This is a genomic window from Nocardia sp. TBRC8007 (genome assembly GCF_056629435.1).
Window position 1 is genome coordinate 1 of record NZ_JBWSOR010000014.1, and the last position, 57,671, is coordinate 57,671.

The 57,671-nt window shown below is 62.7% G+C and carries 53 protein-coding genes and 4 tRNA genes (1 of these 57 running past the window's edge); 39 read left to right on the forward strand and 18 right to left on the reverse strand.

Features of this window, described 5'->3' with window-relative positions:
* Together ACX4ZE_RS13385 and ACX4ZE_RS13390 are read left to right on the forward strand one after the other, a co-directional pair.
* A partial coding sequence (locus tag ACX4ZE_RS13385) for a Fic/DOC family N-terminal domain-containing protein (protein WP_480273728.1) occupies window positions 1-222 on the forward strand: 222 nt, incomplete at its 5' end.
* Between the two features lie 133 nt (window positions 223-355).
* Window positions 356-700, forward strand: coding sequence for a hypothetical protein (locus ACX4ZE_RS13390; protein ID WP_480273729.1), 345 nt, complete (start codon window positions 356-358; stop codon window positions 698-700).
* Between the two features lie 268 nt (window positions 701-968).
* Here ACX4ZE_RS13390 and ACX4ZE_RS13395 read toward each other — a convergent pair whose 3' ends face one another.
* The gene (locus tag ACX4ZE_RS13395) at window positions 969-1,175 is read right to left on the reverse strand and encodes a hypothetical protein (protein WP_480273730.1); all 207 of its coding nucleotides are present in this window, start codon (window positions 1,173-1,175) and stop codon (window positions 969-971) included.
* A gap of 117 nt (window positions 1,176-1,292) precedes the next feature.
* Window positions 1,293-1,502 carry a BldC family transcriptional regulator gene (locus ACX4ZE_RS13400; protein WP_412804453.1) on the reverse strand — a complete coding sequence of 70 codons (210 nt, stop codon included), beginning with the start codon at window positions 1,500-1,502 and terminating at the stop codon, window positions 1,293-1,295.
* 270 nt (window positions 1,503-1,772) lie between these two features.
* On the opposite strand from ACX4ZE_RS13400, the gene ACX4ZE_RS13405 reads away from it, so the two are divergent.
* From ACX4ZE_RS13405 to ACX4ZE_RS13415, 3 genes are all read left to right on the forward strand, one after another.
* Window positions 1,773-2,048 carry a DUF4229 domain-containing protein gene (locus tag ACX4ZE_RS13405; RefSeq protein ID WP_480273731.1) on the forward strand — a complete coding sequence of 92 codons (276 nt, stop codon included), beginning with the start codon at window positions 1,773-1,775 and terminating at the stop codon, window positions 2,046-2,048.
* The gene (gene cds1, locus ACX4ZE_RS13410; RefSeq protein WP_480273732.1) at window positions 2,045-3,130 is read left to right on the forward strand and encodes an L-cysteine desulfhydrase Cds1; all 1,086 of its coding nucleotides are present in this window, start codon (window positions 2,045-2,047) and stop codon (window positions 3,128-3,130) included. Before ACX4ZE_RS13405 ends, cds1 begins: the two co-directional genes overlap by 4 nt.
* Window positions 3,131-3,203: 73 nt before the next feature.
* Window positions 3,204-3,584, forward strand: coding sequence for a phage holin family protein (locus ACX4ZE_RS13415; protein ID WP_480273733.1), 381 nt, complete (start codon window positions 3,204-3,206; stop codon window positions 3,582-3,584).
* 35 nt (window positions 3,585-3,619) lie between these two features.
* Here the strand turns inward: ACX4ZE_RS13415 and ACX4ZE_RS13420 are convergent, their stop codons facing one another.
* The 5 genes from ACX4ZE_RS13420 to ACX4ZE_RS13440 form a co-directional block, all read right to left on the reverse strand.
* Window positions 3,620-4,489 (reverse strand): 1,4-dihydroxy-2-naphthoate polyprenyltransferase, encoded by an 870-nt coding sequence (locus ACX4ZE_RS13420; RefSeq protein ID WP_480273734.1) that lies wholly within the window; start codon window positions 4,487-4,489, stop codon window positions 3,620-3,622.
* A gap of 27 nt (window positions 4,490-4,516) precedes the next feature.
* Complete coding sequence (locus ACX4ZE_RS13425) at window positions 4,517-4,981, reverse strand: SRPBCC family protein (RefSeq protein ID WP_480273735.1); 465 nt, start codon at window positions 4,979-4,981, stop codon at window positions 4,517-4,519.
* A 378-nt stretch (window positions 4,982-5,359) separates the two neighbouring features.
* Window positions 5,360-6,520 (reverse strand): o-succinylbenzoate--CoA ligase, encoded by a 1,161-nt coding sequence (gene menE, locus ACX4ZE_RS13430; RefSeq protein ID WP_480273736.1) that lies wholly within the window; start codon window positions 6,518-6,520, stop codon window positions 5,360-5,362.
* A gap of 391 nt (window positions 6,521-6,911) precedes the next feature.
* Window positions 6,912-7,304 (reverse strand): VOC family protein, encoded by a 393-nt coding sequence (locus tag ACX4ZE_RS13435; RefSeq protein ID WP_480273737.1) that lies wholly within the window; start codon window positions 7,302-7,304, stop codon window positions 6,912-6,914.
* Between the two features lies 1 nt (window position 7,305).
* On the reverse strand, window positions 7,306-8,199 hold the full coding sequence (locus tag ACX4ZE_RS13440) for a 1,4-dihydroxy-2-naphthoyl-CoA synthase (RefSeq protein ID WP_480273738.1): 894 nt from the start codon (window positions 8,197-8,199) through the stop codon (window positions 7,306-7,308).
* A 115-nt stretch (window positions 8,200-8,314) separates the two neighbouring features.
* Between ACX4ZE_RS13440 and ACX4ZE_RS13445 the strand changes: the two genes are divergently transcribed.
* The 3 genes from ACX4ZE_RS13445 to menD all read left to right on the forward strand — a co-directional run bounded on the left by ACX4ZE_RS13445 (window position 8,315) and on the right by menD (window position 11,370).
* On the forward strand, window positions 8,315-8,971 hold the full coding sequence (locus ACX4ZE_RS13445) for a PaaI family thioesterase (RefSeq protein WP_480273739.1): 657 nt from the start codon (window positions 8,315-8,317) through the stop codon (window positions 8,969-8,971).
* A 74-nt stretch (window positions 8,972-9,045) separates the two neighbouring features.
* A complete protein-coding gene (locus tag ACX4ZE_RS13450) occupies window positions 9,046-9,492 on the forward strand; it encodes a DUF6918 family protein (RefSeq protein ID WP_480273740.1) in 447 nt (148 codons plus the stop codon).
* Between the two features lie 234 nt (window positions 9,493-9,726).
* Window positions 9,727-11,370 carry a 2-succinyl-5-enolpyruvyl-6-hydroxy-3-cyclohexene-1-carboxylic-acid synthase gene (gene menD, locus ACX4ZE_RS13455; protein WP_480273741.1) on the forward strand — a complete coding sequence of 548 codons (1,644 nt, stop codon included), beginning with the start codon at window positions 9,727-9,729 and terminating at the stop codon, window positions 11,368-11,370.
* A gap of 111 nt (window positions 11,371-11,481) precedes the next feature.
* Here menD and ACX4ZE_RS13460 read toward each other — a convergent pair whose 3' ends face one another.
* The 3 genes from ACX4ZE_RS13460 to ACX4ZE_RS13470 all read right to left on the reverse strand — a co-directional run bounded on the left by ACX4ZE_RS13460 (window position 11,482) and on the right by ACX4ZE_RS13470 (window position 17,202).
* A complete protein-coding gene (locus ACX4ZE_RS13460; protein ID WP_480273742.1) occupies window positions 11,482-15,681 on the reverse strand; it encodes a bifunctional nitrate reductase/sulfite reductase flavoprotein subunit alpha in 4,200 nt (1,399 codons plus the stop codon).
* A gap of 110 nt (window positions 15,682-15,791) precedes the next feature.
* A complete protein-coding gene (locus tag ACX4ZE_RS13465) occupies window positions 15,792-16,496 on the reverse strand; it encodes a demethylmenaquinone methyltransferase (protein WP_480273743.1) in 705 nt (234 codons plus the stop codon).
* A gap of 250 nt (window positions 16,497-16,746) precedes the next feature.
* On the reverse strand, window positions 16,747-17,202 hold the full coding sequence (locus tag ACX4ZE_RS13470; RefSeq protein ID WP_480273744.1) for a DUF3592 domain-containing protein: 456 nt from the start codon (window positions 17,200-17,202) through the stop codon (window positions 16,747-16,749).
* Between the two features lie 39 nt (window positions 17,203-17,241).
* Here ACX4ZE_RS13470 and ACX4ZE_RS13475 point away from each other — a divergent pair, with 39 nt between their 5' ends.
* Window positions 17,242-17,748: a DUF2505 domain-containing protein gene (locus ACX4ZE_RS13475; protein WP_480273745.1), complete on the forward strand. Its 507-nt coding sequence runs from the start codon at window positions 17,242-17,244 to the stop codon at window positions 17,746-17,748.
* A gap of 107 nt (window positions 17,749-17,855) precedes the next feature.
* Here ACX4ZE_RS13475 and ACX4ZE_RS13480 read toward each other — a convergent pair whose 3' ends face one another.
* Window positions 17,856-19,124 carry a geranylgeranyl reductase family protein gene (locus ACX4ZE_RS13480; RefSeq protein WP_480273746.1) on the reverse strand — a complete coding sequence of 423 codons (1,269 nt, stop codon included), beginning with the start codon at window positions 19,122-19,124 and terminating at the stop codon, window positions 17,856-17,858.
* Between the two features lie 182 nt (window positions 19,125-19,306).
* Between ACX4ZE_RS13480 and ACX4ZE_RS13485 the strand changes: the two genes are divergently transcribed.
* Both ACX4ZE_RS13485 and htpX read left to right on the forward strand, forming a co-directional pair.
* A complete protein-coding gene (locus tag ACX4ZE_RS13485) occupies window positions 19,307-20,386 on the forward strand; it encodes a polyprenyl synthetase family protein (protein WP_480273747.1) in 1,080 nt (359 codons plus the stop codon).
* Between the two features lie 328 nt (window positions 20,387-20,714).
* Window positions 20,715-21,590 carry a zinc metalloprotease HtpX gene (htpX, locus tag ACX4ZE_RS13490; protein WP_480273748.1) on the forward strand — a complete coding sequence of 292 codons (876 nt, stop codon included), beginning with the start codon at window positions 20,715-20,717 and terminating at the stop codon, window positions 21,588-21,590.
* Window positions 21,591-21,653: 63 nt separating this feature from the next.
* On the opposite strand, the gene ACX4ZE_RS13495 is transcribed toward htpX, so the two are convergent.
* Window positions 21,654-22,145, reverse strand: a complete 492-nt coding sequence (locus ACX4ZE_RS13495) for a YajQ family cyclic di-GMP-binding protein (RefSeq protein ID WP_480273749.1) — start codon at window positions 22,143-22,145, stop codon at window positions 21,654-21,656.
* Window positions 22,146-22,319: 174 nt separating this feature from the next.
* Here ACX4ZE_RS13495 and ACX4ZE_RS13500 point away from each other — a divergent pair.
* The 25 genes from ACX4ZE_RS13500 (at window position 22,320) to ACX4ZE_RS13620 (ending at window position 48,726) form a co-directional block, all read left to right on the forward strand.
* Window positions 22,320-22,402 (forward strand) — tRNA-Tyr (locus ACX4ZE_RS13500).
* 358 nt (window positions 22,403-22,760) lie between these two features.
* A tRNA-Thr gene (locus ACX4ZE_RS13505) sits at window positions 22,761-22,833 on the forward strand.
* Window positions 22,834-22,915: 82 nt separating this feature from the next.
* Window positions 22,916-22,991 (forward strand) — tRNA-Met (locus ACX4ZE_RS13510).
* Window positions 22,992-23,032: 41 nt separating this feature from the next.
* Window positions 23,033-23,203, forward strand: a complete 171-nt coding sequence (gene rpmG / locus ACX4ZE_RS13515; RefSeq protein ID WP_011211653.1) for a 50S ribosomal protein L33 — start codon at window positions 23,033-23,035, stop codon at window positions 23,201-23,203.
* A 179-nt stretch (window positions 23,204-23,382) separates the two neighbouring features.
* Complete coding sequence (locus ACX4ZE_RS13520; RefSeq protein ID WP_480273793.1) at window positions 23,383-24,459, forward strand: fused (3R)-hydroxyacyl-ACP dehydratase subunits HadA/HadB; 1,077 nt, start codon at window positions 23,383-23,385, stop codon at window positions 24,457-24,459.
* Between the two features lie 220 nt (window positions 24,460-24,679).
* Window positions 24,680-24,752 (forward strand) — tRNA-Trp (locus ACX4ZE_RS13525).
* Window positions 24,753-24,783: 31 nt separating this feature from the next.
* Window positions 24,784-25,185, forward strand: a complete 402-nt coding sequence (secE, locus tag ACX4ZE_RS13530) for a preprotein translocase subunit SecE (protein WP_480273750.1) — start codon at window positions 24,784-24,786, stop codon at window positions 25,183-25,185.
* A gap of 117 nt (window positions 25,186-25,302) precedes the next feature.
* Entirely contained in the window at window positions 25,303-26,100 is a 798-nt protein-coding gene (gene nusG, locus ACX4ZE_RS13535; RefSeq protein ID WP_480273794.1) for a transcription termination/antitermination protein NusG, read from the forward strand.
* Between the two features lie 138 nt (window positions 26,101-26,238).
* Window positions 26,239-26,673, forward strand: coding sequence for a 50S ribosomal protein L11 (gene rplK / locus ACX4ZE_RS13540; protein ID WP_480273751.1), 435 nt, complete (start codon window positions 26,239-26,241; stop codon window positions 26,671-26,673).
* Window positions 26,674-26,833: 160 nt separating this feature from the next.
* Window positions 26,834-27,547, forward strand: a complete 714-nt coding sequence (rplA, locus tag ACX4ZE_RS13545; RefSeq protein ID WP_480273752.1) for a 50S ribosomal protein L1 — start codon at window positions 26,834-26,836, stop codon at window positions 27,545-27,547.
* A 482-nt stretch (window positions 27,548-28,029) separates the two neighbouring features.
* The gene (gene rplJ, locus ACX4ZE_RS13550; protein WP_480273753.1) at window positions 28,030-28,569 is read left to right on the forward strand and encodes a 50S ribosomal protein L10; all 540 of its coding nucleotides are present in this window, start codon (window positions 28,030-28,032) and stop codon (window positions 28,567-28,569) included.
* Between the two features lie 66 nt (window positions 28,570-28,635).
* Window positions 28,636-29,016: a 50S ribosomal protein L7/L12 gene (rplL, locus tag ACX4ZE_RS13555; RefSeq protein WP_480273754.1), complete on the forward strand. Its 381-nt coding sequence runs from the start codon at window positions 28,636-28,638 to the stop codon at window positions 29,014-29,016.
* A gap of 187 nt (window positions 29,017-29,203) precedes the next feature.
* Window positions 29,204-30,337 carry an ABC transporter ATP-binding protein gene (locus tag ACX4ZE_RS13560; protein ID WP_480273755.1) on the forward strand — a complete coding sequence of 378 codons (1,134 nt, stop codon included), beginning with the start codon at window positions 29,204-29,206 and terminating at the stop codon, window positions 30,335-30,337.
* A gap of 86 nt (window positions 30,338-30,423) precedes the next feature.
* A complete protein-coding gene (locus ACX4ZE_RS13565) occupies window positions 30,424-31,143 on the forward strand; it encodes an MlaE family ABC transporter permease (protein ID WP_480273756.1) in 720 nt (239 codons plus the stop codon).
* Window positions 31,144-31,146: 3 nt separating this feature from the next.
* Window positions 31,147-32,010, forward strand: coding sequence for an MlaE family ABC transporter permease (locus ACX4ZE_RS13570; protein WP_480273757.1), 864 nt, complete (start codon window positions 31,147-31,149; stop codon window positions 32,008-32,010).
* Complete coding sequence (locus ACX4ZE_RS13575; protein WP_480273758.1) at window positions 32,007-33,359, forward strand: MCE family protein; 1,353 nt, start codon at window positions 32,007-32,009, stop codon at window positions 33,357-33,359. The genes ACX4ZE_RS13570 and ACX4ZE_RS13575 overlap by 4 nt, the downstream gene beginning before the upstream one ends.
* Complete coding sequence (locus tag ACX4ZE_RS13580; RefSeq protein WP_480273759.1) at window positions 33,356-34,432, forward strand: MCE family protein; 1,077 nt, start codon at window positions 33,356-33,358, stop codon at window positions 34,430-34,432. The genes ACX4ZE_RS13575 and ACX4ZE_RS13580 overlap by 4 nt, the downstream gene beginning before the upstream one ends.
* Window positions 34,432-35,442, forward strand: coding sequence for an MCE family protein (locus ACX4ZE_RS13585; protein ID WP_480273760.1), 1,011 nt, complete (start codon window positions 34,432-34,434; stop codon window positions 35,440-35,442). Before ACX4ZE_RS13580 ends, ACX4ZE_RS13585 begins: the two co-directional genes overlap by 1 nt.
* A 28-nt stretch (window positions 35,443-35,470) precedes the next feature.
* Complete coding sequence (locus tag ACX4ZE_RS13590) at window positions 35,471-36,712, forward strand: MCE family protein (RefSeq protein ID WP_480273795.1); 1,242 nt, start codon at window positions 35,471-35,473, stop codon at window positions 36,710-36,712.
* A 41-nt stretch (window positions 36,713-36,753) separates the two neighbouring features.
* Complete coding sequence (locus tag ACX4ZE_RS13595) at window positions 36,754-37,947, forward strand: MCE family protein (protein ID WP_480273796.1); 1,194 nt, start codon at window positions 36,754-36,756, stop codon at window positions 37,945-37,947.
* On the forward strand, window positions 37,944-39,185 hold the full coding sequence (locus ACX4ZE_RS13600) for an MCE family protein (RefSeq protein WP_480273761.1): 1,242 nt from the start codon (window positions 37,944-37,946) through the stop codon (window positions 39,183-39,185). The genes ACX4ZE_RS13595 and ACX4ZE_RS13600 overlap by 4 nt, the downstream gene beginning before the upstream one ends.
* A gap of 118 nt (window positions 39,186-39,303) precedes the next feature.
* Window positions 39,304-39,975 (forward strand): hypothetical protein, encoded by a 672-nt coding sequence (locus tag ACX4ZE_RS13605; RefSeq protein WP_480273762.1) that lies wholly within the window; start codon window positions 39,304-39,306, stop codon window positions 39,973-39,975.
* Between the two features lie 10 nt (window positions 39,976-39,985).
* Entirely contained in the window at window positions 39,986-40,717 is a 732-nt protein-coding gene (locus tag ACX4ZE_RS13610) for a hypothetical protein (protein WP_480273763.1), read from the forward strand.
* 409 nt (window positions 40,718-41,126) lie between these two features.
* Window positions 41,127-44,633, forward strand: coding sequence for a DNA-directed RNA polymerase subunit beta (rpoB, locus tag ACX4ZE_RS13615; protein ID WP_480273797.1), 3,507 nt, complete (start codon window positions 41,127-41,129; stop codon window positions 44,631-44,633).
* Between the two features lie 139 nt (window positions 44,634-44,772).
* Window positions 44,773-48,726, forward strand: a complete 3,954-nt coding sequence (locus ACX4ZE_RS13620) for a DNA-directed RNA polymerase subunit beta' (RefSeq protein ID WP_480273764.1) — start codon at window positions 44,773-44,775, stop codon at window positions 48,724-48,726.
* A 106-nt stretch (window positions 48,727-48,832) separates the two neighbouring features.
* On the opposite strand, the gene ACX4ZE_RS13625 is transcribed toward ACX4ZE_RS13620, so the two are convergent.
* Complete coding sequence (locus tag ACX4ZE_RS13625; protein ID WP_480273765.1) at window positions 48,833-49,870, reverse strand: TIGR03617 family F420-dependent LLM class oxidoreductase; 1,038 nt, start codon at window positions 49,868-49,870, stop codon at window positions 48,833-48,835.
* A 216-nt stretch (window positions 49,871-50,086) separates the two neighbouring features.
* Here ACX4ZE_RS13625 and ACX4ZE_RS13630 point away from each other — a divergent pair, with 216 nt between their 5' ends.
* Entirely contained in the window at window positions 50,087-51,157 is a 1,071-nt protein-coding gene (locus ACX4ZE_RS13630) for an NAD(P)H-dependent flavin oxidoreductase (RefSeq protein WP_480273766.1), read from the forward strand.
* Between the two features lie 8 nt (window positions 51,158-51,165).
* Here the strand turns inward: ACX4ZE_RS13630 and ACX4ZE_RS13635 are convergent, their stop codons facing one another.
* From ACX4ZE_RS13635 to ACX4ZE_RS13645, 3 genes are all read right to left on the reverse strand, one after another.
* Complete coding sequence (locus ACX4ZE_RS13635; protein ID WP_480273767.1) at window positions 51,166-52,176, reverse strand: aldo/keto reductase; 1,011 nt, start codon at window positions 52,174-52,176, stop codon at window positions 51,166-51,168.
* Window positions 52,173-52,628: a MerR family transcriptional regulator gene (locus ACX4ZE_RS13640; protein WP_480273768.1), complete on the reverse strand. Its 456-nt coding sequence runs from the start codon at window positions 52,626-52,628 to the stop codon at window positions 52,173-52,175. The genes ACX4ZE_RS13635 and ACX4ZE_RS13640 overlap by 4 nt, the downstream gene beginning before the upstream one ends.
* A 193-nt stretch (window positions 52,629-52,821) precedes the next feature.
* Complete coding sequence (locus tag ACX4ZE_RS13645) at window positions 52,822-53,313, reverse strand: SixA phosphatase family protein (protein ID WP_480273769.1); 492 nt, start codon at window positions 53,311-53,313, stop codon at window positions 52,822-52,824.
* A gap of 176 nt (window positions 53,314-53,489) precedes the next feature.
* Between ACX4ZE_RS13645 and ACX4ZE_RS13650 the strand changes: the two genes are divergently transcribed.
* Window positions 53,490-55,160, forward strand: a complete 1,671-nt coding sequence (locus ACX4ZE_RS13650; RefSeq protein ID WP_480273770.1) for a 4Fe-4S binding protein — start codon at window positions 53,490-53,492, stop codon at window positions 55,158-55,160.
* Window positions 55,161-55,237: 77 nt separating this feature from the next.
* On the opposite strand, the gene ACX4ZE_RS13655 is transcribed toward ACX4ZE_RS13650, so the two are convergent.
* Window positions 55,238-56,011 (reverse strand): acyl-[acyl-carrier-protein] thioesterase, encoded by a 774-nt coding sequence (locus tag ACX4ZE_RS13655; protein ID WP_480273771.1) that lies wholly within the window; start codon window positions 56,009-56,011, stop codon window positions 55,238-55,240.
* Between the two features lie 542 nt (window positions 56,012-56,553).
* Here ACX4ZE_RS13655 and ACX4ZE_RS13660 point away from each other — a divergent pair.
* A complete protein-coding gene (locus tag ACX4ZE_RS13660) occupies window positions 56,554-57,528 on the forward strand; it encodes an NADPH:quinone oxidoreductase family protein (protein ID WP_480273772.1) in 975 nt (324 codons plus the stop codon).
* A 30-nt stretch (window positions 57,529-57,558) separates the two neighbouring features.
* On the opposite strand, the gene ACX4ZE_RS13665 is transcribed toward ACX4ZE_RS13660, so the two are convergent.
* Window positions 57,559-57,671: the end of an Lrp/AsnC family transcriptional regulator gene (locus ACX4ZE_RS13665; protein ID WP_480273773.1), read on the reverse strand. 412 nt of this gene lie beyond the right edge of the window; the window shows 113 of its 525 coding nt (coding positions 413-525); its start codon lies beyond the right edge, outside the window; the stop codon is at window positions 57,559-57,561.

Here is a 57,671-nt window from a genome sequence, read left to right on the forward strand (position 1 = left end):
GCGTACTTACCTGACGACCTTCCACAACAGCTGATCATGTCAAGCGCTGCCGTAAACGCCAGTTCCAAAGCTGGTATGGCCATCGGTTGCTTCGATGAGGCTGTGGCTCAGCTGCCCCTACCGGAGATCATCGTCCGGCCGATCATCCGTCGCGAAGCCCGTAGTACTTCTGCCCTCGAGGGCACGTATGCCTCATTCGAGACACAACAGAACGTCGGATAACCCGGACTTTTCTCGGCAAATTGCAGCGAAACATCGTCCGCGTTATCAGTGGCGACACTCCAGATGCTGGGATATTCGCCCGCATCAAGTCACCATCGGTGCTCGGTATTGTCCGATCGAGGAGGCGCGGTTCGTGCCATGTCCTCCCGGTGATCAGCTCGCCGCTGGTGTCGAGACCGAAGCTCGACAAGGCCTACACCAGATCTGCAACCTGCTCGGTGTCTGTGATGAGTTGGTGGCCGGGGTCCGGTCCAAGCGGAAGGGCTCCGCCGTCGAAGTCGCGGAATTCTTGATCGGTTGCCCAATCATCGACGTGAGGACCATGGCTGCGCTGACGAACGTCACGTTCCAAGCTGCGAACCTCGTCGTCAAGAATTTTGTGGAGGACGGCATATTTCAAGAGATGACAGGCCGACAGCAGCGGAAACTGTTCGCCTGTAGGGAGGTGCTACTCGCGCTCGAGAGTCCTCCGTTCTGAGCCTTGGCAACGGTATGCAGAGCGTACGCAGAAGCGTCGACTGTAGCCAACTCCGTCAATGTCCCTATCGACTGAACATGCTGGTAGATCATGCTTTGCCGTGGCGTCTCGATGGAATGAGCCGGGCCGGAGCCGATGTGTGCCCATAACTGCCATAGGGCAGGCATCAGCGCGGCACGATACCACGATACGCAGAGCGCCGAGGGACACACGACTCAGCGTATGCCCCTCGGCGCGTACTACCGCGCGAACAGCCGGAAGCGCTGGGTCAGCGCTCGGCGGAACCGGGCTCGCCGTCGCGATGCTGGCGGGATAGCCGCCAGAGAAACTCCGGGTCGTCGTCGGGTCCGATAACGCGTCTGCGCTGTGGTGAACGTGCTTGCGGGGCAGTGGGTCCAGTCCGCTCAGGGCTGAATGCCTTCCAGCACAACACCGCGATTGTCACCACTGCGATGAGTGCCAACAGGTACGTCACGTCGCTCACCTCCTACATACGAGGGTAGCCGCGGACATGGCTCCAGCGCACCGCAGGTACGAAATTCACCTGCGGTGCGCGTGGGTCCGAGTTATGCCGGACCCACGTGCCCTGCGATCAGCTTGCGGTCGCTTCGGTAGTCAGCGACTCGAGCAGTTGGAGTACTTCCGATTCACGAAACCGGCGGTGCCCGCCTGGTGTGCGCAACGAGCCGAGGCGTCCGGCATGAGCCCAGCGTGTCACGGTTTTTGGATCGACGTGGAACAGGGCCGCAACCTGGCCTGGAGTCAGCAGGGTGTCTTGGCCGCCGACGGTGATCGCAGTCATAGCAAACCTCTCCGTTCTCGACAGTTCCCTCATCAGATGGCGCCATCGTCGCACTGAAACCCCTAGGTACTCGAACTATCTACAGTTGGTAAAGCGGAGGTAATAGACAAAACGGATGTGCGCCTGCCCTCGGTCTTCGGGGGTACACCGGGGTGGGCAACAGCTTCGCATAGGCTGGTGGTTGTGCGTGAGGTAACTCCACCAGAAAGTGGCTCAGGACGGCAAACTGCTGGCGTAGGTCGTCGGCTGGTCCGGAATCTGGTGCTGTATATGGTCGCGAGGTTGGGACTAGTGGTTGCGCTCACCGCGGTGATCGTGCTGGCCGCGCAGTTGGTTTCGGTGGACGTACCCCTGGTGGTCGCGGCGCTGTTCGCACTGATCATTGCGATGCCGCTCTCGCTGACCCTGTTCAAGCGGCTGCGTGTCAAGGTCAACGAGGACATCGCCTTGGTCGACGCGCGCCGCCGCCACGACAAGGCCCAGCTACGGGCGCGGCTACGTGGAGAAGACTCGCAGAGCTCACCGGAGGGGCGGACATCTCCGTGAAATTCTGTGATCGCACCGCACCGCGGGCATGGGTAGACAACGCGGTGCGGATGATCGACGAGGATGCCCAGCGCAGCGCGGATACACATCTGCTGCGCTACCCGCTGCCCGTCGAATGGAACGTGCGGCTGTACCTCAAGGACGAGTCCACACACATCACCGGCAGTCTCAAGCACCGCCTGGCGCGCTCGTTGTTCCTGTATGCGATCTGTAACGGCTGGATCACCGAGGACACCACGGTGGTGGAAGCTTCCTCTGGTTCGACCGCGATCAGCGAGGCGTACTTCGCTAAGCTGCTCGGCCTCGACTTCATCGCAGTGATGCCGGCCAGCACGTCTCCACAGAAGATCGCACTGATCGAGGCGCAGGGTGGGCGTTGTCATTTCGTGCGGCACCCGCCGGATATGTACACCGAGGCTGCGCGGTTGGCGGTTGAATGCGGCGGACACTACATGGATCAGTTCACCCACGCCGAGCGCGCCACCGACTGGCGCGGCAACAACAACATCGCCGAATCGATTTTCCAGCAGATGGCATTGGAGACCAATCCGGTGCCGGAGTGGATCGTGGTCGGCGCGGGCACCGGCGGTACCAGTGCCACAATCGGCCGTTATATTCGATACCGCAAGCATGCGACGAAATTGGCCGTGGTCGATCCGGAGAACTCCGCCTTCTATGGTGGTTATGAGTTCGGTGATGCGTCGCATCAGACCGGTACACCCTCGCGGATCGAGGGGATCGGTCGTCCTAGAGTCGAGCCGTCCTTCGTCGGGCAGGTGGTGGATCGCATGTTCGAAGTGCCCGATGCGGCCTCCATCGCGACTGCCAGGCATGCGAGCGTGCGGCTCGGCCGACGAGTCGGCGGGTCGACCGGAACCAACCTGTGGGGTGTGTTCGCCCTCATTGCCGAGATGATCGCGGAGGGGCGGGGCGGCAGTGTGGTCACGCTGTTGTGCGACGGCGGGGATCGTTACACGGGAACATATTTCGATGACGAGTGGGTTGCTTCGCAAGGGTTGAGCCTTGTCGAGCCAGCTGCGGTCCTGGACAAATTTCTCGCGACAGGAAGCTGGGGCGCCTGACAGGTGGACATGTGCTGCCGCAGCTCGCTGCGTAGGGCAGCACATGTCGACCCAGCAGGCCTACCATAGGCCCATGCAGCTCGTGATTCGGTTGATCATCAACGCGGTAGCGATTTGGCTGGCCGCTGTCTGGGTCGACAAGATCGATATCATCACTCCCGAGGAGGGCAATGGTGCGAAGATTGTCGTTCTGCTCGCTGTAGCCGTAGTGTTCACCGCAGTGAACGCGCTGGTCAAGCCAATTGTCAAGCTGCTTTCACTACCGCTGGTGATCGTCACGCTCGGCCTTTTCCTACTCGTGGTCAACGCGCTCATGTTGTGGCTTACCGCGGAAATCACGGCATTGACTGAATATGGACTGCGTGTCGAGGGTTTCTGGGCAGCGGTGTTCGGCGGCATCATCGTCTCGATCGTCAACTGGGTACTCGGCGTCCTTGTTCCGGACGGCGACTAGGTTCCAGTGCGCTGGAAGCTAGTCGCAGACCGTGGCTACCCGAGTCCGAGCGCGAGGGAGGTGACTGCCGACCACAACAACAGAGACAAGCCCGAATCGCGCAGCGCGGGAATCAGTTCCAGCCCGTCTTTGCCGCTGCGTACCGGTGCGTTGGCACGTACAGCTAACGGAATGGCGATCAAGCCCACCAGTGCCAGCGGCGTGCGGACGAACAGTACCAGCGTCACGATAAAGGGCGCGATAAGAAGGACGAGGTGCAACGTGCGGGTACGGGAGTTGCCGAGTTTTACCGCGAGAGTGGACTTTCCGGAAGTGGTATCGGTCGGGATGTCGCGCAAATTGTTCGCGACGAGTACAGCGCTGGAAAACGCGCCCACCGCGCCCGCGAGTAGCGCGCCCACCCAGTCGATCCGGTTCACCTGTACGAACTGGGTGCCGAGTACGCCGACCAGTCCGAAGAAGACGAACACTGCCAGTTCGCCGAATCCGCTGTAGCCGTAGGGTTTACTTCCCCCGGTGTAATACCAGGCTCCAGCCAGGCAGGCCGCGCCGATGAGCAGTAGCCACCACGCACTGGTGGCGACGAGTATCAGCCCGAATATCGCTCCTGAGGTGAGGCTGGCGATCGCGGCATTGCGTACTGCGGCGGGCGTGGCCAATCGCTGGCCGACCAGTCGCAGCGGGCCGACTCGGACATCGTCGGTGCCGCGGATGCCGTCGGAGTAGTCGTTGGCGTAGTTCACGCCGATAACCAGCGCCAGCGAAACCAGGAGCGCGAGAATTGCTTTCCACCACACCGCACTGTCGATGGACATGGCGGCGCCGGTCCCGGCGAGCACGGGGGCGATCGCGTTCGGCAGAGTGCGTGGACGCGCACCCTCGATCCATTGTGCTGCAGTAGCCATATCCGCAGCTTAATGCGTGTGCGATAGTCAGGCCGGTTCGGCCGTCGCTGCCTCTTGCAACCGAGCCAGCCCGGTCTCGAAGTCGCGACCGATCAAGATATCCATCGGTACGAGTCTGCCGATCAACCCCATCAGACCGGACCGCTGTCCGGTCATTCGCCAGGTCACCTCGGTACCGGTTTCGACAGGATCCAGGACGAAGGTCACTTGGTTGGTGGCTTTCACCGGTTTCAGGAATTCCAGGCGCAGTTCGATCTCGCCTTGTGCACTGTCGATGATCTCTATATTTCCTGCCCCCGTCTTGCGGTTGCCGCTCCAAGAGTAGCGCGCACCGACACCGGAGTCCTTGCCCGAATAATCGCGTCGCATCTGCGGATCGCGGTCCTCCCATGGCGACCACTTGACCCACTCGTGGAAGTTGTTGATCAATGCGTGTACTCGTGCGGGCTCAGCCGTGATGACGGCGGAACGAACCACCTCGAACTCACTCATGGAGTCAGCTTATGCGACCGATCATCCGGAATCGCGGCATAGGAACCGTGTCGGTTGCGCGAGTGCGGAGAAGTGAATGTGTTCAGTATCGAACGACACGTGGTGATGCGTCGATTACACCGTTCACCATCAGGTTTCACACTATCGGCTGTTTGAGGTGACAGCAGGCGTTTCCGGTGCGGGAATTCGAGGAAGGGCAGCAGGCCACCGCAGGTGAACCGGGGTTGGGTCGATATCCGGATCATGCGGCGAGTCAAGGGCTATGCCAACCATACGGCGTCGCGGTGTGGATTCGAGCTGCACTCGTATGGCGCTTTCAGAACCGTTACCTTGAATCAGGGCCTGCGGTTTCGAGCCGGTGGCCGCGGCGCGGTCGGCTCAGCGCGCCGAGTTGTCGAGCAGGTATGCGCGTAGTCTGGCGCGATCCGGCTTGCCTGGTCCGCGCAGCGGGAACTCGTCGAGCACGGCCAGTTCACGAGGGGCGGCAGTGGCGTCCAGTTCGGTGACCACATGCTCGCGCAGTTCGGCCAGGCTCGGTGTCGCGCCCGCGGCGGGTATCACCGCGACAGCGACACGCTGCCCCAGACGTTCGTCCGGCAATCCGAGCACCACCACCTCGCTGATCGTCGGATGGTTGCTCAGCACCGCTTCGACTACCTGGGGGAGCACCAGCAGGCCACCGGTCACAATCGCCTCGTCGAGCCGTCCGGTGATGTTCAGCATGCCATTGTCGAGTGTGCCCGCGTCTTCGGTGCGGAACCAGCCCCGTTCGGCGAATGCGGGATGGTCGGGCTGATTGCGGTAGCCCGAGGCAATCACCACGCCGCCGAGAATTACCCGGCCGTTCTCGACACGTACCTCCGTGCCGTCCAGCGGTACGCCATCGTATACGCAGCCGCCGCAGGTCTCGCTCATGCCGTAGGTGCGCAGCACGGTGATGCCCGCGGCTCGTGCACGCTCATATACCGAGGGCGGAGTCGCTGCGCCACCGATGAGCACACCGTCGAGTTCGGCCAGTGCCGCGGTGGCGACCGGGGTGTCGAGTGCCTTGATCAACTGGGTTGGGACCAGTGAGGTGTACCGGCGTTCGCCGCGCATGCCGGCAATGGCGCCTGCCAGTGCTTCGGGCAGGAATCCGCCGGACACATCGAGCACAGTGGGCTCGGTGCCTGCCAGGATGCTCCGTAGCAAGACTTGGATGCCTGCGATGTGATGGATGGGCAGGGCCAGCAACCAGGTGCCGGGCCCGCCGAGCCGATCATGCGTCGCGGTGCCGCTGGCCCGCAAGGCCGTCGCACTGAGCATGGCGCCTTTCGGCACGCCTGTGGTACCAGACGTGGTTACCACCAAGGCGACTTCGTCGTCGATCGACTCGCCTGGCGACAAGGTGTCGCGCAGACGCCGAGTCTCGCGGCGGTCATTGGTGGGAATCGGCAGCCATGCGGCACCCTGCCCGTCCAGGGCCTCGCGCAGGTGTGGCATGACGTCCCCGACGCGGGATCCCGTGGGCATCGGCAAGGTACGCAGTGTCTTGCTCATGCTGTGCCTATCTTGACATGAGCGGGGCCTATCTTGACATGAGCGGGGCCCTGAGCGGTTATGCTGTGCTGCTGCCTTCGGGCCTGACCTCTCATGTCGTGCCCACGGCTCGCTCGCTGCGCTCCCTCACGTCAGGGATCGTGTCATGTTCGTGCCGCCGCCGTGCGGAACGGGGCGATGTACCGTGGTGGTGCGTGCGGGAAGCGGCCATCTGGACGGAACGGGGTTCAAGTACGGCAGGCATCGGTACTGCGATTCACTCATCGGACAGGGTACGGGCACGGTCGACCCGGATATAGATGGTCGAGCAGCAGCCCGAGCGTTATCGTCCTCGCCAGCATGCGTGTTGGCAACTCGACGAGCCTCGCCGAGTTGCCGAACAGCGCCGATATTACGTCGGTGACCAGCGTGAATCTCGGCGAATCGGATGTTCGGGCGGGATCTGGACGAAGACGATCGGTACACCGTCCGGGTCGTGTATCCACATTTCGAGTAGGCCCCATGGCTCCTCGACGGGGGCGCGGTCGATTGTGATGCCCTTGCTGGATAGTTCCGCGGCAGTCTCGGACAGATCGCGGACCTGGAGCCAGAGTGCCCCTTCGAACGCGGACGATCCACCTGATCCGCCGTAGCTCGTCACTTCGATCAGTGACTGGCCTGCGAAGAAGACGGTGCCACCGGGGTACTCCCGCGCGATAGCCAGCCCCAGCCTGTCGCGATAGAACTCGAGGGTGGCCGTGTAGTCATTGGGGCGTAAGATGATTCGGCTGCTGAGGATATCCATATCAGAAATGCCAGGGGTAGGGGGTCCAGTCCGGTGCGCGTTTCTGCAGGAACGCGTCGCGGCCTTCGATGGCTTCGTCGGTCATGTAGGCCATCCTGGTCGCTTCGCCGGCGAACATTTGCTGGCCGACCAATCCGTCGTCGAGCAAATTGAACGCGTACTTCAGCATGCGTTGCGCTTGCGGGGACTTGCCGTTGATATCAGAAGTCCATTCCAATGCGACGTCTTCCAGCTCGATGTGGTCGACGACCTTGTTCACCGCGCCCATCCGGTGCATCTCTTCGGCGGTGTAGGGGCGGCCGAGGAAGAAGATCTCGCGGGCGAATTTCTGCCCGACCAGTTTGGCCAGGTATGCACTGCCGTAACCACCGTCGAAGCTGCCCACATCGGCGTCGGTTTGCTTGAAGCGAGCGTATTCACGGCTGGCCAGAGTGAGATCGCAGACTACGTGCAGGCTGTGCCCACCACCCGCGGCCCAGCCGTTTACCAGTGCGATCACTACTTTGGGCATGAAGCGGATCAATCGTTGTACCTCGAGGATGTGTAGTCGGCCCGCTCGAGCTCGATCGACCGTGTCCGCGGTGTCGCCGCTGGCGTATTGGTATCCACTGCGTCCTCGGATGCGTTGGTCGCCGCCGGAGCAGAAGGCCCAGCCGCCGTCCTTGGGGCTGGGGCCGTTGCCGGTGAGCAATACCGCGCCCACATTCGGGGTCATCCTGGCATGGTCGAGGACTCGGTAGAGTTCGTCGACTGTATGCGGCCGGAATGCGTTGCGCACTTCCGGCCGGTCGAATGCGACTCGCACAGTGCCCTGCTCGATGTGCCGGTGGTAGGTGATGTCGGTCAGGTTCTCGAACCCAGGAACGGGGTGCCACAGCGTCGGATTGAACGTCACGCCTGTGATTATCACTCGCCGCCGCGCCGGGACCACGGTATCGATGAGCGCGCTGGCCACGCGGCGTGACCCAACTTTGGCTTGACGGTGTAAAAATACACGTTACCGTGCAAGCATGAGCGAACGAGTGAAACCTGTTATCGACCGGAGTGCGGTGAATGCCTCCCGGTACGAGGAACACGGCGGATTTCCCAAGGTCACCCGTGCGCGAGTCGGTCAGAACTTCGGCGCGTACGTAGCGGCGATGCGGACGTTGCAGGATCTTGCGGTGTCCGCGGATGCGCCGGATGACGTCTTCGGGGCGGCGCTGGCCAAAGCTGACGAGCTGATCGACCTGCTCGAGCCCTACCGTGCGCCGGAATTGCAGGGTCCCGCGGGCCGGGCGGTCGAATTGCCTGGACGGGGGAGTTTGTTGTTGCCGCCTTGGCAGGTGGTCAAGGCTGGACCGGATGGCATCGAGATGACCGGTATGTTCCGTCGTTTCCATCTCGGTGGGAACGGGGCTGTGCACGGTGGCGTGCTCCCGCTGCTGTTCGACGACCTTTTCGGCATGATCGTGCACTATGTCGGGCGACCGATCAGCCGCACCGCGTATCTGCATGTGAACTATCGCAAGATCACCCCAGTGGAAGCATCGCTGACGGTTCGCGGGCGGGTCGACCGGACCGAGGGACGTAAAACTTTTGTCGTGGCTGAACTACTCGATGAGCAGGGCGATTTGCTCGCCGACTGCGAAGGATTGATGATACAGCTGTTGTCTTGGCAGCCATAGCCGGACGAACGCTGGCGCGGGTGCGTATAGTTGCCCTCGCTCGTTTATCTATATCTATTCGGAGGAACCTGAAAGTGGTTGCAGCACTGCCTGAATCCCTGCTCACCGACGCTAAGCGTCCGGCATTCCTTGCCGATGCCGTCGAGGTTCTCGATGCCGAGGTCTCGGACAAGGGCGGTGCGTCCGGCCTGGCTGTGAAGGGTGGCTACGCGGCAGTCAAGAAGATCGGCCCGTCCATTGTGCCCGATGCGCTGGAGTCTTTGGCGCCCAAGCTCCTTGCCCAGTTGGAGCCGTTCTGGCAGGAATATACCGCGTCGGGGTCTGGCACCTTCGCGGATCTGCTCGTCGCCAAGTCCGATGAGGTCTCCGAGGCATTGCTCGCCGTCACCGACACGCGGGCCGAGGCCTCTACTCGGCCCGCCTTGAAGAAGGTCTATTCCTCCATGCGTTCCTCGGCGAAGAAGAACGTTGTCGAAGCACTGCCGCGGGTCGGTAGCTTGATCGAGAAGCACGCCAACTGATTCACACGGGTCGCTTCGGATGTATCGACATTCCTGGTCCAGCGGGGCGCTGCCTGCGTGACCAGGGCGGTCGCGTCCAGCGACCGCAATCGCCTGACCGGGTTGGTCTCGGTCAGGCGAGGCGTCACCCGCATAGCTGAAGCTGACGCGAATACGCGAGCCGTCGCAACCACATGGCGAAACAAAACACCTCCCGACTGCGACGGCAGCAATACGGTCTGTCAGGCTGAAGTTGTGAACCCGTCTACAGCACAGGCGCAGGTCGTCGTCGACGAGCTCGCGCGCGGAGGGGTGCGGGATGTCGTTCTCTGTCCCGGCTCCCGGAATGCTCCGCTGGCCTTCGCCCTTCAGGCCGCCGATGCGGCCGGACGGTTGCGGCTGCATATGCGGATCGATGAAAGGACGGCAGGTTTCCTGGCTGTCGGGCTGGCGATCGCCAGCCGGTGTCCGGTTCCGGTGGTCATGACCTCGGGGACCGCGGTAGCCAATCTAGGGCCAGCCGTGTTGGAAGCCAACTACGCCAGGATCCCACTGGTGGTACTCAGCGCGAATCGGCCCTACGAGCTGTTGGGCTCTGGCGCCAACCAGACCATCGAACAGTTCGGCTTGTTCGGCAGTCAGGTCCGGGTCACCATCTCGCTCGGTCTCGCGGAGGAAGAGGCAGGCGACGCCGTTAATCCACCCTACGGACGGCAGAACAGCCAGTGGCGCTCGGCAGTTTGCCGAGTGTTAGCCGCGGCTCGGGGCACCCGTTCTGGGAACGCCGGCCCGGTGCACTTCGACGTCCCGCTGCGTGAGCCGCTCGTCCCCGATCTGCTGCCGGCCGAATCGGCTCCAGCGGGCCGTGCCGGTGAGCGTGCATGGACCGAGGCCCAGTACGCGACGCTGGATGTGCCACTCGATCTCGACCTTTCGCCCGACACCATAGCGATCTCTGGACACGGCGCCGGATTGCGGCCGGAACTGGCGGCGCTGCCGACCGTTGCCGAGCCCACCGCGCCTATGCACGGCCCTGCTCTGCATCCGCTTGCCCTGCCGTTGCTACGACCTCGGCAAGCGATTATCACCGGCCGTCCCACCCTGCATCGTCAGGTATCGAAGGTGCTCGCAGACCCATCCGTCCGCGTGTACGCGCTTACCACTGGTCCGCGCTGGCCGGATGTGTCCGGCAATGTAGTCGGTACAGGTACCAGGGCGGTTACCACTGGTGCACCGAGCGCCAGGTGGCTGCGGCGCTGTGGGGAACTGAACACGAAAGCCCACCAGATGGTGCGTGCCGAGCTCGGACGGCACCCGAAGCCGACCGGACTGCATGTCGCCGCAGTGGTGATGGACGCGCTGCGCGACGGGGACCAGCTACTACTCGGCGCCTCGAATCCTGTGCGGGATGCCGCGTTGGTCGCACATCCTCGACCAGGGGTCACGGTATTGTCGAATCGCGGCGTCGCTGGTATCGACGGCACGGTTTCCACGGCGGTCGGTGCCGCATTGCGCCATGAAGGTCGTACGATCGCCCTGATCGGTGATCTCACGTTCCTACACGACGCATCGGGTCTGCTCATCGGATCCGGCGAGCCGAGGCCGGACGATCTGACCATCGTGGTCGCCAACGATGACGGCGGCGGCATCTTCGAGCTGCTCGAGCAAGGCGATCCGCAGTACGCGGGTGTATTCGAGCGAATCTTCGGCACCCCACACGGCATGGATCTGGCCGCGTTGTGTGCCGCGTACCGTATCCCGCACCGACAGGTCGATCCGCATCAGCTGGCTGTCGAGCTGACCGCGCACGCGCACGGCATAAGGGTGCTCGAAGTCGCTACCGAACGGTCGAGCCTGCGGGAACTGCACGCGTCAATACAAGCTGAGATCCAGCATTGACCGGGAGCGGATGCCGGAGATCAGAGACCGAGTTCGTCCGGCTCGGCGACGCTGTGTACCTGTCCACGGTCAATAGACATCGTTCAGTAGACGTCGTTCAGTAGACGTCGTTCAGTAGACGTCACGGACATAACGTTTTTCGGCGATCAACTGCTTTTTGAACGCCAGCGCGCCGTGCTCGTCGAGTTTGCCGTGGATTCGGGCGATTCGTAGCAGGGCGTCGTCGACGTCTTTGGCCATGCGATCTGCGTCGCCGCAGACATAGAAATGCGCCCCTTCGCACAGCCACGACCATAACTCCGCGCCGTGTTCGATCATACGGTGCTGCACGTAGACCCGTTCGCGCTGGTCGCGGGAGAAGGCCAGGTCGAGCCGGGTCAAAAAGCCGGAGCGGAACATATTCTCCAGCTCGGCGCGATAGTAGAAGTGCTGTGCCGCGTGCTGATCGCCGAAGAACAGCCAGTTGCGTCCGGTGCAGCCAAGGGCTCTGCGCTCTTGGAGGAACCCGCGGAACGGTGCGATGCCTGTACCAGGTCCCACCATGATCATCGGTGTCGATGGGTCGGCAGGCGGACGGAAGTGCGGCGCTCGTTGTAAAAATATCGGAACCGCTGTCTCGGTGTACCCAGCGTTCACTCGATCGGCAAGGAAGGTCGAGCACACCCCGCCGCGTCGGGTCGCCGCGCCGGTGGCCGCTGGGTTGCCGTAGCGCACGATGCCGACCGTCAATTCCACCTCGTCTGGGCTGACCAGCGGGCTCGATGAGATCGAATACTGACGTGGCCGCAGTTTGTGCAGTATGCCCAGCCACTCCACCAGATCTGCTCGCACCGGAAAATCACGCAGTACATCGACTGCCTGTCGGTCCCACAGATAGTTGGCCAGCTCGTTGCGGTTGTCTCTGCGCAAAAGTTTGGCGAGTTTGCCGCTCGGATTGCGTTCGGCGAGGAACCCGAGCAGGTTCTGGCCGATTTTGGTGATGTCATAGTGTCTGCGCAGCGCCTCGGCCAGCGGCAACTCACCGTCATCGACATCGACGAGGCAGCGCCCGTTCAGACCGGTAACGGCCAGCCATTCGGTAACGAGCGAAGTGCAGTTCACTGGCCAGACGCCGAGTGAATCGCCTACCTCGTAGCCGACTGCGAGACCGCGCAGGTCGAACCCGAACCTGCGTACCTCTTTCTGTGAATCGCACACTGAGAGCAATTCATTGCGGATCAGTGGGGCACGCAGCGGTGCGGCGCGAGTGAACGGCGCGAGTGCGCTGCGGGTGCGGTCGAGTGCGGGAGCGGTGCTCGGCACTACCACCGTGGTTACCGTATCGCCGTGGATGGTGCCGCGCACCGAGTCTTGCTCACCGGGTGTCGGAAGACCGGTGGGAGAGTCGGACACTTTGGATGACTCAGGTGAATCGGCACCGAATGTGGCGCATACATCATCCAGCCAGCGTCGTGCCGTGTCCTCGTAGTCGGGTTCGCTGTCGACACGGGGGAGCATCCGCTGCGCACCCAGGTCGGCGAGCTTCTGATCGAGTGCGCGGCCATAGCCGCAGAAATCATCGTAGGAGGAGTCGCCGAGTGCGAATACCGCATACCGCACACTGGTCAGTCGTATCATGCTCTCGGCCAGCCGTTCCCAGAAATCGGCGCCGTTGTCCGGTGGTCCCCCGTCACCGAAAGTGCTGCTGACAACCAGGACATCGCCATTGATCGCACCGAGGTCGCAGGAATCCAGTTCCAGCAGCTGCGGCGCGAAACCTTTCTCGGTGAGGCTTACGGCGACAGTGCGGGCGAGTGCTTCCGCGGTGCCGGTCTGCGAAGCCCACAGCACGGTGATCGTACGGGAGGTGTCGCTCACGCTTGTCACGGCGGCGGTAGATGTCGTATCACGTGAGTACATGCCGGCCAGCAGCCCGTCGACCCATAGCCTGCTGTGTGTGGACATCGGCGCTGATTCCGGGAGCACCGGCTGTCCGGTCACCGGAAGCGCGTGCAGCGCGGCCAGGTAGCCGCTCAGGTAGATCTGCTCGGTTGCGCTGAGTGTTGGTGTGGTGCCGCTGTCGAGGCCGAGCACAGTTGCCAGCGGATGGGTTGCGGGCGGCGCGGCGGGAGCCTCAGGTTGTGGTATCGCGGCGACCCGGCGCAGCGCTACCGCGCACGCCTTGAATTCTGGTTGCAGGGCGGCCGGATCGACCGCATCGTTGGTTACAGCGTTGATGGTCAGGTATTCGCCCTGTTCGTCGTTCCAATGGAATGGCACGAAGCAATCGCCTTGACGAACCCGGTCGCTGACCCGCACAGGCAGCACGGCCCGGCCACGGCGTGAGGCGATTTCGAGCTGGTCGCCTTCAGTCACGCCGAGACGCTCGGCATCGGTCGGGTGCACTTCGACGAATGGCGTGCCGTTCAGTTTGGTCAACTTGCCGATTTTCCCGGTCTTGGTCATCGTGTGCCACTGGTGCTGTAGGCGACCGGTGTTGAGCAGGAAGGGGTAGTCGTGGTCCGGCATCTCCTGCGGCATCAAGTGTGGTCGCGGCCAGAACACCGCGCGGCGGCTCGGCGTGGCGAAGGCGAGCCGAGGTTGTCGACCGTTGGCATCGAGGAATAGCGTCTGACTGATCCCGTCATTGCGGTATCGGATCGGATTACGCTTGCGTTCGGGCTGCGCGCATGGCCACTGCATCGGCCCGTCGCGCAGCGCCTGATAGCTCACGCCGCGTAAGTCATAGCCGGTCGCGGGATTGGCGAACTGTTTGATCTCCTCGAAGACCTCGGCGCTGGAGACGAAGTCGAAACCGGGAAACCCCATCGCGGTGGCGATGTCGGCGATCAGCCGCCAGTCCGGTCGGGCCTCGCCGATGGGCGGGACCGACTGTCGCAGGAGGGTGAGAGTGCGTTCGGAATTCACCATCACCGCATCGGTCTCCGCCCACAGCGTGGCGGGCAGCAGCAGGTCGGCGTAGGCGTTGGTCGCGGTTTCGGTGTACGCGTCCTGCGCGATCACCAGTTCCGCCGCCTCCAAGCCCGCGATCACGGTCTTCCGGTTGGACACGGTGGCAACGGGGTTAGTGCAGATAATCCATACCGCTTTGACCCTGCCCTCGGCCAGCCCGCGGAACATCTCCACCGTGCCAGGTCCAGCTTCGGTACGAAGGGTTCCTGGCGTCAGGTCCCATTCGGTCTCCACGAACGCGCGATCTTCGGCGCTGAGCAAGCTGCGCTGGCCGGGCAGGCCGGAACCCATATAGCCCATCTCCCGCCCACCCATAGCGTTCGGCTGACCGGTGAGCGAGAACGGCCCACTTCCGGGACGGCAGATGGCGCCGGTGGCCAAATGCAGGTTGCACAGGGCGTTGGTATTCCATGTGCCGTGCGTGGACTGGTTGAGGCCCATCGTCCATAACGACATCCACTCGCCCGCGGCGCCGATCCATCGAGCGGCGGTACGGATATCGGCCTCGGTGAGCCCAGTGATCTCAGCCACTCGTCGCGGCGGATAGTCGGCCAGGAATTCCGGCATGCGGTCCCAGCCTTCGGTGTGTTCGGCGATGAACTCCGTATCGATGTCGCCGTTATCGACCAGCAGGTGCAGCAGCCCATTGAGCAACGCGATATCTGTGCCTGGGGCGATCTGCAGGAACAGGTCGGCACGTGCCGCGGTTTCGGTGCGGCGCGGGTCCACCACGATGAGCTTCGCACCGGCTTTGAGCCGGTCGGCCATGCGCAAGAACAAGATCGGGTGGCAGTCGGCCATGTTCGCGCCGATCACGAAGAACAGGTCGGCCTGCTCGAAGTCGTCGTAGGAGCCAGGCGGTCCATCCGCCCCGAGTGACTGTTTGTACCCGGTTCCCGCGCTGGCCATGCACAGCCGCGAATTCGCCTCTAGGTGCACGGTGCGTAGATAGCCCTTGGCGAGTTTGGTCGCGAGATATTGCGCCTCCAGTGACATCTGCCCCGAAACATACATCGCGATCGCGTCCGGGCCGTGTTCGTCCAGGATCGCCCGTAACTGGGTCGCCGCTTCGTGCACGGCTTGGTCGACAGGAAACGGCACCGGAACTTGCCCGCGTGCCGAACGTCGGTATGCGGTCTCCATCCGACCGGAGGTACCCATCAGCTCCGCGTGTGTCGCGCCTTTGGTGCACAGCCGCCCCGCGTTCGCCGGGTGCAGTCTGTCACCGCTGACCGTGGCGATTACTGGTTCACCCGCGGTGTTGGTGGTGGTCTGTACCGTGATCCCGCAACCGACACCACAGTACGAGCACGCCGTTTTGACAGTGCTGTCGCCGCGGCCGGTCACTGCGTCAGACATGTCTTCGATGATGCTTACCGCCGATTGCGTGGGATTTACCTCGCGTTATCGGCAGGTGACATTCCTCCTCACCGCGTGCATACGCAGCTGTGAGGTATGCGGGCCTCAGCTCAGCCGAGTTTGTATGCCCGGTGTAGGGCGACTACGCCACCGGTGAGGTTACGCCACCGCACTGTCGACCATCCGTTGGCCGCGATCCGCAGCGCGAGTTCGCGTTGATCCGGCCAATCCCTGATGGATTCCGCCAGGTAGACATATGCCTTGGGATTGCTGCTCGCTATTCGGGCCACCACAGGCAGCGCCTTTGTCAAGTACTCCAGGTACACCGTGCGGAAGATCGGGATAACAGGCGTGGAGAACTCACACACCACCAGCCTGCCGCCGGGCTTGGTGACCCGGAGCATCTCGCGCAGCGCGAGGTCGGTATCGGATACATTACGCAGCCCGAACGAGATGGTCACTGCATCGAAGGAGTCATCGGCGAACGGCAGCGCCATAGCGTCGGCCGCCACCATCGGCACAGTGCGGGACTGTCCTGCGGCTAGCATACCCATCGAGAAGTCGGCAGCCAGACACCAAGCGCCGGATTTCTGCAGTTCGAGGGTGGATACGCCGGTCCCGGCGGCGAGATCGAGCAACTGCTCGCCCGGCTGTGGCGCGAGGGTCTTGCGGGTCGCCCAGCGCCAGTAGCGATCCTGCCCCGCGGAAATCATCGTATTGGTCAGATCGTACCGTCGGGCGACATTGTCGAACATCGACGCGACCTCGCGCGGATTCTTGTCCAACGAGGCTCGGTTCGATTGCGTCTTCGTCACCTCAAAACCCTAACGCGCAGTCCGTGCCGGGCGAAGCGTGACCGGAGGACGTATCGGTCGCGTCCGTATGCCGTACGTGGCAACTGAATCCCCGATGATCGCTATTCGCACCTTGCCAGTCTGACCGGTATATCGCGCCACGCCGCCACACTGAAGTGAAGAGCGCGGAAAGTTCCGACCAACCTATCGTGCCGCACTCCATAGGCCGGTCTCGTCGGACATGTTCTGCCAGGTATGCCTTGTCGGGTACTCAACCAAGTAGTTGTGGATAGCGCCTGTCCACGCGGGTGAGCAACCAGAGCATGGACAACGCGGACACCCAGACCACCACAAGAACCGACAGCGCGGGTAATATCGCGACCCGCACATCGCGACCCGCGACCCGTACGAGGTCGGGATCACTGCGGCGATATTCCACGCGGATGCGCTCACCCGCGGTGAGGTTGGTCGGATACAACACGCCGACCTTCGGATTGTGTGTCTCGCCGTCCGGTGTGACGTACATGACCGCCGAGCGCAGCCGACCTGCCGAAAGCACCTCGGCCGTGGTGCTGCCTTTGTCGGTGCTGATCAGGTAGTCATCGCGCCACGCGGCCAGCACGAGCAGCCCGACGAGCACGCTGATCACTATCGCGGTGATCAGTACTCCGAGCTCAGCCCGCCGTAGGCACGACGAGCGCCTGGTGGACTGGCTGGTTTTCGACACTGCCACAGGTTACCCACCGATTCGACTACGGTAGCGGCCATGTCCCGAAAATTCAGCTTCACCGTGCCATACGCTGTCCCGGTCGAAGATCTTCACCGGGCACTCACCACCGAGGATGTCTGGCTGGCCCGGCTCGCTGGTGCCGAGACGGCGACACTAGAGGTATCGCAGCCCGCAGGCGCGGGCACCATTCGTATCCACATGACCGAAAAGCCCGCCGCCGACAAAGTTCCCGCTTTGGTGCGGAAAGTGCTGAAGGGTGAGCTCACTTTTTCCCGTACCGACAACTGGCAGCCGCTCGTGGGTGAGGTCGCCAAGGGCACATTCGACGCTACCACTGGCGGCATCAACAGCGACATGTCCGGAACCTACGAAATGCGTTCCGCTGCGGAAGGTTCCGAGATCGAGGTGGTAGGCGTCGTGGAAGTGAAGGTGCCCATGGTCGGTGGCGCCATCGAGCGGCTTGCCGAACAGTTACATCACCGGGTGCTCAACGGTGAGCAGAAATTCGTCGAGGAGTGGCTGACCACCGAGCCGACCGGCTGATGCATCCGGGGAGGTCCGTTGCCCTGCTGCGTACCGGGGCAACGGACCTCGACCGATCGCGCCTCGACCGATCGCGCGCAGTCGCTCGGCGAGTGCCACGGCGATCTTTAGGTGAACGGCTCCCGCTCGTCGAAGCGCAGAGAGGCCAAGCCCGCGACCCGCCAGGCTCGCGCGGTCACGTCCACATCCTCGTCGGTGACGAGATTGCCCATCACACGAACGGCCGTGCGCCCCAAGTATTTCGAGCGCAGCATCGTAGGCCCGCCGAGTGGAACCACGCGGGGATGAGTCGCCAGGCCCGCGATCCGGCGTGCGACCGAGAATGTGCGCCCATAGCGCGCCCGCAACACCTGGGGCCAGATTGTGGTCAGGTCGGGTTCATCCAGCAGATCGGCCAGGATGCGCCCGCCCTCCAAGCCGTAATCGATGCCTTCGCCGTTGAGCGGGTTCACACAGCCCGCGGCATCGCCGATCAATACCCAGTTACGTCCAGCGATGTTGGAAACCGCACCGCCCATGGGCAGTAGCGCCGAGGCCACTGCCCGTGGTGAACCCTCGAATTGCCATTCTTCTCTGCGTAATGTGGTGTAGTGCGCCAGCAGTGGTTTGAGTGCGATGCGCGAGGGCCGTTGTTGCGTAGCCAAAGATCCGACACCGATGTTCACTTCGCCGTTGCCCAGCGGGAACACCCAGCCGTAGCCGGGAATCAGCTTGCCGGAGGCATCGCGTAACTCCAGGTGTGAGGTCATCCACTGATCATCGCTTCGGCCGGATCTGATGTAGGCCCGTGCTGCCGTGCCATAGGCGTACTGTCGGTGCCAAGCGCGGCCGAGCAAGCGCCCGACCGGCGAGCGCACCCCATCGGCGACCACCAGAGTCCGGCAGGTGATTGTTCGCATGCCCGCAGTCGTGTGTACTGTGACACCAATCACTCGATCACCTTCGAGTGTTATATCCACCACGCGTGTTTCGTCCACCATGCGCGTGCCGGACTTCACTGCGGTCTCGCGCAGCTTGTCATCGAGTTCGGTCCGTGGAATAGCACTTCCGTAGCTGGGGAAGGAACCGTTAGGCCAGCTCAGCAGGACCTCATGCCCGAAGCCGGTCGCCCGGAGGCCGCGATTGACCAAGTGTTCGCGCACCCACTCGCCGAGGCCGAGTCGCTCCAGTTCTGCGGTGGCGCGCGGGGTTAAGCCGTCACCGCAGGTCTTATCTCGTGGAAACATTGCGGCGTCGATGAGCAGCACATCTCGGCCTGCGCGCGCTGCCCAGGTGGCGGCCGCTGAACCCGCGGGGCCCGCACCGACGACCAGAACCTCGGTTCGGCGGGGCAATACGTGCTCGTCGCCCGCGGGAGTCGTTTCTGGTGCACCCATGCGTTCAATACTGGCAGGGGCGTCACGCTCCTGTCGACGGTGGTCGGTTCCGGATCGTCTGCGGTCACCGATGGTCGTAGTGGCAGTAGCCGGTTCGTCCCAGAACGATGGTGCGATGAGCCTTCGGCTGGAGGCGCGCTAGATTCTTTACCGTGGGATCGGACGCATCGCTGGGAGAAGAGATGAGTAGATCAGCCATGAACGAGCACGGCGAGCGAGCTACGGACGCGGCGCCCGATACGGACGGCGGAGGTGAGTGTGAGGAGCCTACCGTGGTCGCGGGCATCGATCTCGGTGACCTCGAACTCGCTGCGACGGTGCGCACCGGCCTGAACAAGGTCGAGCAGCTCTTGGTCGACGAGTTGTCCGGCGGTGCGGAATTCTTCCAGGAGACAGTGCTGCATCTGGTCGAGGCGGGTGGTAAGCGATTCCGTCCGCTATTCACCATCCTCACTGGGCAGCTCGGCCCTAGACCGAGCGATCCTGCCCTGATTACCGCGGGTACCGTGGTCGAACTGGTGCATTTGGCCACGTTGTATCACGACGACGTGATGGACGATGCCTCGATACGCCGCGGCGCTCCGAGTGTGAATTCTCGGTGGGGTAACAATGTCGCGATCCTCGCGGGGGATTATCTGTTCGCACACGCATCCCGGCTCACTTCTACTCTCGGCCCCGACGCGGTGCGTATCATCGCCGAGACTTTCGCCGAACTCGTCACCGGGCAGATGCGCGAGACCATCGGTGCTCACGAGTCCCAGGACCCAGTCGAGCACTACTTGCGCGTGGTGTGGGAGAAGACAGGTTCGCTCATCGCTGCCGCAGGGCGGTTCGGCGGCACCTTCTCTGGTGTCGAACCCGAGCATGTCGAGCGATTGGCCCAGCTCGGCGATGCGGTCGGGACGGTCTTCCAGATCTCCGATGACATCATCGACATCTCCTCGGTCGCCGAGCAGTCCGGCAAGACCCCCGGTACCGATCTGAAGGAAGGCGTGCATACCTTGCCGGTGTTGTATGCGTTGCGCGAAGCGGGCACAGAAGGCGACCGTCTGCGCACGCTGCTCGCCCGCCCGTTGGAGACCGACGACGAGGTCGAGGAGGCGCTCGGGTTGCTAGCCGGTTCTCGCGGCATGGTGCTGGCCAAGAAGGAGCTGCAGGCCTATGCCGACCTCGCTCATGCCGAGCTGTCCGCCCTGCCGCAGGTTCCGGCCAACGACGCGCTCGCTCGGCTGGTCCGCTACACCGTCGAACGCGTAGGTTGAGCTATCGGCCGGGTGGGCGGCATGTCCATGGTGACCTACGATTCGGTGACCTACGATTTCTATGGTCGGTGTGAGCGTCGGACACGGTACACCTCAGCGAACTTTCCGGTCGGCCCGGAACCTTGATCGGGCATTCATCGTTGACATTGTGTAAGGCGATCGACGACGCGGTGGCACCGAGCCGGGCCAGAGATGACAGCTGACTCCCTGAGTACATGGGTAATTCGCCGGGTACAACCAGAAAGCGGCTTTCGACGCAGGACCTGAATGCGACTTCGTGCCATCCAGCCAGTACGGCCTGAAGGCTCGGAGAGGTGGAGATGCGCAGATGCACGGGTACGCGAATGGAATGAAAACCTTCGGACTGATGGTGGGACTTTCGGCCTTGATCGTGTTCGCGGGGGCGATGTTCCGTAGTCCGACGATCTTGGTCGTCGCGATCCTGCTCGCAGTGGGGACGAACGCGTACGCGTACTTCAACAGCGACAAGATCGCGTTGAAAGCAATGCGCGCGCAACCGGTCAGCGAGCTGGAGGCGCCCGGCATGTACCGAATTGTGCGCGAGTTGGCCACCATTGCTCGCCAGCCGATGCCCCGGTTGTACATCAGTCCGACGAACGCACCCAACGCGTTCGCCACCGGACGCGATCCTCGGCATGCCGCGGTCTGCTGCACCAGCGGTATTCTGCAGATTCTGGATGAGCGAGAACTGCGCGCGGTGTTAGGGCACGAGCTCTCCCATGTCTACAACCGCGACATCCTCATCTCTTCGGTCGCGGGCGCGCTTGCCGCAGTCATCTCCGGCCTGGCCAACCTCGCTTTCTTCGCCTCCATGTTCGGCGGCAATCGCAACGGCGAGGGCCCGAACATCCTTGGGGTGCTACTGGTATCACTACTCGGCCCGATTGCCGCGACTCTGATCAAACTGGCTGTTTCCCGCTCGCGCGAATTCCAGGCCGATCAGTCCGGTGCCGAACTCACCGGTGATCCGCTGGCCTTGGCCTCCGCCTTGCGTAAATTGGAGCGAGGCGTTCAGGCTGCTCCGCTTCCGCCGGAGCCCCAACTCGCGGCGCAGTCGCACCTGATGATCGCCAACCCGTTTCGGGTGGGCGAGCGGGCTGCGCGCTGGTTCTCCACGCACCCGCCCATGGCTGAACGCATCACCCGCCTGGAGCAGATGTCGGGTGGTCCGCACTGGTATTGATCTGCTGATATCGAGAGGCTGCGGCCTGCTGAACGCGGCTCACTCCAGTGATTCGGCTCGACATCAGCGGTAGTTGACGAACTGCAGTGCGATACCGAAGTCCTCGCCCTTCAACAAGGCGATGACTGCTTGGAGATCGTCGCGTTTCTTACTGCTCACTCGTAGCTCATCCCCCTGGATCTGCGCTTTCACGCCTTTGGGGCCCTCGTCACGGATCTTCTTGGAGATCTTTTTCGCGCGCTCGGAGTCGATGCCCTGCACCAGTGATCCTGTGATCTTGTACACCTTGCCGGAAGATACCGGCTCGCCTGCGTCGAACGCCTTCAACGAGATATCGCGGCGAATCAGCTTCTCCTTGAACACCTCCAGTGCGGCTTTCGCTCGCTCCTCAGCTTCGGCGGTGAGCACGATTTTCTCCTCGCCGGACCATTCGATGGATGCGCCGGTACCTCGGAAATCGTAGCGGGTGTTGAGTTCCTTCTCCGCCTGGTGCAGGGCATTGTCGACCTCCTGTCGGTCGACCTTGCTCACGACGTCGAAAGACGAATCAGCCACACTGCGCTCCTGTTCTGATGATCGGTGATCAGCTGAACCGGATGTCCCCGGCTATCGCCAGTTCTACCCGGAAGACCTGAGAGTAGTCGTGTCGCATAGCCGATAGCCAGCCGGTTTGCATTAGGGGTGTGGGTTCGATGTATTCTGCTCAGCGCGCAGAGACAATGCGCGAACGGCAGGTTGCCCGAGCGGCCAATGGGAGCAGACTGTAAATCTGTCGGTGAAAGCCTACGTAGGTTCGAATCCTACACCTGCCACCGCCGTTCACTGACCGAGCCTTGCGCACGTACCCTGTGCGCAAGGCTCACTTCGTACGTTGCTCGCTTCGTGCTCCTGGTCCGGGCACTTCCCTATGTCTCACTACGCCGAAGGCTGCCCTGGACCTCCCACTCAGTGGTCGATCGCCTCGGTGGTTGACCGCCCTGTCGGGACCGATCCGCCCCGCAGGCGAGCGGGTGCTCCCGCGCGGGGGGCAAACGAGTTTCCGCGTGGTCGCAACACAGCAAAAAAGTATGTGAGCAGCCGGTTTGGTGGTAAGACTGGTGAGTGTGTAATCTCGTTCAAGACTTCACCGCGCCGAAACTGAGCGTTCGGACTCGGCGCGAAAGTAGTCATGCCCCCTTAGCTCAGTCGGCAGAGCGTTTCCATGGTAAGGAAAAGGTCAACGGTTCGATTCCGTTAGGGGGCTCGCCGGATTGCCGGTGGTGACCGACTCGGCATCGCTCCCGTAGCCGCGGGTTGGGCTCGGCACCATGGCAATGCGACGCCGTGGCGGTGTAGCTCAGTCGGTAGAGCAAACGACTCATAATCGTTGTGTCGCCGGTTCAAGTCCGGCCATCGCTACCACAACCGATCAAGCCCATCAGGTACCGGAAAGAAGGCATATCGTGGCCGCGAAGTCCACCGATGTCCGGCCAAAGATCACCTTGGCCTGCGAGCAGTGCAAGCATCGCAACTACATCACCAAGAAGAACCGGCGCAACGATCCGGATCGGCTCGAACTGAAGAAGTTCTGCCCGAATTGTGGCACGCATCGGGCGCACCGCGAATCCCGCTAGTTCCGCTACGCACTGCTGCGTGGTGTAGCACCCGGGGCATATCCCGGATATCTCGGGCCGTGGTACTGCGAGGGCCGGACGAAGTCCGGCCCTGACGCATTTCACGGTGTGGGTGTGGTGGTAAAAAGTTCCGCGGACCCCAGGCGACGGGGTCAGATAGGTACAGTCCTCCCGTGACAATCAACACCGGTACAGACGAAACAGTCCACGCGGGTGCGGAGTTCGACCCCGCGGCCAACGCCGCGGCTATGGTCGGTCACCACTACCGTGTCGACGACTACTACGAGGTCGGTCGCGAGAAGGTGCGGGAATACGCACGTGCCGTGCAGGACTACCATCCAGTGCATTGGGACGAGAGTGCGGCGCAAGAGTACGGCTACGACAATCTGCTCGCGCCGACCACCTTTATTTCCCTGGTCGGGATTCTGGCGCAGCGCAGACTATTCGAGCGGGTCGTCACCGGCTACGACCTCAGCCAGATCATGCAGACCGACCAGATTCTCGAGTTCCACCGTCCGATCCAGGTCGGCGACCGGCTCGTCTGTGATGTCTACCTGCACTCGTTCCGGCAGGCATTCGGTGGCGACATCATCGTGACCAAGAACATTGTCACCGCGCAGAACGATGAACCGGTGCTCACCACCTACACCACGCTCGTCGGCCGCAGTGGCGGCGATATCGACCCGAATCTCACTGCCGCTGTCAGTAACGTGTTGATGCACGGCATCGGTGAGGGCGTGCCGGAAGACCACTCGGGCGACACGTCGGTGTCCATGAGCCGAGCGCCCGTGCGGATCGACCCCGTTACGAATGGGAAGCAGATGCGCGCCGAGCACGTTATCGCTTTCGCCGATGTCCAGGTCGGCGACGAGCTTCCTCCGCGCACCGTCCGGCTCACTCGTGGTGATCTGGTGAACTATGCGGGTGTCTCCGGTGACGCGAACCCGATCCACTGGAGCGACGAAGTCGTGAAGCTTGTCGGTCTGGATGATGTCGTCGCGCACGGCATGCTCACCATGGGTCTGGGTGGCGGCTTCGTTACCTCATGGCTCGGCGATCCCGGTGCGGTCAAGGAATACAACGTCCGATTCACCAGTCCCGTATATGTGGGCACTGATGAGGCCGCCGAGGTCCAGTACACGGGTAAGGTGAAGTCGGTCGATCCGGAGAGCAAGACCGCGGTCGTCGCGATCGTAGCGAAGTCGGCCGGGAGAAAGATCTTCGGCCGCGCGACCGCGACAGTGCAACTGGCCTGACCAGGTCGAGCGCTCCGGATTGGCGAATAGCGTCCGCAGTAACGTACACTCGGACCCCTGGGGTCGCCAGCCGCTGCGCGCTGCTCTGTAGGGCTGGTTCCACGCGGTTCGAACGGATCGCCAACGGGGCCGGCAACTGCCGGAGTAGCGCGCGTGTTATGTGACACCGGGTATAACCGAATATCGAACAGTGGTCGGACAGCCGATACCATCCGACCGAAGGGGCGTAGCTCAATTGGCAGAGCAGCGGTCTCCAAAACCGCAGGTTGCAGGTTCAAGTCCTGTCGCCCCTGCCCTGGATGCCAGCGACGAGAGAGGATCGACGTGAGCGACGAGCGGGACACTCGCCGCAGTGCGCGTGCGGCCGACGAAGACGATGGCACTGCCGCAGCGATTCGGCCGAGTGGTAAACGATCTGTCCGGCGGGCTCGCGCCGCGTCTTCTCCGCAGGCCGACACTGGTGCGATCGCAACACTCGACCGGCCATCGCAGAAGGCGGCCAAGACAGCCGATCGGGCCGCACGCAAGAGGCCGGGCAATCCGTTCAAGCGTTTGATCAAGTTCCTGCGTGAGGTCATCGCGGAACTCCGCAAGGTGATCTGGCCCAATCGGAAGCAGATGGTCACCTATACGAGCGTTGTTCTGGTGTTCGTGGTCTTCATGGTCGCGTTCATCAGTGGGTTGGATCTGGCGTTCATCAAGGGTGTCAGCTGGCTGTTCGGCTAGCTGAACAACGCTGACGCCGGTAGCTGATCCCGGGGTAGAAGCGGGTGGAGGCAACTGCGCCGTGCTCGCCTCGGCGCGCAGAGGATGTACGTGACGACACAGGAAGCGAGTGCCCCAGTGAGCACCCCGGAGAACGACACACACAACGAGTTCCCGGTCGAAGACGCGGTGGCAGGGCCTGCCGATACCGTCGAGGAGCCCGCGGCCGACGAGTCGGTGGACTCAGCGGCCGCGGAATCGGCGCCCGCTGAGTCCGCTTCAGCCGCTCCTATCGACGCCGCCCCAGCTGATCCTGTAGCCGAGATGAAAGCGGCGCTGCGACGCTCTCCCGGCGAGTGGTATGTGATCCACTCCTACGCGGGTTATGAGAACAAGGTGAAGACCAATCTGGAGACCCGAGTGCAGAACCTGGGTCTGGAGGAGTACATCTTCCAGGTCGAAGTACCCACGGAGGAAGTCACCGAGATCAAAAACGGGCAGCGGAAGAATGTCAACCGCAAGGTGCTCCCTGGTTACATCCTGGTCCGGATGGAACTCAACGACGAGTCGTGGGGCGCGGTACGCAACACTCCTGGCGTCACCGGGTTCGTCGGCGCCACCTCGCGCCCGTCACCACTGTCCATCAACGATGTGGTGAAGTTCCTCGTCCCGGCCACGGAACAGAAGAAGAAGCCCGCTCCGGCCGCCACGGCGCCGCCCGCTGAGGACACCAGCGGAGAGGTCGCGCCGAAACCGGTCATCGAGGTCGACTTCGAGGTCGGCGAGTCGGTGACTGTGATGGACGGTCCCTTTGCCACGCTGCCCGCCAGTATCTCCGAGGTGAACGCCGAGCAGCAGAAGCTCAAGGTACTCGTGTCGATCTTCGGTCGTGAGACCCCGGTCGAGCTGGCGTTCACCCAGGTGGCAAAGATCTAGGTTCCGTCGATCCTGGTTCAGTCACCGACGGAACGAATCGGCCCGCACCGCGGGTTGGTTCGCTGCGACTTGCAAAGAGCAAGGACAACAAACACTGACTTGCAAAGAGCAAGGACAACAAACACTTAGGAAAGAAAGATGCCCCCCAAGAAGAAGAAGCTCGCCGGGATCATCAAGCTCCAGATCCAGGCCGGCCAGGCGAATCCGGCTCCTCCGGTGGGTCCAGCGCTCGGTCAGCACGGCGTCAACATCATGGAGTTCTGCAAGGCGTACAACGCCGCGACCGAGTCGCAGCGTGGCAACGTCATCCCGGTCGAGATCTCGGTGTACGAGGATCGGTCCTTCGACTTCAAGCTGAAGACGCCACCAGCGGCCAAGCTGCTACTCAAGGCTGCGGGTGTGCAGAAGGGTTCGGCGGAGCCACACCGGAACAAGGTCGCCAAGGTGACTATGGATCAGGTGCGTGAGATCGCCCAGACCAAGCAGGAAGATCTGAACGCCAACGATATCGAGCAAGCTACCAAGATCATCGCGGGTACTGCGCGTTCGATGGGCATCACCGTCGAAGGCTGAGCGACCAGGCTCGTGAGCGAGCTGAGCAGAAAATCGGTGGGAGGGTCGGCCAGGCCCGAGAACCACATCTGAACCACGAATACCCCGGCGCGAGCGATGGGTGCCCTTCGTGAAACGAAGGACCTGGAAGCGCCGCCGACTGGACTAAGGACAGAGAAACATGGCAAAACGAAGCAAGGCGTACCTCGCCGAGGCTGCGAAGGTCGATCGCAGTAAGCTCTACTCTCCGCTGGCCGCCGCGCGCTTGGCGAAGGAGACCGCCACTACCAAGACCGATGCGACCGTCGAGGTCGCCGTGCGTCTCGGCGTGGACCCCCGCAAAGCCGATCAGATGGTTCGGGGCACGGTCAACCTGCCGCACGGTACTGGTAAGACTGCCCGTGTCATCGTATTCGCCGCAGGTGAGAAGGCGGCCGAGGCCGAGGCTGCCGGCGCTGACGCGGTTGGCGCCGAGGACCTGATCGAGCAGATCCAGGGCGGCTGGCTGGATTTCGACGCAGCGATCGCCACCCCGGACCAGATGGCCAAGGTCGGTCGTATCGCGCGCGTCCTTGGCCCGCGCGGTCTGATGCCGAACCCTAAGACAGGTACAGTCACCACCGACGTGACCAAGGCCGTCAACGACATCAAGGGCGGCAAGATCAATTTCCGGGTCGACAAGCAGGCTAACCTGCATTTTGTTATCGGGAAGGCGTCTTTCGACGACAGCAAGCTGGTGGAGAACTACGGTGCTGCGCTGGAGGAAATCCTGCGCATCAAGCCGTCCACCGCCAAGGGACGCTATGTCAAGAAGGTGACGGTTTCGACGAACACCGGACCGGGCATCCCGGTGGATCCGAACCGCACCCGCAACCTTTTGGACGAGGATGCATAGGCAGTAGCTGAGCCTATTGCGGCGGCGGGAACGCTTTTCGCGCTCCCGCCGCCGTCTTGTATTATTCGGCGCAGTCTGCTGAGCGCTGCTAACGTGTGAAATAAGTCACGTATCGTAACAATTCGGTTGCGACATCGCCGCGCCAGAGAAAGCGCTGGGACTTGTTTTGGCTGGTACCCGTTTTGCCAGAGAGGAGTCCGGCCAGGTACATTGGCAGTCAGTTATCGACAAAGTTCGATCGCTACCCAATCCGTTCTACCGAAGACCGTTGGTCGCCGTTCCCGTATGGGTTCGGTCGAAGGTCCGGCGACATTGCCGGCGGCCCACGCAGGGAGAGCCGAGGCTGGGAATTGATCCGGATATGCTCCGGACCGGTTTTCTGTTACGCCCCGGAACGCTCTGCGTTCGGGGCGTTCGTTTTGTCGCCGGCCCCTGATCGGTAGTTCGTGTATACGAACCGACCCTCAGAGAGGAGGCGAAGTATGGCGAACCCAGAGAAGGTCACCGCGGTCGCGGAGATCGCGGAGCAGTTCAGGAGTTCGACGGCCACTGTCGTTACGGAATACCGTGGCCTGTCGGTCGGTAAGCTCACCGAATTGCGGCGCGCGCTCGGCGTCGACGCCACGTACTCCGTCGCCAAGAACACCTTGGTCAAGCGGGCTGCCGCCGAGGCGGGCGTGGAAGGCCTCGACGATCTGTTCGTCGGACCGACCGCGATCACCTTCATTTCCGGTGAGCCGGTCAACGCGGCCAAGACCCTGAAGACCTTCGCCAAAGAAAACAAGGCGCTTGTCATCAAGGGTGGCTACATGGACGGTGCCGCACTGTCCGTGGCCGAGGTCGAGCGGATCGCCGACCTGGAAACTCGCGAGGTTCTGCTGGCCAAGCTGGCCGGTGCGCTGAAGGGCAACCTCACCAAGGCCGCCGGCCTGTTCAATGCTCCTGCCTCGCAGGTGGCTCGCTTGGCCGCCGCGTTGCAGGAGAAGAAGCAGACCGAAGAAGGCGGAGCTTCCGCCGAGTAATACCAGTATGGGTGACTCGTCCGTAGCTTGCCCTCATAGACATCAACTACCGAAAGGAAAACAACAATGGCCAACGTTGATGAACTGCTCGAGACCTTCGGCAACATGACCCTGCTCGAGCTGTCGGACTTCGTGAAGAAGTTCGAGGAAAAGTTCGAGGTCACCGCGGCTGCTCCGGTTGCAGTCGCCGCTGTAGGCGCTGCTGCCGCCCCGGCTGAGGCCGTCGAAGAGCAGGACGAGTTCGACGTCATCCTCGAGGGTGCGGGCGACAAGAAGATCCAGGTCATCAAGGTGGTCCGTGAGATCGTTTCCGGTCTGGGCCTGAAGGAAGCCAAGGACTTGGTCGAGGGTGCCCCGAAGCCGATCCTGGAGAAGGTCGCCAAGGATGCCGCCGAGGCCGCCAAAGCGAAGCTGGAAGAGGCCGGCGCCAAGGTTTCGGTCAAGTAATTCCAGGTCGAAAACGTACCGAACGGGTGGCCCTCTTTTTTGGGGCCATCCGTTCGGCTTTTCCAACAACATGATCACTGCGATGAATAACTATGATTTTGCGGGTTACTCTTCAGTCAGGTTAGGGTGTGCCCGGCCTCTCTCATGGGTTACAGTGACCGGGCCCACTATGACGTGATGCACCGCGATGGTCGAGCGCGCGGGGCGCAGGGTGGGCGGATCGCTGAGAATTGTGGAGGTCGTCGTGGGCGTCGAGGTCAGGACCGAAAGTGTAACCAAGTCCTTCGGTCCGCAGCGAATCTGGCAGGACGTATCTCTGACATTGCCGTCGGGTGAGGTCAGTGCGTTACTGGGCCCGTCGGGTACCGGTAAATCGGTGTTCTTGAAGTCGCTGATCGGTTTGTTGCGGCCGGAACGCGGCTCGATCTACATCGATGGCACTGATATCACCACGTGTTCCAATAAGCAGCTCTATGAGATTCGCAAGCTGTTCGGAGTGTTATTTCAGGACGGCGCGCTGTTCGGCTCGATGAACTTGTTCGACAATGTGGCCTTCCCGCTGCGCGAGCACACCAAGAAAAGCGAATCCGAGATCAAGAAGATCGTGATGGAGAAGCTGGAGCTGACCGGTCTGCTCGGGGCCGAGAACAAGCTGCCCGGTGAGATCTCCGGCGGTATGCGCAAGCGTGCCGGGCTGGCCCGTGCTCTGGTACTCGATCCGCAGATCATCCTGGTCGACGAGCCGGACTCGGGTCTGGACCCGGTGCGCACCTCGTATCTGAGTCAGTTGCTGATCGATATCAACGCGCAAATCGACGCCACGATCCTGATTGTCACGCACAACATCAACCTGGCCCGTACCGTGCCGGACAACATCGGCATGCTCTTCCGCAGGCAATTGGTCATGTTCGGTCCACGTGAGGTGCTGCTTACCTCGGACGAGCCGGTAGTCAAACAATTTCTCAACGGCCGTATGATCGGCCCGATCGGCATGTCCGAGGAGAAGGACGAGGCGCAGATGGCGCGCGAGCAGGCGCTCGTGGACGCCGGACATCACCATGGCGGTGCCGAGGAGGTCGAGGGGATCATCCCGCAGATGCGAGCGACCCCGGGCATGCCGGTGCGGCAGGCCGTGCTGCGGCGTAAGGAGCGTGTCCGCGAGATCATGCACACGCTACCGAGCGCCGCCCAGGACGCGATTCGCGAATCACTCGCGGAGAACGACGACACTCAGGTGATCTCGTACAACAGTGGTGACCTGGCGAGTTACCCGGGTACCTCGTATGAGACAACCGCACGCCATAACCCGACCAGCGGGTAACACCGGCAATGGTGGACTCCACCCTGACGCGCTGGCGAACCCCTCTGAGTTCGGGGTTTGCCCAGGTCGGCAGTATCTTCGCGCTGATGATCGACGTCGTGCGCAAGACATTCCGCCGACCCTTCGAGTGGCGGGAGTTCATCGAACAGTCATGGTTCATCGCTAGCGTCTCGATCCTTCCCAGTGCTTTGGTCGCGATTCCGTTCGGCGCGGTCGTGGCATTGCAGACCGGCTCGCTCATCAAACAGCTGGGCGCCGAGGCATTCACTGGTGCTACCAGCGTGCTGGCAACGGTCCAGCAGGCAGCGCCTGTCGTCACAGCGCTGATCATCGCGGGGGCGGCCGGGTCCGCGGTGGCCGCGGATCTCGGCTCGCGCACTATCCGAGAGGAGATCGACGCGCTGGAGGTACTCGGCATCGACCCTGTGCGGAAGCTGGTGGTGCCACGGGTACTCGGCATGATGCTGGTGGCATTGCTGCTCAACGGACTGGTCTCGGTGATCGGCATCGCGGGTGGGTACTTCTTCAACGTGCTGTTACAAGGGGGCACTCCTGGCGCCTACCTGGCGTCGTTCTCCGCCCTCGCGCAACTGCCTGATCTATGGATCGGTGAGATCAAGGCAGTAGTTTTCGGCCTGATCGCCGGCGTCGTCGCCGCGTACAAGGGGCTGCATCCCAAGGGGGGGCCGAAAGGAGTCGGTGACGCAGTGAATCAGTCCGTGGTTATCACATTCTTGGTGCTGTTCTTCGTAAATCTCATTTTGACCCTGGTGTACCTACAGATTGTCCCGGCCAAGGGTTCCTGATCGATGGCCACGACCTATCGACCTCCGGTCGCCAGGACTATGCGCCGGGTGGGTGAAGTTGTTCGTGGTCCGCTGAATGTCATCGATCGCGCGGGCGAGCAGATGTCGTTCTACTCGCGGGCTATCGCGTGGATCCCACGTACCATCGTGCATTACCGCAAGGAGGTCATGCGGCTGCTCGCGGAGGTTACCTTCGGCAGCGGCGCACTTGCGGTGATCGGCGGCACCATCGGTGTCATTGTGTTCATGTCCGGATCGATCGGTGTTGTCGTCGGCTTGCAGGGCTTCAAGGCTCTCGACGCACTCGGTAGCTCGGTGCTCACCGGTTTTCTCACTGCCTACATCAATACTCGCGAGATCGCGCCGCTAGTTGCCGCACTGGCGCTCTCGGCGACAGTCGGCTGCGGTTTCACCGCACAGCTGGGTGCTATGCGGATCTCCGAGGAGATCGACGCGCTGGAAGTGATGGCGGTGCCAGGTATACCGTTCCTGGTTACAAGTCGTGTGGTCGCCGGGTTCCTCGCAGTGATTCCGCTGTACATTGTCGGCCTGCTCGGTACTTTCCTGGCGTCGCGGATGATCAGCATTTGGTTCAACGGGCAGTCCAGTGGCTCTTATGACCACTACTTCAGCCTTTTCCTACCACCGGAGGACGTGCTCTATTCCTTCCTCAAAGTGCTGATCTTCGCGCTAGTGATCATCATGGTGCACTGTTACTACGGTTTCCATGCCACTGGCGGCCCTGCGGGTGTCGGCGTTGCGGTGGGCCGGGCGGTCCGCGCCGCGATCGTACTGGTGAATGTAATCGACTTCTTCCTGAGCCTCGCGATCTGGGGCACCACGACTACGGTGCGGGTGGCCGGATGAGCTACGGGACGCAGACTTGGCGCTCGATGCGGAAACTGCGCGTTCGGGTGCTCGGTATCGCCTTCTTCGCCGTGGTCGCGCTGTTTCTGTGGACGACGATCGCGATTTACAACAAGCAGTTCGTGCGGACCGTGCACGTCGACTTGGTGACCGACAGTGTCGGCAACGCGTTGACCCGCAACGCGGATGTGAAGGTGCGTGGCGTCACCGTCGGCGAGGTGCGTTCCAGCCGTTCCGAGGGGGGCGAGGTGACGTTGGCCTTGTCCATTGATCCGAGCAAAGCGAGCCGGATTCCGGTCAACGCGACCGCGCGGCTGCTACCCAAGACGTTGTTCGGCGAGCGCTACGTAGACCTGTTGATCCCGGAAGTTCCCAGCTCTCAGCACCTGACCGATGGCGTGAAGCTGTACCAGGATGCCAGTGGAAACTCCATCGAGCTGAGCAAGCTGTTCGACGACTTGTTGCCTTTGCTACAGAATATTCCGCCGCAGGATCTCGCTGCTACCTTGGGCGCTTTGGCCCAGGCGCTGGATGGGCGGGGTGCCGCACTGGGCGAGAGCCTGGACAAGCTGGACGAGATCTTCCGTGGGCTCAATGGCGTGCTTCCGGATCTGCGGGCGGACCTGCGTAGCTTCGCCCAGCTAGCCGCCACATATTCCGATGCGGCTCCGCAGCTGATCCAGGCACTGGACAACCTGCGCACGACCAATGCCACGATCGTGCAGCGACGTACCGACATCGATGTGCTCTACGCGACGCTGACGCCGACCTCGTGGAGAACCGCGAACTTCTTGATCGCCAATCGCGACAACATCATCGACCTGGCTGCCGATTCCCGGCCCGCGCTGGAAGATCTGGCCTACTACTCACCGAACTACGCCTGCACACTGGCGAACTTCGCCAAGTTGAAGCCGCGCATCGACAAGATATTGGGCGCGGGAACCGACCGGCCCGGCTCGCGAGTGACTATTGAGCTGGTCAACACTCGCGGCAGGTACCTACCCAATCAAGACGAACCGCGTTGGCTGGACACGAGGGGACCGTGGTGCATCCCCGAAATGCCGTTGGGTATCGATCCCGGTCAGTACCTCGCAGGCCCGAACAATGATGGCTCCTACGCAGTGCCCAGCCGTAACCCCGGTGATCAGGAGGCAGGCAAGCTCCAGCCGCCGCAATACGCGGTTTACCCGGCGAGCAATACACCGACAACAGCTGGGTCGCCGATGGAGCGGCAGTCGCTCGCCGCGATCTACGGCGTGGCCACCGGTATGGCGCCGGATCAGGTGCCGAGCTGGGTGACCTCGGCTGGTGCGCCCGCGTTCCGCGGAAGTGAGGTGAGCGTGCGATGACGCAGCGCTCGCGTGGCCTGGGGGGGTCGCTGAGCAAGCTGATCATCTTCATTGTGGTGACTGTGTTCGTTACCGTCGTGCTCGCTTTGTCCATTGCCAATTACAGTGGCGCCGGCCCGGAATTCAAGGCCAGGTTCACCGACGTGACCTCGCTCAACTCTGGTGACGAGGTGCGCATCGCCGGCGTGCGGGTCGGCAAGGTCACCGATGTCTCGATCGTGGACAAGCGGCTGGCCGAGGTGACGTTCGATCTCACCGACCGGGACTGGCTGCCCGCCTCGGTTACCGCCACAATCAGGTACCGCAACTTGGTCGGTCAGCGCTACATCGCACTGGAGCAGGGGACCGGAGAACAGGGTCGGAAGCTGCGTGAGGGCAGCACCATCCCATTGGAGCGCACCAGGCCCGCGCTGAACCTCACCACGTTGTTCGACGGCTTCCGCCCGCTGTTCCGCACCCTGACCGCAGAGGATGTGAACAAACTCTCCTTCGAGATCATCCAGGTCTTTCAGGGCGAACAGGGCACCATTCACGATCTTGTCGCGACTACGGCAGATCTGACCAACAAGATCGCGGACAAGGACGCCGTGATCGGCGAGCTGACCCGCAACCTGACCGCAGTGCTGGACACCGTCAACGAGCGCGACGACCAGTTCGACCAGTTGATCGTGAATGCCGAGGCATTGATCAGCGGTCTCGCCGCGGACCGTGAAACGATCGGTCGCTCGGTGACCTCGTTGGCGGATCTGACTTCAGCGACCTCTGATCTGCTCGTGCCCGTCCGCCCGACGCTGCAAGGGTCGATCGCCGGTTTGAGTCAGCTCACCGGGACCCTCGACGACCGCCACGACGAGGTGAACGAAGCGCTGTACAACTTGCCGATCAAGATGGAGAAGCTCGGTCGGGTCGGTAGCTACGGCTCGTGGTTCCAGTTCTATCTGTGTGGCATCGATATCGTCGTAGGGCCGGGTGCGGTCGATGCGCCGCAGCTCAACTTGCCCGCCGGGCTGCCGACGATCAACCAGCCGCTGTACACCAACGCGGCGCCGCGCTGTTATGGAAAGGCTCGCTGATGGACGATCGCATCCTGTTCGGCGGGCGCAGCCCCGCGTTCATGGGCATGCTTGGTCTAGCCATGGCGCTTCTGGTGACAGTGTCGGTGTTCTTCCTCGACCGGCTGCCCATCATCGGCGCGGGCACCAAATACACCGCCGAGTTCTCCGAGGCTGCTGGTCTCCGGAAGGGGAACGAGGTCAGGATCGCAGGTGTCAAGGTCGGTTCGGTGTCCGATGTCTGGCTCGACAGTGACCGTGTCGTCGTGGACTTCCGCACCAAAGACGCGTGGATCGGCAACGAGACCACCGCGTCCATTCAGATCAAGACTGTGCTCGGGCAGAAGTATCTAGAGCTGGACCCTAGGGGCTCGGAGACCGCCGACCCGCAGAAGCGGATTCCGTTGTCGCGCACAGTGTCGCCATACGATGTGGTGGACGCGTTCACCGACGCGGCGCGCACGATCGACCAGACCGACACCGAGCAGTTGGCCACCAGTATGCGGGTGCTCTCGGAGGCATTCGCGACGACGCCGCCGGAGATCCGCGGTTCGATCGACGGTGTCGCCCGGTTGTCGGAGACGCTGGCCAAGCGCGACCAAGAGCTGAAGAAGCTGTTCGCCGCGACCAGGCAGACTACTCAGATCCTCGCCGACCGCAATACCGAGTTCGAGCGGCTGTTCGCCTCGGGCGGTCAACTATTCGTCGAACTGAACATCAGACAGCAGTCCATCAAGCAGCTGTTGTCCGGCGCGAAGACGGTGTCGGTCGAGCTGAGTGCGCTGGTACGTGACAACGAGCAGCAGATAGGGCCCGCGTTGACGAACCTGCGCGCCGCGATCGATCTGCTCAACGCTAACCAGCAGAACATTTCCAAGGTATTGGAACTCGCGGCGCCGTTCTACGGTCTCTATGCCAACGTGCTCGGTACTGGTCGTTGGTTCGACGCGGTGATCGTCAATGTGATTCCGCCAGGATTGCCCGAGATCCCTGGCTACCGTCCGCCGATCCGCACCCTGGGAGGTAACTGACGTGGCGGACAGACGGGATGGTGAGCCGGTGGGTGCGCCACGTAATTCCAGACGGCGCCTCGAGGTGGGCATCGCGTTGGTCGTCGTTCTCGCCGTGTTGGTGGCCGGGGTGTTGTGGTGGCTGTTCCATCGACTGGACACCACCAAGATCACCGCCTACTTCGATCGTTCTGTGGGTATCTACGAAGGCTCCGACGTGCGCATTCTCGGGGTCCCGGTCGGTTCGGTCGATTCGGTGGAACCGCAGGGCGGTCAAGTTGAGATCGTCATGAGCGTAGACCGTGGATTCGATGTGCCCGCAGGCGCGCGGGCTGTGCAGATCACGCCTTCCGTCGTGTCGGACCGATATATCCAACTGACGCCGGTCTATACCGGTGGTCCGAAAATGCCGCGCAACGCGACGATCCCACGGGAGCGCACGGCCACCCCTGTCGAGATCGACCAATTGTACAAGAGCATTACCGAGCTATCGGATGCGCTGGGGCCCAAGGGAGCCAACGCCGACGGCGCGGTGAACGAATTGGTGCGCGTCGGCGCGGCGAACCTGGCGGGCAATGGCGAAGCGCTGGCCAACAGCATCACCCAGCTGTCCAGAGCGGTGCGTTATCTGTCGGAATCGCGTGGGGACATCTTCGACACAATCAAGAACTTGCAAGCCTTCATCACCATGCTGGCGCAGAATGACCAGCAGGTGCGGCAGTTCAACACCCAACTGGCCGACCTGTCGATGTTTCTAGCCGAGGAACGAGAGGATCTCGGTGTAGCGCTGAATGTGTTGTCGGTTGCGCTAGGCGACCTCGCACGGTTCATCGGTGAGAACCGGGATCTGGTAGCGAGCAATGCGGAAGGGCTTACCGAACTCACCAGGACGCTGGCCGATCAGCGTAATGACCTGGCCGCCCTGTTGGAGGTGCTGCCGGTGGCGCTGAGCAACCTGGTCAATGTGCACAATGCCGAAGCGGGAACCCTCGACATGCGCCCCAACTTCCCCGAACTGCAGGATCCATTCGGAGTGGTGTGCAAGCTGCTCGATCTGTCCAAGCTGATGCCAGGCGACCCTGAGTTCGAGGCACTAGGCAGGCAGCTGCGGCCGATTATCGACCACTGCAAGGAGATCAGCGACCAGATCACCGCCGGGGTGAAGACTCCGACGCTGATCCTGCCGTTCGGCATTCTCAGCGGTGAGAACGAACAGCGCGATCCGGTGCCGGGCACCGTGCCCGGCACACCGTCCGATCGGCTTCCACCATCGCAGGGAGGGGACCGGTGACCGCCAGAATCCGTTCTGCAGCAAGTGGGTTCGCTGCCACACTGGCGCTCGGCCTGTCCGCGGCCCTGGTCGCTTCGTGCGCCGCTGACGGCATCTACAGCTTGCCGCTGCCCGGCGGCGCCGATGTCGGCGAGCACCCGATGCACATCGACATCCAGTTCGACGATGTGCTCGACCTGGTGCCGCAGTCGGCGGTCAAGTTCGAGGGAGTGCCGGTAGGCCGGGTCGAGGAGATCACCACTGGTCCCGACCGATGGACTGCCATGGTACGCACCTTGGTGAACTCGTCGGTGGATCTGCCCGCGAACGCGCACGCCGAGGTCAAGCAGACGAATCTGCTCGGCGAGAAGTTCATCGAGCTCTCCCGTCCCCCTGTCGATCCGGATCCGCAGCGGCTCGGTGACGGTTCGGTGATCCCGATCGGGCGCACCAGACACGCGACCGAGGTCGAACAGGTGCTCGGCGCGCTGTCGCTGCTGCTCAACGGTGGCGGTATCGCACAGCTGAAGCCGATCATCACCGAACTGAACAAGGCTCTCGGTGGCCGCGAGGACCGGGTGCGCTCGCTGATCGAGCAGGCGAGCACGCTGATCGATGGTCTCGACCAGCAAGTGGACGACATCACGCGGGCGCTCGACGGGCTCGATGTACTCAGCACCAGACTCAGCAGGCAGACCGGTCAGATCGGCAAGATTATCGAGCAACTGCCAGAGGGCGTAAAGATCCTCGTAGAGCAGCGTCCGCAGCTGGTCGCCCTGCTCGCTCAGCTGGACCGGCTCGGCCAGGTCGGCTTCGACATATTGAACACTTCGAAGGAAGACCTGATACGCGACCTCACCTCATTGCGACCGACTCTGCAGGAACTCGGTCGCGCGGCACCGGACTTGGTGACCGCTTTCCCACTGATACCAACCTATCCGTTCCCCGACTCATCGTTGGCGAGCACCTTCGGCGGACAGCTGAACACCTGGTTGTCATTGGACCAGCAGATCGGCGTCACGCTCAGCAATCTCGGTGTGGGCAAACCGGATCCGGTATACATCCCGCCGGTCGGTCCGCCGGTCCCGGTGAATCCGACCAACCCGTACTACAACGGAAATGGCCCGCGGCCGGGCTGGCCGACGGTATCGATTCTGCCGTTGCCACCGCTTTTGGCACAGCCGCCTGTCCCAGCGCTGCCCGGTCTGGCCGGGGAGATCATCGATCGATTCGGCATAGGGGGTGCTCCGCGGTGACACGTCTGATCAGGTGGCAGCTGATTGCGTTCGTAGTGATCGCGGTGATCGGCGTCGTGTTCGTCGGTGCCAAGTACATCCGCCTCGACCATATGTTCGGGTTCGGTGAGTACACGGTGAAGCTGCGGGCGGCGCAGACCGGTGGTATCTACAAAGGTGCCGAGGTGACCTATCGCGGTGTTCCGGTCGGTCGCGTCGGCGAGCTGGAGCTCACCGACGATGGCGTGCTGATGAACCTCCGGATCGATTCGAGTTCGCCGAAGATCCCGGCCTCAGCGAAAGCTGTAGTGGCCGACAGATCCGCGATCGGTGAGCAATACGTCGATCTACAGCCCGATACGGATACGGGTCCGTATCTGCGCGACAACTCAGTGATCGCCTCGGCGGACCTGCCTGTGCCGGTCGATGAGTTGCTGGCCAGCGTGGACGGATTTGCCAGTTCGGTGGATCTGACCGCGCTCAACACCACGGTTCGCGAACTCGGAAAGGCCTTCGATGGCAAAGGTGACGATCTGCAGGTGCTGATCGACTCACTGAACAAATTCACTGAAACTTTCTATGAGACGCTGCCGCAGACCGTCCAGCTCATTCGGGACGGCAGGATCGCACTCGGTACTCAGGCCGAACAGTCCACCGCTATCAGGGAGTTCAGCGACGGCCTCGACAAGATCACCGCTCAACTGCGCTCCAGCGATCCCGACATACGCAGGCTGATCGGCACAGGAACCGACGCGGGCGGGCAGATCGGCGCATTGCTCCAGCAGAGCGGCGGCACGCTCACCGAGGATCTGACCAACCTACGGCTGGTGCTGCAGGCTATCTCTCCGAAATTCTATGCGCTGAAACCGCTGTTGCAATTGCTTCCGCAGTTATCGGTCGGCGGGTCTTCCACCGCGCCGGGTGACGGAACCACTCACTTCGGTCTGGTGCTGGAGACCAACAATCCGCCGGCCTGCACCGTGGGCTACGAAGGCACACAGCGGATCCTTGAACAGATGAAGGCCCAGAATCCGGATTTCGACGACACGCGCGACGAGTTCCCGTTCAACAAGGACGCCAAATGTCTGGTGCCATTCGGCAATCCGACAGCTGTCCGGGGTGGCGCACGCGCCGAATTTGCCGATCCGGCCATCGTGCAGCCCTGGGACTCCAATCCCAAGACCGATCCGGACAGGCTGAATCTGACTCCGGTCGCTGTGCAGTTATCAACCTTGCTTGGGGTCACGCCTAAGCGGTGACCAGCAGAAATGGGGTTAAGGTGTCTCGCGTGAACGACTGGAACGAGGCAGTGAACGAGGCAGTGGTGGGTACGAAACTCTGGGGCGCGGCGCAGCCGATCGACGGCGAGGCGCCATTGTGAGTCCGGATTTGTCCGATCGGTCCGATATGGTGCCTCAGTCCGATACAGCGGTATCGGAAGAAGCGTCGGACGCGGCGTCGGCGTCGACGCTCGGCTGGGCAGCGCTCGTCGGCTCGGCCTCATTGCTGATTGTCGCGCTGGTCGCTGCCGTGTGGTTCGGCACGGGCTGGGTGCATGCCGTGCTCACCGACGGCACGCGCGGCGATACTCGCGACGTCGCGCTGGACGGCGCCCGTCAAGCGGCGTTGAACATGACCTCGATGAATCTCGATGACGTGCCCGGTTCGCTCGCACTGGCCAGGTCCTCGATGACCGGCGCCTTGCGGGACTCGGCCATCGAGAACAAGGAGCAGATCGAGAAACTGGCCGAGCAGAGCGGAGTCGAGATGACCTCGAAGGTGCTCGGCGCCGCGCTCACCTCGCTCGACAGTGAGCAAGGCGAAGCGTCTGCGCTGGTCGTGCTCCGGGTGACCGAGACAGGCGGGGGCGAACCGCCTGCCGAATATCGCCACACTTGGGCCGTCGACATGACTAAGGACGGCGAGGTCTGGAAGGCCGAGCAGATCTTCTCGCTCAGTCCACCGGTGCCGCTGAACAGCGCACCCGATCGGCAACCGGCTGCCGTGACAGTGGACCAGATACCTGCCGTGCCGAAACCGGGGTCGTAGGAGGGCATATATGACGTCGCGTCGACCGGTCAACCGAGTCACCGCTAAGCGCCGCCCTGTCGCCGGACAATCGGCGCGGCCCGTATCGCCGCGTACCAAGCGCCTCGCATCGGGTCGCGTACCGCGCCGGAAAGGCGTTCCCCAGTCCGCTGCGGCAACTGAGGTCACTCGCGCCGAACAGGTGGTCGGATTGCCGCTGAAGCGCAAACTCTTGCCACGCAAGAAAGGCCGCCCACGGCGCCACAAAACTGGGAAACCGCGCTGGAGCCTCATCACGGGATTGTTGATCGCCGCCATGTTGCTAGGAGCCTTCGCGTGGCTCGCCGAACAACGACCAGGGGTGGATGAGTCGAATCGAGCGTACGTGGACAGCGAGGCCACCCAGGAGGTGCGAGCGGCCGCTGACCACGCATTGCAGACTATCTATAGCTTCGACATGAAGCACATCGATGGCTACCAGGACACCGCGAAGCAGGTTTTGACCGGAAAGATGCTCGCTGAACTGGACAGATACTCCGGCACCACCATCGAGTCGTACAAGCAGACCCAGACCAGCGCCGATGCCAAGGCTGATCCCATTGCTGTCACATTGCTCACGGACGATCGAGCGGAATTGCTCGTCAACTTGACGGTGAGCGCCACCAGGAACGGCGTGGCTCAGCAGAGCGTCGCAGGCCCTGTTGTCCTGCACATGCGGAAAGTGGACGGTCGCTGGCTGGCCAGCGACATCCTCGATCAGTGATATCCGGCATGTCGGCAGGGATAACGCAGCGCGCCAGGAGATCTCGTCGATATCTCGGCCGAGGTCTGCCACTTGACGAGTTTCGCCCGACCCGTCACGCTATTCACAACAGCGGCAGCTGTCACAGCGGCTTCAGCGCACCGCGGCTCGGAACGCAGCCAGCGAATCAGGCCCGGTGCGCCAGCCATGTGGGCGAGTGCATGGATGGTACTTTGACACCCCCATGGATATGGGTGTAGTTTTGGACGTTGCGCTGGCTGCCTCCTGTCCATACCTCGATGTGCACATGTAAGTTCACCTTTTCGGTGTTACTTTCAGTGGTGCCTGTTCGAGTTTCGTTCGGGTTGTGACCAGCGGAATTCGTAGCAGACAGAGCGACGGTCGCGGACCACCACGCGACGCGCGTGAGGTGCTGGAAGGACGCATCTTGGCAGTCTCCACCCAGACCAAGGCAGTTGCCGGAATCCCCGGAGCCCCGTTGCGGGTGTCTTTCGCAAAGATCCGTGAGCCCTTGGAGGTGCCCGGACTTCTCGATCTACAAACGGAATCTTTCGCCTGGTTGGTCGGTTCGCCGGAATGGCGCGCGCGTGCCGCCGATCGCGGCGACGTCGGCCTAGTCGGTGGCCTCGAAGAGGTACTGGAGGAACTCTCCCCGATCGAGGATTTCTCCGGCTCGATGTCTCTGTCCTTCTCCGGTCCGCGCTTCGAAGAGGTCAAGGCCTCGATAGACGAGTGCAAAGACAAGGACATGACCTACGCGGCGCCGCTGTTCGTCACCGCGGAATTCATCAATAACAACACTGGTGAGATCAAGAGCCAGACGGTCTTCATGGGTGACTTCCCGATGATGACCGACAAGGGCACGTTCATCATCAATGGCACCGAGCGTGTGGTCGTCTCGCAGCTGGTGCGTTCGCCGGGTGTCTACTTCGATCACACCGTCGACAAGGCCACGGAGAAGGACCTGCACAGCGTGCGCGTCATCCCGAGCCGAGGGGCGTGGCTGGAATTCGATGTGGACAAGCGCGACACCGTCGGTGTGCGTATCGATCGCAAGCGCCGTCAGCCGGTCACCGTGCTGCTGAAGGCGCTGGGATGGACTACTGAGGAGATCGTCGAGCGCTTCGGCTTCTCCGAGATCATGATGTCGACCCTGGAGAAGGACAACACCGCGGGTCAGGACGAGGCGCTACTGGACATCTACCGTAAGCTGCGCCCGGGTGAGCCGCCGACCAAGGAGTCGGCGCAGACCCTGTTGGAGAACCTGTTCTTCAAGGAGAAGCGCTACGATTTGGCGCGCGTGGGCCGGTACAAGATCAACAAGAAGCTCGGCATCCGCGCGGGCGAGCAGATCACCGGCTCAGTGTTGACGAAGGAAGACATCGTCAACACCATCGAGTACCTGGTCCGTCTGCATGCGGGCGACAAGACCATGACCGCTCCCGGCGGTGTCGAGGTTCCGGTGGAAGTGGACGACATCGATCACTTCGGCAACCGTCGCCTGCGTACCGTCGGTGAGCTGATCCAGAACCAGATCCGGGTCGGCCTGTCCCGAATGGAGCGCGTGGTCCGTGAGCGGATGACCACCCAGGACGTCGAGGCGATCACGCCGCAGACCCTGATCAACATCCGTCCAGTCGTCGCCGCGATCAAGGAGTTCTTCGGAACGTCCCAGCTGTCGCAGTTCATGGACCAGAACAACCCACTGTCGGGCCTGACCCACAAGCGCCGCCTCTCGGCACTCGGCCCTGGTGGACTTTCTCGTGAGCGGGCCGGCCTGGAAGTCCGCGACGTGCACCCGTCGCATTACGGTCGCATGTGTCCGATCGAGACTCCGGAAGGCCCGAACATCGGCCTGATCGGTTCGCTGTCGGTGTACGCGCGAGTCAATCCGTTCGGGTTCATCGAGACGCCGTATCGGAAAGTCGTCGGCGGTCAGGTCACCGACGAGGTGGTCTACCTGACTGCGGACGAAGAAGACCGCCACGTACGCGCTCAGGCGAACTCGCCGATCGGCGCGGACGGCCGCTTCCTCGAAGAGCGGGTGTTGTGCCGCCGAGGCAACGAGGAGAACGAGCTGGTCGCGGCCACCGAGGTCGACTTCATGGACGTCTCTCCGCGCCAGATGGTTTCGGTCGCGACCGCCATGATCCCGTTCCTGGAGCACGACGACGCCAACCGCGCCCTGATGGGTGCGAACATGCAGCGCCAGGCCGTTCCGCTGATCCGCTCCGAGGCGCCGGTCGTAGGTACCGGTATGGAGCTACGCGCGGCCGTGGACGCGGGCGATGTCGTGGTGAACGAGAAGGCCGGTGTGGTCGAGGAGGTTTCCGCCGACTACGTCACCGTGATGGCCGACGACGGAACGCGCAAGAGCTATCGGATGCGCAAGTTCAACCGCTCGAACCAGGGCACTTGTTCGAACCAGCGTCCGATTGTGGACGAGGGGCAGCGGGTGGAGCAGGGGCAGGTCCTGGCCGATGGCCCGTGCACCGAGAACGGCGAGATGGCCCTCGGTAAGAACCTGCTCGTGGCGATCATGCCGTGGGAAGGTCACAATTACGAGGACGCCATCATTCTGTCGCAGCGCCTCGTGGAGGAGGACGTGCTCACCTCGATCCATATCGAAGAGCACGAGATCGATGCCCGCGACACGAAGCTGGGCGCCGAGGAGATCACCCGAGACATTCCGAACGTCTCCGACGAGGTACTCGCCGATCTGGACGAGCGTGGCATTGTACGGATCGGCGCCGAGGTCCGCGACGGCGACATCCTGGTCGGTAAGGTTACCCCGAAGGGCGAGACCGAGCTGACTCCGGAGGAGCGGCTGCTGCGCGCGATCTTCGGCGAGAAGGCGCGCGAGGTACGCGATACCTCGCTGAAGGTGCCGCATGGTGAGTCCGGCAAGGTCATCGGCATCCGAGTGTTCTCCCGTGACGACGACGACGATCTTCCCCCCGGCGTCAATGAGCTGGTCCGCGTGTACGTGGCGCAGAAGCGCAAGATCCAGGATGGCGACAAGCTCGCAGGCCGACACGGCAACAAGGGTGTCATCGGCAAGATCCTGCCCACCGAGGACATGCCGTTCCTCCCGGACGGTACCCCGATCGACATCATCCTGAACACCCACGGCGTGCCGCGTCGTATGAATATCGGTCAGATCCTGGAGACCCACCTCGGCTGGATCGGCAAGGCGGGCTGGCAGGTCGACGTGGCCGCCGACGGTACCCGTCCGAAGTGGGCGCAGGCGCTGCCGGAGGTGATGCTCGGGGCTCCGGCCGACTCCAACATCGCCACGCCGGTTTTCGACGGTGCGCGCGAGGAGGAGCTGACCGGCCTGCTCGGTTCGACACTGCCCAACCGCGACGACGAGCGCATGGTCAACGACGACGGCAAGGCCACGCTGTTCGACGGACGCTCAGGTGAGCCGTTCCCGTACCCCGTCGCGGTCGGCTACATGTACATTCTGAAGCTGCACCACTTGGTCGACGACAAGATCCACGCGCGGTCGACCGGTCCGTACTCCATGATTACCCAGCAGCCGCTCGGTGGTAAGGCGCAGTTCGGTGGTCAGCGCTTCGGGGAGATGGAGTGCTGGGCCATGCAAGCCTATGGTGCGGCGTACACGCTGCAGGAACTGCTGACCATCAAGTCCGACGACGTGGTCGGTCGGGTGAAGGTCTACGAAGCGATCGTCAAGGGCGAGAACATCCCGGAGCCGGGCATTCCGGAGTCGTTCAAGGTCTTGCTCAAGGAACTCCAGTCGCTGTGCCTCAACGTCGAGGTGCTGTCTTCCGATGGCGCCGCGATCGAGATGCGGGACGGCGACGACGAAGACCTGGAGCGCGCGGCGGCCAACCTGGGCATCAACCTGTCGAGGAACGAAGCGGCCACCGTCGACGATCTGGCGAACTAGGCGGGAAGGCCGGAAGCCGCCGCAGTACGGCAGCCGGCCACCTCGCGCTTTTCCTGGGTGGCCGCCGAATAAAGCCTCGGCAGACACTCACTAGTGAACTTTTGCTCGAATTCGACCCGCACAGGGGAAAGGAAGTTACGTGCTAGACGTCAACTTCTTCGATGAACTCCGGATCGGCCTCGCCACCGCCGAAGACATTCGCCAGTGGTCCTACGGTGAGGTGAAGAAGCCGGAGACCATCAACTACCGCACGCTCAAGCCGGAGAAGGACGGCTTGTTCTGCGAGAAGATCTTCGGTCCCACCCGGGACTGGGAGTGTTACTGCGGTAAGTACAAGCGCGTCCGCTTCAAGGGCATCATCTGTGAGCGCTGTGGCGTCGAGGTGACTCGCGCCAAGGTGCGCCGTGAACGGATGGGTCATATCGAGCTGGCCGCTCCGGTCACGCACATCTGGTACTTCAAGGGCGTGCCCTCGCGTTTGGGATACCTGCTCGACCTGGCGCCGAAGGATCTGGAGAAGATCATCTACTTCGCCGCCTACGTCATCGTGGCTGTCGACGAAGAGCTGCGGCACAACGAGCTGTCTACGCTAGAGGCCGAGATGGAGGTCGAGAAGAAGGCGGTCAGCGATCAGCGTGACGCCGATCTAGAGGCCCGCGCGCAGAAGCTCGAAGCCGACTTGGCCGAGCTGGAGGCCGAAGGCGCCAAGTCCGACGTGCGCCGCAAGGTCAAGGACGGCGGCGAGCGTGAGATGCGTCAGCTGCGCGACCGCGCCCAGCGCGAGCTGGACCGGTTGGAGGAGATCTGGAACACCTTCACCAAGCTGGCCCCCAAGCAACTCATCGTCGACGAGGTGCTCTACCGCGAGCTGGTCGACCGCTACGGTGAGTACTTCACCGGCGCTATGGGCGCGGAGTCGATCCAGAAGCTGATGGAGAGCTTCGACATCGAGGCCGAGGCCGAGACGCTGCGCGAGGTCATCCGCACCGGTAAGGGGCAGAAGAAGCTACGCGCGCTCAAGCGGCTCAAGGTCGTCGCGGCATTCCAGACCAACGGCAACTCGCCGATGGGCATGGTACTCGACGCCGTTCCGGTGATTCCGCCGGAGTTGCGCCCGATGGTTCAGCTCGACGGTGGCCGTTTCGCCACCTCCGACCTGAACGACCTGTACCGGCGCGTGATCAACCGCAACAACCGGCTCAAGCGACTGATCGACCTCGGCGCGCCCGAGATCATCGTCAACAATGAGAAGCGGATGCTGCAGGAGTCTGTTGACGCGTTGTTCGACAACGGACGCCGCGGGCGCCCGGTCACCGGGCCGGGCAATCGTCCGCTGAAGTCGCTGTCGGATCTGCTCAAGGGCAAGCAGGGCCGGTTCCGGCAGAACCTGCTCGGTAAGCGCGTCGACTATTCCGGTCGCTCGGTCATCGTCGTAGGTCCGCAGCTGAAACTGCACCAGTGCGGACTGCCCAAGCTGATGGCGTTGGAGCTGTTCAAGCCGTTCGTGATGAAGCGTCTGGTCGACCTGAACCACGCGCAGAACATCAAGTCGGCCAAGCGGATGGTGGAGCGGCAGCGCCCGCAGGTGTGGGATGTCCTCGAAGAGGTCATCGCCGAACACCCTGTGCTGCTCAACCGCGCGCCCACCCTGCACCGTCTCGGCATCCAGGCGTTCGAGCCGCAATTGGTGGAAGGCAAGGCCATCCAGCTGCACCCGCTGGTCTGTGAGGCGTTCAACGCCGACTTCGACGGCGACCAGATGGCCGTGCACCTGCCGCTGTCGGCGGAGGCGCAGGCCGAGGCACGGGTGCTGATGCTGTCGTCGAACAACATCCTCTCGCCCGCGTCGGGCCGGCCGCTGGCCATGCCGCGTCTGGACATGGTGACCGGCCTGTACTACCTGACTCGACTCGAAGAGGGGGCGCGGGGTTCCTACCAGTCGGCGACTGGAGATGCTCCGGAACAGGGCGCGTACTCCTCGCCCGCTGAGGCACAGATGGCGGTGGACCGCGGCGAGCTCACCGTGCGTTCGCGGATCAAAGTCCGGCTGACCGATCAGCGCCCGCCGAAGGATATCGAGACGGAGCTGTTCCCGGAGGGCTGGCGTCGTGGCGACGCGTGGACTATCGAGACCACGCTGGGACGGGTGCTGTTCAACGATCTGCTGCCCACGGACTACGCGTTCATCAACGAGCAGATGCCGAAGAAGCGTCAGGCGACGATCATCAACGATCTCGCCGAGCGCTACCCGATGATCGTGGTCGCGCAGACCGTCGACAAACTCAAGGACGCGGGCTTCTATTGGGCCACCCGTTCCGGCGTCACGGTTTCGATGTCCGACGTGCTGGTGCCGCCGGAGAAGGCCGAGATCATGGAGCGCTACGAGGCGCAGTCGGATCAGATCGAGAAGAAGTACCAGCGTGGTGCGCTCGATCATCAGGAGCGCAACAACGCCCTGGTCAAGATCTGGCAGGAGGCGACAGAGGAGGTTGGTAAGGCACTGCGCGCCCACTACCCGGCCGACAACCCGATCATCACGATTGTCGACTCGGGCGCTACGGGTAACTTCACCCAGACCCGTACTCTCGCCGGGATGAAGGGTCTGGTGACCAACCCTAAGGGTGAGTTCATCCCGCGCCCGATCAAGTCCTCGTTCCGTGAGGGCTTGACGGTTCTGGAGTACTTCATCAACACCCACGGTGCGCGCAAGGGTCTGGCCGACACCGCGCTGCGTACCGCGGACTCGGGTTACCTGACCCGTCGTCTGGTGGACGTCTCGCAGGACGTCATCGTGCGCGAACACGACTGTGGCACCGAGCGCGGCATCGTGGTGCCGATTGCCGAGAAGCAGCTCGACGGCTCGATCATCCGCGACGCGCATGTGGAGACCTCGACCTACGCGCGCACGCTCGCGGCCGATGCGCTCGACGAGCAGGGCAATGTCATCGTGGCCAAGGGTGCCGATCTCGGCGACCCGGCCCTGGAGGCACTGCTGGAGGCGGGCATCACCGAGGTGAAGGTCCGGTCTGTGCTGACCTGTACCACCGGCACCGGCGTGTGCGCTACCTGCTACGGCCGCTCCATGGCGACCGGCAAGCTCGTCGATATCGGTGAGGCTGTCGGTATTGTCGCCGCGCAGTCCATCGGCGAGCCCGGTACCCAGCTGACCATGCGTACCTTCCACCAGGGCGGTGTCGCCGGCGACGACATCACCGGCGGTCTGCCGCGCGTGCAGGAGCTGTTCGAGGCGCGAGTGCCGAAGGGTAAGGCACCCATCGCCGAGGTCTCCGGCCGGGTGCGGATGGAAGACGACGATCGCTTCTACAAGATCACCATCATCCCAGACGACGGTGGCGAAGAGGTTGTCTACGACAAGCTCTCGAAGCGGCAACGGTTGCGGGTGTTCAAACACGACGACGGCACCGAGCGGTTGCTGTCGGACGGCGATCATGTCGAGGTCGGCCAGCAGTTGCTGGAAGGCGCGGCGGATCCACACGAGGTGCTTCGCGTGATGGGTCCCCGGCAGGTCCAGGTCCATCTGGTCCACGAGGTCCAGGAGGTCTACCGCTCGCAGGGTGTGTCGATCCACGACAAGCACATCGAAGTCATCGTGCGTCAGATGCTGCGTCGGGTGACGATCATCGACTCGGGTTCGACGGAGTTCCTGCCCGGCTCGCTCACCGAGCGCGCCGAGTTCGAGGCAGCCAACCGCCGGGTGGTCGCTGAGGGTGGCGAGCCCGCGTCGGGTCGCCCGGTGCTGATGGGTATCACCAAAGCGTCGCTGGCCACTGATTCGTGGCTGTCGGCGGCATCCTTCCAGGAGACCACCCGAGTCTTGACGGACGCGGCGATCAACTGCCGCTCCGACAAGCTCATCGGCCTCAAGGAGAATGTGATCATCGGCAAGCTGATCCCTGCAGGCACCGGTATCAACCGTTACCGGAATATTCAGGTGCAGCCAACCGAAGAAGCTCGCGCCGCAGCGTATGCGGTGCCGTCCTACGACGACACCTACTACAGCCCGGACAGCTTCGGTCAGCCTACCGGCGCCGCTGTTCCGCTGGACGACTACGGCTTCAGTGACTACCGCTGATCATGTAGTGTGACAGCATTCGGCCCCCGCCTCTGTTCAGAGCGGGGGCCGTTTGCTTTTATCGGCTCGGCTGTAGCTTCAGTTTCCTGCGGCAACGTGGATGCCGTTATGACTCGTCCTCGATGGGTGTTCGCGTCAGCGCGGCAATGCATTCCTGCAGCGGTCGGTCGTCGTGTCCTTCTCGTAGGGGAGGTAGCACAACGCCATCGGCCACTGAGCCATACTTTGCTGTCAACAGGGCGGGTAGCTGCTCGTACCGTCCACAGACGACCAGCTCGTCGAGCATCGCATCGGTGATCAGCGCAGGTAGGTCCGCCCACCGCTGAGCGCGGATCATCACGCGAAGCCGCTTCGGCAACTCGGTCCAACCACGCAGACTGAGCGTCGGTGAATAGGACGGTGTGGAATACAAGAACGCCAGCATACGCCGCTGCCGTTCCCGCTCCTGTCGGACATCGTCGTCGCTTGCCCCCATCGCGATGGCCGGCGCCGCCAGGACCAATGGGCGGGTGCGACGACTCACGCTTGCTGCCCCCCGAGACAATGCGGGGAGTACGACATCACGGAGGTAGCCGGGGTCGGCGTTGGTCGAATGCGTGATGACGCCGTGTGCCGCTTGGCCTGCCAGTTCACACATACCGGCGTTGACCGCGCCCAACCATATGGGTGGTGTTCCAGTAGTGCTGGGACCGGGGTTGAAGTAGGGCTGCATGCGGGTCAGCCGGTAGTGATCGCCTTTATAGTGCAGGGGCCCACCGTCGCGGAACGCAGCGAACAAAGCGTCAAGGGCTGCTAGATACTCCTTCATGCGCGACCGCGGCTCACTCCACTGCACACCGAAACGGCCCTCGATGTTCTGCTTTATCTGAGTGCCGAGCCCGAGTTCGAATCGTCCTACGGACAGCGCCGATAAGTCCCATGCGGTATAGGCCACCAAGGTCGGACTGCGTACGAACGCAAGCGTTACCGCTGTGCGAACGGTGATGCGCGTAGTGTGCTCGAGCGCCAACAGTGCCACCGCGAGGGAGTCGTGAATCGTTTCGGGAATATGCAGGCCGTGGAACCCCAACTGCTCGATACGTTGAGCGTAGGCAGGAACCGCTGTCAGTGGTAGTCGCGGATCCATTGCCGAATAAGCCTGCACAGCTGCGCAGGCTAAAAGCTGGTGTCTGACATCGTCAAGTAGTCAAGTAAGGGAGAGGACCCACCAGATCGGCCGGGCATCCATTGGCCCGGACGGGTTCGATTCCTGGTGATCGGGCAATTTCGAGGATGAACTCAACGGCACCAAGGGCAAGACGCCTGATGCCGCGTTACGAAACGGATCTGTAGGAAAGTCACACGAGATAGGGAGATCATCATGACCAAGGCGCGCAGTCAGGCGCTCGAGTTCTGTGAACGGTTCGGGCTGCGGATACCGATCCTTCAGGCACCGATGGCCGGCTCCAGCCCACCCGCACTGGCGATCGCGGTGGCCGAGGCAGGTGGTATGGGCGCCGCCGGAGTGCTCAAGGAGAGCCCATCGAGCATCGCACAGTGGGCGGAGCGGTTTCGTAGTGCGTCCGCAGGCGCATTCCAGCTGAATATCTGGATACCGGATGCGCCGCTCGCTGATGCTGATGAGCGTGAGCACAGGATCGAGCGTGTACGCGAATTCCTCAGCCGATTCGGCACGCCAGGAGAGACAGTCGACGCACCACCGGATTACGAGGCGCAGTGCGAGGCCATGCTCGCGGTGCGTCCCACCGTGATCTCCTCGATTATGGGCATATTCGAAGCGGAATACGTGAGCCGAATGCATGACCTGGGGATCGCCTGGTTCGCCTGCGCCACTACGCTCGCCGAGGCCCTCGCCGCCCAGAATGCCGGCGCCGATGCGATTGTCGCGCAGGGAGCGGAAGCCGGTGGCCATCGAGGCATGTTCGATCAGGAAGACACCGAGCGCACCGATATCGGCTTGTTCGCATTGCTCCCCTGGTTTGCCGACCACCTGCAGGTGCCGATCATCGCTGCTGGTGGAATCGCGGACGGTCGCGGGGTGGCGGCGGCTTTGGCCCTGGGAGCCAGTGCCGTACAGGTGGGCACCTCCTTGCTGCGCTGCCCGGAGACGGACATCGGCAAAGAATGGGCCGACACACTGGACGGTTTGGCACCTGATGCCACGATGACCACCCGCGCCTACACCGGCCGCACGGCACGTGCTGTCAAGACGCCTTATCTCATGGCGTGGACGCGGCCGCAAGCACCCCGCCCGGCGCCGTATCCGGACCAGCTGCGGCTCGTTACCCAGTGGCGGCGCGGCACTGGGTTTCGCGACGGAGTGGACCGGGGTAACTACTGGGCCGGACAAGGCGCCGCGTTAGCCACCGAAGAGCCTGCGGGTCAGGTGGTGGCGAGAATGTGGCGCGACGCGTGTGACCTGCTCGCGTGAGCCGCTTGCTATTCCCGGCCTGCCGAGGTCGAAGTCATGTCCGCGTAACGATTTCCGGCCACCTTGCTCGCGATCGGCTCCAGCGTCGCCAGTTCGTTCGCGGTCAGCGACATGGTCGCGGCCGCCACATTGTCAGTGAGCCGGGTCCGGCTGCGGGTACCGGGAATCGGGACTACGGCGAGATTGCGCACGGTGGCTTGTGCATGCACCCAAGCCAGCGCGACCTGAGCCGAGGTGATACCCCGTGCTCGGGCGATAGCCCGTAGCGGCCCGAGCAATTCGACGTTATGTGCCGCGTTGACGCCGGAGAAGCGTGGCATCGAGGAACGGAAGTCCTGCGTATCCGCGATACTGTTGAACGATCCGGTGAGGAAGCCGCGCCCCAGCGGTGAGTAGGGCACGAATGTCACGCCCAGTTCCGCGGCAGCGGGCACCGCGGTCTGCTCCACGTCCCTGGAGAACAGTGACCACTCCGACTGCAGTGCGGCGATCGGGTGCACCGTGTGTGCGGCACGTAGTTCGGCCCCGGTCACTTCGGACAGGCCCAGTGCGCGGATCCTGCCTTCCCGCACCAATTCCGCCAGTACGCCGACAGTGTCCTCAATCGGGACAGCGGGGTCCTTGCGGTGCATGTAGTACAGGTCGATGGTGTCGATCCGGAGCCTGCGCAGGCTGTCTTCCACGGCACGGCGTATATGACTGGGGGAGTTATCGATACCTCGGTAGGATAGGTCGTCCGCTTTACGGACGATACCGAACTTGGTGGCGATCACCACTCGCTCACGGTGGGCGTTGACGAAATCACTGAGGAATTCTTCATTGTGACCGGAGCCGTACATGTCGGCGGTGTCGAACAGCGTGACACCCAGTTCCAGCGCTCGGTCCAGCGTCGCCCGCGATTCGGTGAGGTCGCTGGGGCCGTAGAACTCGCTCATCCCCATGCAGCCCAGCCCTTGCGTTCCCACTTCGATGCCTGTGGCGCCAAGCGTGGTGGTAGGAAGTGCGTGGGTGTTGGTCATACCTTGCTTCCTTCGCTGTTGTGTGCGGTGACTCCGGTCGGCAGGCTCGCCAGGGTTTTGCCCTCATAGATGGCGATTTTGTTATCCAGTGCGTCCAGGGTTCGACGAAGTTCATCGATCTTGGCCAGTACCTCGGCGCGGGTGTTCCGGAACATCTCCAGTCGCTGGGGGATTGTGGATTCCCCCATCCGCACCAACTCCGCGTAGCGGAGCATGTCCGCTACCGGCATACCGGTGTTGCGCAGTTTGCCGATCAGCGCCAGCCAGTTCAGATCACGAACACTGAACCGGCGCTTACCGGTGTGGTCCCGGTCGATGTAATCCATCAGTCCGATCCGCTCGTACCACCGCAATGTGTCCCGGCTCAGTCCCGATCGCTCGGCCGCCTCACCGATCGAATACTGCGGTTGTTCCCAATTGCTCCGGCTGCTGTGTGGTGCGGATTCGCTCATGGCACCCATCCCTCTCGTTGACCGCCGACGTCGACCGCCTCGTTGAACACCGATGACGCTAGTCACCTGGAGCACGCTCCAAGCAAGTCCGATTACCCGAGCATTTCGATCGGTTCGTGGCGAGCGCGGCCCACGGGCGCGTCGGCGCCCGACATGGTGTGGTGGCTGTTCGGAGGTTTCACCACACGTGCGGTCAGCGCGGGATATAGAAGTGGATCAGCTCCCCGGTTCCCGTGCCCACATCGGTCCAGGGACGGTCGAAGCGAAGTACCGCGAGTGCGGAAGTCGGGAATTTTCTACTGAGTTCCACGGCGGGTGCGCAGTTGCGATTGCTTGCCAGCTCCCACGCTGTCCACGGCATCCCCGGCGCGTGTCCGACCACTAGCAATGTCGTCACGTTAGCTTCGCTGAGCTGAATCAACTCGATGAGCGCCGCGGGCGTGGCTTCGTAGATCGCGTCCTCGAAGACAACCGGTGCGGTAATTCCGGTGGCGGTGAGCGTCTGTTTGGTACGTGTGGCGGTGGAGCAGCGCACAGCGTCGATCGAGGGCTGGGTCTCGTGCAGCCACTGGCCCGCCAGCCTGGCCTCACGGTGCCCACGCGGCGCCAGTGGTCGTTCATGATCGTCGACACCATCGGGATAGGACGATTTGCCATGCCGCATGAGAATCAGGTTCCGCACCATGTGGATACCGTAAGGCCTCCGAGGTGAGGTATCGGCCACACTCGAGGCAAACTAAAGGTGGCATCACATCACGGGCTTTGCAGGCAACCCCTGCGGCGGACGGGAAGGACATCCTGACTGTCCACCGCACACCCATGGTTGGCCATAGCCCACGTATTTTCGAGGATCAGCACAATATGGCCTACGTAATCACGCAGCGTTGTTGCAATGACGCCAGCTGCGTTTCCGAGTGCCCGGTCGACTGCATCCGTCCTACCCCGGAGCAGCCGGAGTTCGCGACGACCGAGATGCTCTACATCGATCCCGACACCTGTATCGACTGTGGCGCCTGCGTCGATGTGTGTCCGGTCGAGGCCATCTTCGCCGAGGACGACTTGCCTGCCGCGCTGGCTCGATTCCGGGATATCAATGCCGCCTACTTCCAGCGGCATCCGCTGGAGTCGAACTTCGATCCGATCATCACTCCAGCGCGTCCACCGAAGGAACTGGGTATTTTGAGGGTGGCGATCGTCGGCACCGGACCCGCGGCCTGTTACGCGGCCGACGAACTTCTGCGCAGGGCTGATGTCGAGGTCGAGATGTTCGATCGGCTGCCGACCCCGTGGGGTCTGGTCCGAGCGGGCGTCGCCCCAGATCACCCCGGCACCAAGGCGGTGTCGAATATGTTCGAGTCGGCGTTTCGTCGGGATAAGCTGCAGTTCTACCTCAATGTCGAAGTGGGCACGCGCATATCGCACGAGGAACTGCTGCGCCACCACCACGCCGTGATCTACGCGGTCGGCGCTTCGACCGACCGTAGGCTTGATATTCCCGGCGAGGATCTGCCGGGCAGTCATTCTGCCACCGAGTTCGTCGCCTGGTACAACGGTCACCCCGACTACGCGAACCGGACTTTCGATCTGTCCAGTGAACGGGCTGTGATCATCGGCAACGGCAACGTAGCGTTGGACGTGGCACGCGTGCTGATCGTCGACCCTGATGAACTGGCCAAGACCGATATCGCCGACCACGCGCTGAGCGCGCTGCGGCAGAGCAGAATTCGTGAGGTCGTCGTGCTCGGCAGGCGCGGCCCGCTGCAGGCGGCCTATACTTCACCGGAGTTCCTCGCCTTGACGCATATAGAGGGTGTCGACATCATCGTGGATGAGGCCGATCTGGAACTCGACGAGGCAAGCCAGGCGATTCTGAACGACCCACAGATCGAGCCGGCACTGACCTTGAAGTACACGCTCGCCAAGGAATACGCGGTCGGTCGTCGTACCGAGGGCAACAAGCGGATCATATTCCGCTATCTGGTCTCACCCACCGCGCTCACCGGCACCGAGCAGGTCGAGTCGGTGGAGTTGGTCCACAACGAACTGGTCGACATGGGCGGCCGACCGGTGGCCAGGCCGACCGACCGTACTGAGAGCATCGCTGCCACGCTGGTGCTGCGCTCGGTCGGTTATCGCGGTGAGCCGGTCAGCGATCTGCCATTCGACGTCAACCGCGGCACTGTACCCAATGAGAACGGCCGGGTGATCGGCGCGGACGGCAGGCCGCTGTCCGGTGTGTATGTCAGTGGCTGGATCAAGCGCGGGCCTCGCGGCGTTATCGGCACGAACCGGAACGATTCTGCGGAGACGGTAGATCTACTGGTCGCCGATTTCATCGCGGGCAAGCTCGGCGTGCCACAGGGGGACCGCGCCGCGTTGAGGGCTTTGCTCGAACAGCGCGGAGCCGACCTGGTGGATCGGGTCGGCTGGCGGGCGATCGACCAGGCGGAGAAGTCGGCGGGCAAGGCTGAGGACAGGCCGCGGGTCAAGTTCACCACTAGGGAAGATCTGCTCAGGGTCGCCCGCGACTGATTATTCCTCGGATCGGCCGGGTCCTTCGGGATCCGGCCATCGGGCCACAGTGTCCGTCTACGGTGCGCTGGAGCAGCTCAGTCGGGCAGCGGCATGATACGAACCAGTGCGGTAGTACTCCCACCGACCACGAACCATAGCCGCAGCACCGGCTGTCCGGTCCGATCACCGGGCTCGTACCGGCTGCGTACCAAGACATGTTGATGTGCCAGCACGGGTGTCACGTATTCGATCACCGCGCGGTGCGGCTGCGCGAGCAGCTTGGGGTATTCGACCAGGAACTGCTCTACCGCCTGCCAATAGAAGGCATTGTGGAGGTGGTTGTACTGGTCGATGTCTGTGGCGCGCACAGGAAACGGCAAGTCGACGTCCGACTCCGGTGGTGCGCTGTCTGTCAGATAGGGACGCCACCGCAACCGATGCTCATCGGACGTACGAGCAAGGTGGGCGAGTCCCTCGTCGCTGATCCGCGCGGGCATGCCGGTCGACTCGCTGAGGTTGATCCAGAAGCCTTCGGTTTCGATCAGGCCACCGCTTCCGCCGGTGATGCGTACCCGCATATTGGTCCATCGGGTGGACATGGCCGAGCACCACCGCAGCAATTGGATATCATCCGGCCATAAGATCGGACGGATTACATCGATGACCGTCCGTCGGACAATCCAATTCGGGTCGGTCTGGTGGAAGAATGTCTTGTACGCGTTTTCCCAGGCGATATCTTGCAGGTAACGGGCTATAGCATCGAACCGCAACCTATTGTAGGGGTCCACATCGCCAGCCCGGACAGGCCATGCCGAAGCAAAACCCATGCCCTCCTGGGGAGGCGGGGCGAGTGGCTGATCGAGTGACACTTGTGCTCCTCGCGCTGCACTGTGTGCCGCGTTTCTTCATACGCTGCTGTTGTAATGACTTTACGGGGCGTATGCCGTTTCCTCTCGTTCGAGCTGTCGTACCTTCCTTCATAGTCCTTCTGCGCCTGCCCGGGCCAGGGTTACTCGGGGATGGACCGATTCCTCTTCATCCGCCGGGCTCTGCGCCCAGGCACAGCCGGGCGCTACCGCAGATGTGTGAGTTGTCGGTGGAGTTGTGCGCGGATCGGTAATCCTGGTGAGCGCCGCTCGAGTTCACCGCGATCGCGCCAGGGATATTGCCGAGTGATTTGTAGCGGTCGACCGAACACCGGGTGTCGACGATGATTTCGTCGGCCGGATTCCAGATTCAGTGGTGGCCCGGTGCCCTTGTAGGTTTCGGCCATGATCCCCCTTCCCTCCCGGCCTGGAGGTCGTGGTCAGCATAGCAAAATCGGGCGATCTGGACAGGCGCCCGTGGTAGCGGGTTAGGTTGTCGGTACGGCGTCGTATTCTGTCGTCGCACCGGACAGAGAGGTCAGCACATGCGCGCAGCCCAGGTCGGCGAACTGGACGGACCGGAAGCGGTCCGGATCGTGGATATCCCCGAGCCGACGCTCTATCCGGGTGGGATCGTGATCGATGTGCACGCGGCGGGTGTCGCCTTTCCGGACGTGCTGATGACGCGCGGGCTGTATCAGATGAAACCCGAATTGCCGTTTGTCGTCGGAGGCGAGGTCGCGGGCATTGTGCGAACAGCTCCGGAAGACGGACATGTGCGCGCGGGCGATCGGGTGGTCGCGCTGACATTGCTCGGCAACGCGATGGCCGAGACGGCCGTGGTGCCCGCGCAGATGGTGTTCCGCCTACCGGACAATGTATCGCTGGAAGCGGGAGCGGGCATCTTGTTCAACGATTTGACAGTGCACTTCTGTCTACGCACCAGAGGGAGGTTGGCCGCGGGCGAGACCGTGCTGGTCCATGGCGCCGCAGGCGGCATAGGTACCTCGACATTGCGGATGGCGGCCGCGCTCGGCGCGGCGCGCGTGATCGCGGTGGTGAGCACCGAGGCGAAGGCCGAGGTGGCCCGCGCCAATGGCGCCACCGATGTAGTGCTGACCGATGGCTGGCTCGCGGCGGTCAAGGGGTTGACCGGCGGCCGAGGTGTCGACATCGTGCTCGACCCGGTCGGTGGCGACCGTTTCACCGACAGCATTCGCTCGCTTGCTGCCGCGGGCAGGTTGCTGGTGGTCGGCTTCACCGCGGGGGAGATCCCTAGCGTCAAAGTCAATCGCTTGCTGCTGAAGAATGTCGAGGTGATCGGCGCGGCATGGGGTGAATGGGTGATGTCGCATCCGGATTATCTGCGTCAGCAGTGGGCCGAGGTGGAACCGCTGCTGGTCTCCGGCAAGATCGCACCGCCGGAGCCTGTGCTGTACCCATTGGACAAAGCAGCCGAGGCGGTCGCCTCGTTGGATAACCGTACCGCCACCGGAAAGGTTGTGGTCACGCTGCGCTGACAGTTATCGATTTTCGGCGTGCGGGCTCGACTATAGTTCCTGGACCGGGCGATATGCGGGCGCCTTGGTGGTTCCGGTCCGGTGTAGCGTGCGCAGCAGCGGCAGGGTCCGCCGCGCCACCACAGTAGACAGCACGATGACGC

Coding starts and splice junctions, on each gene's coding strand:
- ACX4ZE_RS13400 (WP_412804453.1), bottom strand. CDS start 1,502: ATGACTGCGATCACCGTCGGCGGCCAAGACACCCTGCTGACTCCAGGC.
- ACX4ZE_RS13405 (WP_480273731.1), top strand. CDS start 1,773: ATGGTCGCGAGGTTGGGACTAGTGGTTGCGCTCACCGCGGTGATCGTG.
- ACX4ZE_RS13415 (WP_480273733.1), top strand. CDS start 3,204: ATGCAGCTCGTGATTCGGTTGATCATCAACGCGGTAGCGATTTGGCTG.
- ACX4ZE_RS13420 (WP_480273734.1), bottom strand. CDS start 4,489: ATGGCTACTGCAGCACAATGGATCGAGGGTGCGCGTCCACGCACTCTG.
- ACX4ZE_RS13425 (WP_480273735.1), bottom strand. CDS start 4,981: ATGAGTGAGTTCGAGGTGGTTCGTTCCGCCGTCATCACGGCTGAGCCC.
- menE (WP_480273736.1), bottom strand. CDS start 6,520: ATGAGCAAGACACTGCGTACCTTGCCGATGCCCACGGGATCCCGCGTC.
- ACX4ZE_RS13435 (WP_480273737.1), bottom strand. CDS start 7,304: ATGGATATCCTCAGCAGCCGAATCATCTTACGCCCCAATGACTACACG.
- ACX4ZE_RS13445 (WP_480273739.1), top strand. CDS start 8,315: ATGAGCGAACGAGTGAAACCTGTTATCGACCGGAGTGCGGTGAATGCC.
- ACX4ZE_RS13460 (WP_480273742.1), bottom strand. CDS start 15,681: ATGTCTGACGCAGTGACCGGCCGCGGCGACAGCACTGTCAAAACGGCG.
- ACX4ZE_RS13475 (WP_480273745.1), top strand. CDS start 17,242: ATGTCCCGAAAATTCAGCTTCACCGTGCCATACGCTGTCCCGGTCGAA.
- ACX4ZE_RS13480 (WP_480273746.1), bottom strand. CDS start 19,124: ATGGGTGCACCAGAAACGACTCCCGCGGGCGACGAGCACGTATTGCCC.
- ACX4ZE_RS13485 (WP_480273747.1), top strand. CDS start 19,307: ATGAGTAGATCAGCCATGAACGAGCACGGCGAGCGAGCTACGGACGCG.
- htpX (WP_480273748.1), top strand. CDS start 20,715: ATGCACGGGTACGCGAATGGAATGAAAACCTTCGGACTGATGGTGGGA.
- rplK (WP_480273751.1), top strand. CDS start 26,239: ATGCCCCCCAAGAAGAAGAAGCTCGCCGGGATCATCAAGCTCCAGATC.
- rplA (WP_480273752.1), top strand. CDS start 26,834: ATGGCAAAACGAAGCAAGGCGTACCTCGCCGAGGCTGCGAAGGTCGAT.
- rplJ (WP_480273753.1), top strand. CDS start 28,030: ATGGCGAACCCAGAGAAGGTCACCGCGGTCGCGGAGATCGCGGAGCAG.
- rplL (WP_480273754.1), top strand. CDS start 28,636: ATGGCCAACGTTGATGAACTGCTCGAGACCTTCGGCAACATGACCCTG.
- ACX4ZE_RS13560 (WP_480273755.1), top strand. CDS start 29,204: ATGGTCGAGCGCGCGGGGCGCAGGGTGGGCGGATCGCTGAGAATTGTG.
- ACX4ZE_RS13565 (WP_480273756.1), top strand. CDS start 30,424: ATGATCGACGTCGTGCGCAAGACATTCCGCCGACCCTTCGAGTGGCGG.
- ACX4ZE_RS13570 (WP_480273757.1), top strand. CDS start 31,147: ATGGCCACGACCTATCGACCTCCGGTCGCCAGGACTATGCGCCGGGTG.
- ACX4ZE_RS13575 (WP_480273758.1), top strand. CDS start 32,007: ATGAGCTACGGGACGCAGACTTGGCGCTCGATGCGGAAACTGCGCGTT.
- ACX4ZE_RS13580 (WP_480273759.1), top strand. CDS start 33,356: ATGACGCAGCGCTCGCGTGGCCTGGGGGGGTCGCTGAGCAAGCTGATC.
- ACX4ZE_RS13585 (WP_480273760.1), top strand. CDS start 34,432: ATGGACGATCGCATCCTGTTCGGCGGGCGCAGCCCCGCGTTCATGGGC.
- ACX4ZE_RS13610 (WP_480273763.1), top strand. CDS start 39,986: ATGACGTCGCGTCGACCGGTCAACCGAGTCACCGCTAAGCGCCGCCCT.
- ACX4ZE_RS13630 (WP_480273766.1), top strand. CDS start 50,087: ATGACCAAGGCGCGCAGTCAGGCGCTCGAGTTCTGTGAACGGTTCGGG.
- ACX4ZE_RS13635 (WP_480273767.1), bottom strand. CDS start 52,176: ATGACCAACACCCACGCACTTCCTACCACCACGCTTGGCGCCACAGGC.
- ACX4ZE_RS13640 (WP_480273768.1), bottom strand. CDS start 52,628: ATGAGCGAATCCGCACCACACAGCAGCCGGAGCAATTGGGAACAACCG.
- ACX4ZE_RS13645 (WP_480273769.1), bottom strand. CDS start 53,313: ATGGTGCGGAACCTGATTCTCATGCGGCATGGCAAATCGTCCTATCCC.
- ACX4ZE_RS13650 (WP_480273770.1), top strand. CDS start 53,490: ATGGCCTACGTAATCACGCAGCGTTGTTGCAATGACGCCAGCTGCGTT.
- ACX4ZE_RS13660 (WP_480273772.1), top strand. CDS start 56,554: ATGCGCGCAGCCCAGGTCGGCGAACTGGACGGACCGGAAGCGGTCCGG.